Source organism: Shewanella sp. ZOR0012 (assembly GCF_000798835.1).
GTDB lineage: Bacteria > Pseudomonadota > Gammaproteobacteria > Enterobacterales > Shewanellaceae > Shewanella > Shewanella xiamenensis.
Genome location: NZ_JTLE01000094.1, coordinates 3,255,728 through 3,313,398, shown reverse-complemented (window position 1 = coordinate 3,313,398; position 57,671 = coordinate 3,255,728). Strand labels below are relative to the sequence as shown.

Below are 57,671 nucleotides of genomic sequence, written 5' to 3'. Positions count from 1 at the left end.
TCCGTTCAAAGTGGCGAACATGCTTAACCCCTAGTTTTAGATCGTCCCAAGCGGCTTGAAGTTCCCAACCTTCAAGCTCAGTCACATCGACTAAGGCATAAATATCGGGATCTTTCACCCCAGCTAACGCGGCTTCGAGCACGGGTACCATCACCTCATAATCTTGATGAGTTAAGGTACCAATAGCTTTAAAGGCAACAAAAAAGTCATCATCACCATAACGCTCGATCCCAACTGAAATTCCATGCTTTAACAAAGTCATACATACTCCTTGTCTAACAAATGTCCTGTTAAGTGTAAAAGCTAAGTCTCTATCAGGCCGTGATCTTGCTCATAAATGCATCAGTATGCTTGCGCAAAATCACGCTAACCGCTAGGATAAACCGACTAATCAGTCGGTTTGTGTATTGAGCAACAAACGGCTTTATTTTATCAAGACTTGCACTCAAGGGACCACGATGAACATGGCAACAGACGCAGCAAAAATCTCGCCGTTAACCGAGTTACTCCAACGTCAGCGTGCAAGTTACTTAGCCGCACCTAATCCTGATTATGCAATCCGTAAAGAACGCTTAATACGCCTTAAAGCCGCCTTGCTAAAATTCCAGCAGCCGCTCGTCGAGGCGTTATCACAGGACTATGGCCATCGTTCGGTCGATGACAGTCTGATTTCCGACATTATGCCTGTGGTCAATAACATCAATTACAGCTTGAAAAACCTCAAAAAATGGCTCAAGCCAAGCCGCCGCCATGCGGGCATCTTACTCACCCCCGCCCAAGTCAAAGTGCATTATCAGCCACTAGGCGTTATTGGGATAATCGTGCCTTGGAACTTCCCCGTCATGCTCTCCATTGGGCCATTAGTCACTGCGATTGCTGCGGGCAACCATGCCATGCTCAAACTTTCGGAATTTACTCCAGCAACCAACAGCGTTATCAAACAGTTACTAGCCGAAGTATTTGATGAATCCCATGTAGCCGTTGTAGAAGGTGAAGCTGATGTCGCGGCGCAGTTTTCAGCACTGCCCTTCGATCATCTCCTATTTACTGGCTCAACCACGGTTGGCCGCCATGTGATGCGCGCCGCGGCCAATAATCTCACCCCCGTTACCCTTGAACTCGGAGGTAAATCGCCAGTAATTATCGCCCCCGATATGCCACTAGAGATAGCGGTAGAACGAATGATTTATGGTAAGTGTTTGAATGCTGGACAAATCTGTGTAGCGCCTGATTATGTGCTTTGCCCTAACGCTAAGGTGAGCGATTTTATTCAAGCCTATCAAGCAAAATTCCAAGCCATGTACGGCGCAATTGCCCAAAATAAGGACTACGGCAGCATTATTAATGCCCGCCAATTTGATCGTTTGTTGGCTGTACTCGAGGATGCCAAAACCAAAGGTGCCAAGATTATCTCTGCCTCAAATGAAGCGATAGACAGCCAGAATCGTAAACTCGCCACTCAGCTGATTACTAATACCACTGAAGATATGCTATTGATGCAAGAGGAAATCTTTGGGCCGCTATTACCCGTTATCGGTTACGACTCTTTAGATGAAGCCATTAGCTACGTAAACCGTCGCGCCAGACCCTTAGCGCTCTATGTGATGAGTTTTGATGAAGCGAGCCAACAAAAAATCCTCAAGCAAACTCACTCTGGCGGTGTTTGTATCAATGAAACGGTATTCCATGTAGCAGCCGATGATGCGCCCTTTGGCGGCATAGGCCCATCTGGTATGGGGCATTATCATGGTAAAGAAGGGTTCCTCACCTTTAGCCACGCCAAAACCGTGCTAAGCCGTGGGCGCTTTAACACGGGTAAATTTGTCCATCCACCCTATGGCACTTTTATCCAACGTATGTTGATGAAGCTGTTTTTACGCTAATACGGGCCGCTTAGGAGTGGTTATGTCGAGCTTATTACCAACAGATACAGATACTAAGCCCATGACAGATAAACGTCAGGCGATACTCGATACCGCCTTATCGTTATTTGTCAGCCAAGGCTTTCATGCCACCTCGACCGCTTCAATTGCCAAGCAGGCTGGCGTAGCGACAGGCACACTGTTTCATCATTTCCCAACCAAAGAAGTGTTGATGGAAAGCCTGTTTCTCACGATTAAACAAGAGTTTGCTAATGCATTATTATTAAATATCAAAGAAGGGAGCGATCTTAAAGAGCATGCAGAAATCCTCTGGCAGAGCGCGATTGACTGGTCGATTGATAATCCAATCAAGCAATTATTTTTTCAGCAATATTCAATGTCACCTATGATTGCGGCTTCTATCCGCGAACAAGCAATGAATAGCATCTTAGGGTTTATCGCCCAGTTGATAAAAAAAGGGCAGCTAATGGGATTAATTGCCCACTATCCCATTGAATTAATGCTTGAAAATTGCCACGGACAATACTTAGCAGCCACGCGATTTTTTATCGATAACCCCGAATCGGGCAGAGATAAACATTATCGTGATGCCAGCTTTGCGCTGTTTTGGAAGGCGTTACGGGCTGACTAAACCTAAAAGCAATCGAGCCAGACTTATATCTGGCTCGATTGTAGAGATGTTTAACTGAATGAACAGATATTTAATACGATTAGTATAATCAGCTTTGGCTTAATTCAGGTTGTTTTTCTATAGGTTGCGACAACTGCGAAGCACTCCAATAACCTTGTTTTACACCCTTTTCGATAAGCTCAGCGACTGCTAACTCAATGGCTTGTAGTACACAAAACTGCACAGGTTCATTGGTGGTAAAACCCACTTCGGCTTCGGCCAAACGATTCAAACTGGTATAACGGAACAGGCCTGCACGCATTTCCTGCGAAAGTACTCTTTTACTCGTAGATACAGACATCATCACTTTGCCCGTGTGTACATCGACAGCACGCAGATAGATAGTAACTAAATCCTCACGGTACATTTCCGAGGCGCCGATACCGTAATATTCAACCCCTGTACCGCCTGTACTGGTGTTGGTCTCGTAACTGATAATCCCACCTTCTAATAGCAATCTCGCCGTCGATAAAACGGGGATATCATCGCCCTTTGAGCCATTTTGCTTATTACTGATCTTGCGCTCGGTTAATAAATTTTGCAGGCCTTCACGCTCAACGGGCGTAAACCATTTAGAGTCAATCAAGGTTTGCATCAGCATCGATGTTGCCCCTTGAGTGACCGCAGTTGAAAATGAGCTGACGTTAGCTTGAGGTTTATATTGCCCGGTTTGGTCTCGGAATGAATATACCGCAACTGGGATCGGAAATTTTGGCCCAGGCTGACTCTGTAGCTCCTTCATCACCTCACTCATTGGATTAACTTGAGCAGGAGTAATATTTAAGTCAGGCTTTGGGATCAAGCTACAGGCGGACATACTCAGCAGCATAGAAGCGATAAAGATGGAACGTGCCATTAGTTTCCGCCTCCAAAAGTTGGCATTTCAATCACCGTCACTTCGCCGGTTTCGATATTAGTGATGGTTAACATCACTCCGGTGCCAGTAGAGGCGACTTCGATACGAAAATCGCCGGTATCGTACACCCCATCTTTGATCTCACCATCAGCTACGCCGCGAGTGATGGAGTTAATGATGTTACGTTCCAATGACTCCTTAAAACGGGTAACAAAGTCCTTCTCGGTCGAGCTGGCTTTATTATCGTTTTGAGCCTGCGCTTTATTGAGTAAAAAGGAGCCATTCGCAGGATTGCCCCCAAAGCTTGGGTTGACGGGGGTATAGATTAATTCGGTTGCTTGGCTGGTGTGAGCTATGCAAAACACAGCAAGAGAAAGTAACGTCCTGAATGTCATTATTGTTATCCTACAAATCGTCCGATGTTCCTGAAAAATCACCCGTAATCGCATTAGCCCTGACTTGAGCTAAGTAATCAATCGTCAACAAAATAGCCTGCTCTGCGCTCTCCTTAATCGGGTTCGCCCGACGACCAAAGTGCGTGGTATAAATACGAGTTCCATTCACTTCTAAGGTTAAAACGGTTCCGGCCTGCGGAAACACCGTCTCATACAAGGTCACGTTAAACCCTTGAGTAAACGGCAATTCGCGCCAATAACTTGAGTAGTAAAACCCAAAATCCTTACCAAAACGCGTTAAGGTTCTATCTATCACAAGCCCACTGATTTCAATATCATCATCGGCTAACGCGCCAGGAGCGCTTATAAACAAGAATGGACACAAAATACTGAACAACAACCGCTGAATTAACGATTTCACAGGTCCCTCCTTACCTACAATGCTCAAAACTTCAGATACAGCGACAGCGTAAAATGCACACTTTGCCATGTTGTGCATGTAACATTTCACGCTTATTTTTATTAAAGGAAGGTTAACAGGATTGAAGATCGCTAGTCATTAGACTGAGACCTAAATTAGCCCAAAAAGCTAAGGTAAAAACCGCAAAATAGCCCATTTGGGTAATACGTTAGAATGAGCAATGAAAACTCTTGATACACTCTCAAACGCAGATTATTGCGGTAACCAGAGTTGTACTGACAGCCCGCCATCGGTGCGATTATGCATACTAATGCTGCCTTCATGGGCCTCAATGATTTCGCGGCAAAGTGGTAAGCCTAAGCCCGTGCCCGATTGCTTGGTTGAGTAAAAGGGCAATAGGGCTTGCTCTAACACTTCCTCGGACATGCCACTACCACGATCCTCGATCTTGATAATAAAGCCTGTGCCATCAACCAGCGTTTGAAAGCGAATGGTAAGCGTGACCTCATCGGGATTAGAACCTGATTCATGGGCATTTTTCAGCAGGTTTAGCAGAACTTGCTCCATTTGTCCTTGATCGAAATAGCCCATTTCAGCGGGTAATTCATTGGCTAAGGTAAAAGGATAATGCTGGGTTAAATGTTCGATAAGCTGCTGCCACGCGACTTGACGTCGCTGCGGTAAAGGCAGTTTAGCAAAGCGAGCATAGTTGAAAATAAACTGACTCAGGTGATTCGTGCGACTCTCTATAGTGTCGAATATCAGCTTAAGCTTTGGATTATCGAGATCTTTCGTGAGTAAACGCCCCGAGTTCACCATTGAAGCAATGGGCGCGACAGAATTATTTAGCTCATGGCTGATAATACGGATCACCTTCTTCCACACCGCCACTTCCTGACGATTAAGCTCTCGGGTCATCTGCTTAAGCAAGATTAAATTATGCTGTTGGTTATTCAGCAAAAATTGGCCGCGACTCAGATACCAAGTCTCAGTATCATCCTCACCCATGGTAAACAGGCCGCTCTTTTCTTGCTTAAGGGCCAAGGCAAGCGCTTCGGGTAAGTCTTGCAGCAGTTCGTCGAGGCTCAAGCCTTCCATTTTGCCTTTAATATGGAAAAGATGCCGCGCCGCATCGTTGGCATACATGAGTTTTTGATGGTCGTTAAACAGCAGCATCACGTTAGGTGAGCTTTGAATCACTTTATCCAGCAGCAATTCGCGCTGATAAATATACTGCCGCTCCTGGCGCAGCTTAGCTGCCGAATCATTAAATAACTCAGCCAATGCCTTAAGCTGGCCCTCACCATTTGCCGGAATACTGACGCTAAAGTCATTATCGTTAAAGTTGAGTAAGCCAACCTCTAAGGCATTTAGGCTACGAGCTAAATGGCGGGTAAACCAAGCCACACCTAAGGCGCAAATACCACAGGTAAACAATAATATGAATAACCATTCGGTGATTGGTAGCCCTTGATCTGTCCCTTGCGCTAACGTCAACTTAGGCAGTGAGATAGGTTCTGCTGGTGGGGCCGTGGGCGGCACATCAGGATGGGCAGGAGGGCTAAAAAGCCCCTCTTTAAGCTGCTCGAGTTTAAAAAGCTTAATTTGCAATTGTTCTTGCTTGAGCTGCTCTAACTTTTGCAGCTCATGCTTAATCTGCTCGGCCCTTAAACGCTCCTGTAATGGCAACGTTTGTTGTAATTTCTCGTTATTTTTAATTGCCGCTTCGACGTTTTCTTGAAGCTTATCTACGTCGATGGGCGGTATATTAATTGCGGGGAGCTTGATGGGAGCTGGCACTTCAACTGACGAGATAGACGGACGATAGCTCACTGCACCTAAGGTCAATAGCACTCCTAAGGCGCAACAAACGGTTGAATAAATGATTAATTTTGTTCGCAGTTGCACCTAAAATTCCGCCTAATGCTCAGTGTTTATCATGCTATGGTTATTTTTCTAGACCAAACTTATCCATGCGGCGATACAGGGCTTGCCTACTTAGGCCAAGGGATTTGGCTACTCGCGCAATCACGCCCTTGTGCTGTCTTAAGGCCATTTCAATCTGCTCACGGCTAACATCCATAGCGTCGCTCGAATCCAGTTGAGCGGACACGTCTTGATTGGCAACTTTTATCTGTGATTCAATCGGGGCAACTTCGGTTATGGTTCGCCCAAGCGTCATCGTATTTGTCGTGTGAGTGTTGTTAACATTGACTGGCGGTAAACCAAAATCAGCTTCGGTTAACACTCGACTTTGCGCCAACAGCGCCGCACGTTTACAGGCGTTTTCTAGCTCGCGCACATTACCTGGCCAACGGTGCTGCAATAGTGCCTGTTGGGCGGGTTTACTCAAGCTAAAGCCCTCCCCGACAAAGTGCTTCACTAAAGGCAGAATATCGTCAATACGCTGATTCAGTGGCGGCAAGGCCAACTCAATCACATTTAAGCGATAGAATAAGTCCTCACGGAAACGCCCCTCGGCAATATCTTGGGCAAGATCGGCATTGGTCGCACTGATCACCCTCACCTTCACTTTTAGGGTTTTATGGCTGCCTAAACGTTCAAACTCCCCGGTTTGTAATACCCGCAATAATTTCACTTGGCCCGAGAGCGGTAAATTGCCTATTTCATCTAAAAATAAGGTGCCACCATCGGCCGCTTCAAAACGACCAATGCGCGCCTTGTTAGCCCCCGTAAACGCCCCCGCCTCGGCACCAAAGAGTTCGGCTTCGAGCAACTCCATTGGCAAAGCCCCCACATTCACCTTAATAAAGGGTTTGTTTTTTAAGGGAGAATTGGCATGGATAATATCGGCAAGCTTATCTTTACCGGCACCATTAGGGCCTGTGATCAATACAGATACATCGGAGCGTGCCAGTTGTAAGGCTAAGTCAATACAACGCTGCATCGCACCACTACCAAAAACAATTCCGCACAGATCCGCATCGGCAATCGCGACTTGGCGTTGTGAATTAACTCGCTCGAGCCGATGATTTGTACGTGCAAGCTTATAGAGAGCAATTAAATTCGTAATGCTGTTTAGTAACTTAGCATCATCCCACGGTTTGCCCATGTAATCAGCGGCGCCGGCTTTAACCAACTCAACAGCGGTTTCGAGCTGAGTCCAAGCCGTCATTAAAATGATCGGCAAATCCGGCTGCCTATCACGCAATGCATAAAACAACTGCCGCCCTTCTTCCCCAGAGGTGGTATCGCGGGTGAAGTTCATATCTTGGATAACAAGATCAATATCATGGGTCGCGATCAGACCAAGGGCATCATCTGGTGTATGGCAAGTTAACACCTGATAACCATTGATCTCCAGCATTAAGCCCAAGGCCTGGCAGATGGCGTGGTTATCGTCGACAATCAGAATTGTGTCCATGTGGCAAAGTATATCCCGAGTAAAACTATTAACCTTAAAGTAACAAAAAGTGCAATAACATCCTACTGTTATCGCACTTTATGCCGCTCAGCTTATGTTACACAGTACGCGTCGCTGTCGCCGGAGATATCTTGGCAGCCTTGCGTGCAGGTAAGTACACCGCAAGGGTGGTCACCACAAATAATCCAACAACGGTGAATAATGGATAGGAAAGCGCCAGCATAGGTAAGCTATACAGGCTCATCAATTGCTGGCCTAACTGAATCGCTAACAGCACACCCAAAGTGCCACCTAACAGACATAGCAGATAGTTTTCCACTAAGAAGTAGCTGATAATATCGCGCTTTTTAGCACCTAATGCGCGGCGAGTGCCAATCTGCTTAGTGCGACGCTGGATATTGAACATCACCATCCCTGTCACCCCAAGTGAGGTAATCAACAACAGCAATACCACCATCATGGTTAGTACGGTTGCCATTAATTCATGGTCACGATATGCCTCGATACGGCGCTCGCTCATGGTTGTAAAGCCTTCGACTACCCGGCTAGGATATTCTTTATGCAGGGCTTCGGGGATGACCTCTTTTAAGCGCTCAATATCACCAGGCTTAGCTCTTACTAAATAACGTTTATAGTCAGCGGGATAATTCACCGACAACACAGAACTAAACTCAAGGTTACTGTTATCAACCCATGCCGTTTGTAAGCGCTCCAGCACTCCAATCACCACAAAGTGCTGTGTGCCCATATATACGCTCTTGCCAAGCGCTGATTCATTCGGCCACACCTTATCGACAAAGGCTTTAGTGACTATCATCTTGCCCCCATCTTCCAGCAACTCTGTGGTGATTTCCTGGGGATAGAAGTTACGTCCCTCGACTAACTTCAGCCCTAAGGAGTCGATAAAATGCTCATCACTCATATACATGCCGGTATTGGGCGTAGATTTAGCGCGCTCCTCAGGCCCTAGGGTAAAGTTACTCGACCAACCACCGCCGCTCAGGGGAGCCATAGAGGTAGGTGCAACATCGATAACGCCAGGGATCGCACGAATGATCTCTAAATCTCGTTTATCCTGCGCGACTAAATCTGTCGATTTATCAAAATGATAAATGCTGAAATCAAAGACTTCACTTTCAACAATCCCCGACTCACGCGCCATTAAATTTAATCGTTCGGCGATAATAAAACTGGCATTAGCGACGATAGCCACAGACAAAATAATCTGTAATAACAGTAGTAAGGGGCCGCTTTTACTGCGTAATAAACTGCTGAGAATAGGTTTGATATGTAACATATTGCCCCCGATTATTGGCTCTTAAGATAAACACTTGGGTTAGTGGTACACACACGCCACGCAGGATAAATACCCGCCACAATCGCTGCAAAAATGGCAATAACAGGCGCAATGAGCCACATGCTGGCGTCCAGATGAGTAATCGAAGCCTCAAGTTGAAACTTCTTTGTGAGCAACGCAAGTGAGCCCCAAGCCCAAGCCAAGCCGAGTAAGCCACCGAATAGTCCCATCAAAGACACTTCCACCATATGTTGGGCAAAGATCTGCCCTTGGCTGGCGCCGATGGCGCGGCGCACGCCAATTTCGGGAGCTCGGCGTAAAAACTTAGACAGCAACAGACCTAACATATTGACTAAGCAAACAATGAGGAAGAGTGCACTGAGGCCCACCAGCACCTTGTTATCCTCTGGCACCACTTTATTAATGGCTAGCCATTGGTCAATATCGGACAATTGCACATCGGCCTTAGGTGAGCTAAAGCGACCTAATTTCTTTTGTTGTTCAATATATTGGCGAACCCACTGACGGTACTCAGCAACTTGTTCAGGCGTATCGAGTTGCACCCAAAATTGTGTCCAATGCTTTTCGGAGGTTAAACGCTGCGCGTAGTTGTTGATGCTCTCATAGTTCCAGCCATTGGTATTTCCCCAACTGCCATATTCCTCAATCGGCGCTAAGCTGTAGGGCACAAACAAGGTATCCACATTGCCAAAGGCGCCGTTGTTAAGGTCATAATAGTTTGGACTCGGCGCCCAAGGCTTAAGCACGCCAACCACCTGATAGGGCTTAGCATTGAAATAAATCGTCTTGCCGACACTATTTTGGCCCGCAAACAGCGTCTTATTCAGCTCATCGGTCAGTACCACTTCGTAGCGAGCATCTTTATCGACGCTGTCATCCCATGCCTGACCGTATTGAAACTCAAGTCCAAACAGTGGGAAAAAGTCGTTATTGGTCACCCTAACCCGAGATTGCAGTACAGGTAAAAAAGCCGGATCTTCGGTTTGCACCGCGCCGCCCGTGCGAAACATGGGGGTTTGCAGGCTCGGAATATCACTCTTAAGTAAGTTCATCCCGTCTTGATAGGTGATCTGTTGATCGAAGCGATCCCAGGCATCTGGACCTTGGCTCCACAGCTGTACCGCAAACAACTGGCTGGACTTCTCCCCCGCAGGGTTAGTGGACATCATTTTGTAAATGTTAAGAGTGCTAATCGTGATGCCTATGCCGATGGAAATCGCCATGATCATCAATGCCGACAACATGGGCGTTTTTTTAATGCTACGCCAAGCTAAATCTAAGTAATAGAAGAACATAACCGCTCCTAGCCTTGGGCGTTAGCAACCAGTTTATCGACACTGCCGTGGCTTGCACTGCGGGCCACATTGGGTTGATACATGGTAAAGTCGCAGACTTGTCCATCGACAATTTGAATATTGCGCTGGGCACGGCGAGCCAGTTCAGGATCGTGGGTCACCATGATGATGGTGGTGCCAGATTGGTTAATATTCTCTAATAATTCCATCACTTGGCGGGCCATTAAGCTGTCGAGGTTACCCGTAGGTTCGTCGGCGAGCAGAAAACGGGGTTCCCCCGCTAAAGCACGGGCAATCGCTACCCTTTGCTGTTGACCGCCGGATAATTGAGTCGGCAAATGCTTCATCCGCGCACCTAAGCCCACTTGCTCTAATGCTTGCTCCACACGGCGTTTACGCTCCTTGGCACTAAAACCACGGTAGCGCAGCGGTACTTCAATGTTTTCCGCGAGGTTAAGATCGGGAATCAAGTTAAAGCCTTGGAAGATAAAGCCAATCTTCTCATTGCGTACGGCAGCACTCTTGTTATCACTGAGGTTGGAGACATTAATCCCATCTAAAAAATAATCCCCATGGGTGAAGCCTTCGAGCAAGCCAGCAATATTTAAGAAGGTGGTTTTGCCTGAACCCGAAGGGCCTGTGACCGCCACAAACTCGCCCTCGTTTACCTCAAGGTTGAAATCCCGCAGTGCGTGGGTTTCTACTAAGTCCGTTTTAAAAACTTTACTGATATTCTTCATTGATAACATTTTAATTTCCTTAATTAATTTTTATCTTTGCGCGTAAACGGCTTATAAAACGCGCGGGACTTCAATGTAACTTGAGCATGTAACAGACGAAGCAGAGGCAACCGCTTATCAGCCCAGAAAAGCACCCATAATGAACTCACTCAACTTACCGAACAGCCCATTTAGGCAAGAGAATATCAAGCTCACACTTTCCATCGAGACATCACCAATCTGGCGCATTTCGTCTAAGGGATTGGTCCATTCCAAAATATTTAAGCCAAGGAAAAACCAACTATTAGCCTCTCCAATCCCCAGCTCTACCGCCACAACTAACAAGGCCAAAGCGAATACGCCAAACAGCTTGGAGGACATCAACACACTGATATCAACATTTTTATGACTCATTATTGGCTCCTATTTACTTATCGCCGCAGTATTTTCAACCACGGCAATTTCCAATCCATCAATTTGATTAATAAGTTTTTTCAACCAAATAACATCAATGCATCTTAACCTGTTCGGCATGATTGAAGGGCTCAACACTCGAGATCACCCATTCGTCACCCGCTTTACCGCCTTCAATCACTTCCACCTGGCTCATACTGGTGCTACCCAGTTTAATCTGGCGGCGGGTAGCGATATCGCCTTCGACTTGATAAGCCTCCTCCCCGCCACCGCTGGTCATAAAGGCACCACGTTTGACCATCAACACATTTTCCCGATGTTCGAGTAAAACTCGGGCAGAGATACGTTGGTTTTGGCGCAGCTTAAGACTATCGCTCTGGGCAAATTGCACTCTTGCGGTCACTTCACGGTTACGCACTTCGGGAGAAATCGAGGATAACTTGCCCATGAGTTTGACTTCGCCAAAGCTCAGCTCAACCTCCATGCCAAGTCCAAGTTCATCGGCGTAAGACTCTGGCACCGCAAGCTCGGCCTCATAGGCACTTAAATCGACCACAGTCAGAATCGGTTGATTGGCACTCAAACGCGTTTTTTGCTCTGTCAGCCAGTTACCAATAATGCCGCCAACCGGCGCTTTAATATTTAAGGCTTCAACTTGGCGCTCTAATTCACCTACCGCTAACTGCTGGCGTTCAACTTCAAGCGCTTTATTCTTTACTTCAAAGGTCAAGGTATCCTTAGTTAATGCCGCGTCTTGCAACGCATGCTCAAATTTAAGCTTGGCTTTATGCAGATCATCTTTGCCCTTTTCATAGTCAATCTGCCCAATCAGCTGACTTTGAATAAGCTGCTCACCACGACGACGTTCACGCTCAGCCGCCTCAAGATCAACCTTGGCCATATCTAAGGTTTGGTTGACTTGTAATTGGTTGCGTCTGGCGTCCAGCTTGGCACGCTCAAGAGCGCCCTCCAAACCCGCTAATAAGGATTTCGCCTGTTCTAATTGATTGGTCAGTCTTGGACTATCTAGCTTGGCTACCACATCGCCTTTATTAACTGTATCGCCAGGATTGCTCAGTAGCGTCACTGTCCCTTCTTCAGTGCTGTAGAGGATCGGTGCATTGGCCGCGACGATTTTACCTGTAGTCGCGATATCCCGAGTCAGCGTACCTACATATAAAGTCGCAGTGGTTAACTCACTACGGCTAATGGATTTGCTCACATTATCGCTACTGAAACTGGCCCACACTAAGGCGCTCACTAATAAGGTGCAGCCGCCAATAATCAAGGGCACCTTGAGACGTTTAGCGTTTGATGGCGCAAGGAGAGTATCTTGGCCGCTGGTATCTTTAATCATGGCGTTTCTCGCTTCCCTGTCGGAGGGCTGGATATGCCCATCGCTACGGACACTATTAAAAATCGATATCCAGTAATAGCAACACCTATGCCAATTCCATTAAAGCATTTATTTTCATTGTGTTAGATAATATTTAAGATAAAAGTGTCCGCGGACACCACAGTTGAGAACTAAAAGTGTCCGCCTAAATTTCGCAAAAGTGTCCGCTTGATATGAGAAAAGGCAGCTTGTAAGTGTACGGTACTCAGCAAAGAACAAGCTGGCAGTCGCTCAACATGCGCTAACACTTTTATTCGCCAAATGACGGAGTTTCCCTTTACAGCTAAAACCTTGCCACATAAGATCCTGCCACCCTCGCAGCAGACATATCCAATAAGATGAATCGCCCTATGAAAACACTCACTATTACGCGTCCTGACGACTGGCATATTCACCTAAGAGATGGCGCCCAATTAACAGATACGGTTCGCGATATCAGCCGCTATATGGGCCGCGCTATCGTCATGCCTAACCTGGTTCCTCCCGCCATCGATACCGAAACCGCCTTGGCTTATTACGATCGTATCAAGGCGCAAGTGCCCGCAGGCTCGCAATTCGAACCCTTAATGGTGTTGTATCTCACCGACAAAACCAGCCCAGAGGAAATCCGTAAAGCTAAAGCCTCGGGCAAAATCGTTGCCGCTAAGCTCTATCCCGCGGGCGCGACCACCAACTCGGATTCTGGTGTGACAGATTTAAAGAACATCTACCCCGCCCTCGAAGCGATGCAAGAAGTGGGCATGTTGTTCCTCGTGCATGGTGAAGTGACTGATTCATCGATTGATATTTTCGACCGCGAGCGCGTGTTTATTGAGAATATCCTCAGTAAGATCGTGGCCGATTTCCCGAAACTTAAAATCGTTCTCGAGCATATCACCACTAAGGATGCAGTCGATTTTGTCACTCAAGCCTCTGATAATGTGGCCGCCACGATCACCGCGCACCATTTACTTTATAACCGCAACCATATGTTAGCTGGCGGTATTCGTCCGCATTTTTATTGCCTACCAATTTTAAAGCGCAATACCCATCAGCAAGCACTGTTAGGTGCCGCAGCCAGCGGCAATAAAAAGTTCTTCCTCGGTACCGACTCGGCGCCACACGCAAAAGATCGTAAAGAAGCCGCCTGTGGCTGCGCGGGTTCTTATACTGCCCATGCCGCCATTGAGCTGTACGCCGAAGCCTTTGAATCAGTCAATGCACTGGATAAATTAGAAGCCTTTGCCAGCTTCAATGGCCCAGATTTTTACAATCTGCCCCGCAACAGCGATACCATCACCCTGGTGAAAAAATCTTGGGATGTGCCCGTCAGTTACCCACTTGGCGACAACAACGTTGTGCCAATTCGCGCTGGCGAACAAATCGATTGGCAGGTTGAATAAACAGGTCATTTGACGCGATAAACGGCTAGCTAAGCCTGCAGCTTATCGTGCTCGAAACCGTTAAGAGTCGCCTTAGGGCGACTTTTTTATAACCAACACGTAAAACCATAACCTATTATCTTTTAAGAGAAAAAGTATGCATACACGGAAGTTACTAACGCTATTGTCCTCAAGCCTATTAATTACCACTACACTGCCACTCAGCACGTTTTCCGCCGATGAACTCACAGGCGTTTGGCAGGGACAACTGGGTAAAAGCAAGATAAGAGCCTGCTTTAACCAATATGGCACCGGCAGTTATTACTATCAAAAATACCTCACCCCAATTCGACTCGAACAGCAAGACGGCATCTGGAAAGAAGAGAACAACACCGGAAACTGGCAGTTTGATACCGCAACAGCACAAAAACTGAGTGGCCAATGGTTTAAAGACAGCGCCAGCAAGTCACTGCCAATACAACTTGAGCGGCAAATCAGCCCAGATAACAATGATGATTGCAGCGCCGATGCCTACAATCTGCCGCTTGAAACTAAGCCTTCGGTGAGCCGTGGAAAATGGCAACGCTTTCAGACTATTGAATACCGGCCGCTGACCTTTGGCACTGATGTTGGTATCGAATTTAACGGCCCACAAAAAGGCATTTCGGCAATTAATCACTGGCTTGAGAGAAAGCTCACCGATGATGCGCAGCTGGCACAAACCTTTGAGACTCGCCGCAGAATGTTGGCTCAAATGGGCAGCTTTGTGGCTGACGAAACCTTTGCAGAACCCATTTTCCTTAATCAGCATTGGCTTAGTGTGCGCTTGTATCGCTGGGCAGCGGGTTATGGTGCCAATGGGATCAGCCAAGAGTTTGTTAGCTTCTCGCTTGCAGATGGAAAACCTTTCCATCCTTGGCAATGGTTTATCGAAAATGAACAGCCTCAAGCCATGCCGGAGAGTATGAGTTTTCCGTTACCACAAGCGCTAAAGCAAAAGCTGTTTGCCAATATCCCGCCAAACGCAGAATGCCCCACCTCCGACGGCTCTGGCTATTATCAACTGACTCTTGAGGCAACTGGTATGAAGTTTTGGGAAATGCCCCGTGGTGACGGCTGCGAGCAGGAGTTTACCTTAACCCCTCAAGAAGCCATGCCCTTTGCCACTCAATGGGGTAAAACACAACTTAATCTATTGGAATAAATTACGTATTACAAAACTACGGTATTGGGAAAGTAGGCTGTAATGGTGATAAATATGATGACACCAAACGCGCTTTCCCATCCAACACAGCAACGCATTTCAAACTTACCCGTTTCAGTAAGGGATCATCCTTGAGCAATTTAACCGTAAACAGCGTGACACCCGAAGCCTTAGTACAAGCCCAGTTAGTTGCCTATAACCAACACGACCTTGCAAGCTTTGTGGCACTCTTTAGCGACAACGTTTGTATTTTTCGTCCACCCGCCACAGAGCCCGTTATTCGGGGTAAAGCCGCATTTCGCGATTTCTATCAAAATGAGCGCTTTAACTTGCCGCATTTACATGCCGAAATCCTCAATCGTATGGTCGTTGGCAATAAGGTCGTGGATCACGAACGGATCAGCGGCATACACGACGAACCTTTTGAAGTGATGGTGGTGTTTGAGGTAATCGATGGACTAATCCAAAATATGTGGAGTTTTGCGACTAACTGATGGGTTATCGGGCTTTACTTGATGCAAGATTGAACCGCTATATTCACTCCGCATCTTCCGAGTAAAGCATTGCCTGAACAGCATCGAATCTCAATACGTCAACATGCCCGAGTAGAAAATGGCTAAAGACCCACTACACTTAACCATCTAAATTCGCCATAAACAAGGCACACTTCAATAGCAACGAGGGAACACATGAACGCTAAAATCATCTTCACAGCCAGTATTGCACTATTGCTATCCGCAAATAGCCACGCCATTAACGATGAGTATCGCAAGTTACTTGAGCGTTCAGGCTGTACCCAAGTGTCTGAAATGCAAGGGTGCGATATCCACAAAACCAAAGAAGAAAATGCCAAAGCAATGGCTTCCCCCAAAGCCGCTGCTGAGGCCATCATTCCCAATGCCCAACAATGGATAGCAACAGCCAGCTCAGGAGCAACGGTTGCAAATATTCAAATCGATGATAAACATCAGGTTTCGGTTAACGGTAAACACGTAAAATCCAGTCAAAGTGGTGGAGCCATCAAATTCAAAGACGGTATGGTGGAATTCACCATTTATCCCGATGCCAGCTCGAATAAAGAGAGTATGTGGATTGATAACGATGCAGGATCAAAAGGCCCGATTACGGCCAAGTAACGCCTAGTAACAACCTACACTTGCCATCCTGCAAAAATAGGGGCTTACGCTTACAGCAGATAAAGTTCGCTAGCATACGCGATAAGCCCTTTAATACCATGGTCGTTTTGAAAGTATCGAATGGGCTCATTCAAGCGAGACAACCTTTACAGCCAACAGAAGACATTTCATATCCCTGAACCTCAAAACGCCCTTTACAGCATGAATCAATCACGGGCTTCTAACATTGGTCTATGATGCTTACACAAGCCCGTTAACCCTATTAGGATTAACTTTACTAGAATGGTTAACCTACCAATGTTTATCAGAAAAGTGTTACACCTATCCCAGATTTACTTTCGACAACTCATTTTAACGTGAAATCAACGGATTCTGTGAGATGGATGACTGTCCCTTGGCCGCAAAATGCCTTAGGGTTAGTAGCAATTGCCAAAAGGGTAAAGCCAAGCGCCCTTTTTCTTTAACCATTTTGCCTAACAACAGGAATTGCTGATGTCTGATAACCAAAATGCCTTTTACGCCCGCGCCACTGAGTTGATTAAGCTCGCTAACCAGCAAAACCAAAACACTGAAATCCAAACCGGTGAAGTCAGTGCTTCCTTTATGTGGGCCCTCGCCCGCTACAACGCTTGGTTTGGCTCCACCAGCTTTGAAAACAAAGAGCAAATGCAGGCCAAAAAACAAGAAATGATGGACTACTACATGGAGCGTTATAAAGAAATGCTCGACGCCAATCTCGAGGACTATATCGAAAACTTCGACCACTACCGTGCAACACAAAAGTAATCGTTTACGCAACGCCCGATAGCCTAAGGTTATCAGGGCGTCTGATTTTTAGCTTAAGTGGTGATGACTCTCATTCCTCAACACTTAACTACATCGTTATCCAATATTGATTAATTCTCGTCACGACAAGCCAGTATTTGCGATCAAATGCCTGCCTTAAGCACTAACATCTTGCTGTCAGTTGAATACTTAACAGAAATATTAACATAGGCTCTTTTTAGCTACTCATGTTGGTTTTAATCCATAAATAAGCAACATAAATAACCACCGAAGTATATCCAGCCGATATCACTAGATTACATTTCCAAAGAGTTAACCAGAAAGATCCTCTGAAATAAGTACGCTTTCTGACCTCATGATTAAACAATGCAATTGAAGAAAATATCAACATCAGTGCGGAGCATCCCAGCATAGGTAACAACAGAAACATGATACCCAAACCTGCCGCTCCTAAAGATGCGTTAGATGTTTCATTACCAATGGGGGCGAGCATCATAAAGCCCAAAGCTATCCCTGCTATTGTAAGTATCAATCCCAAAAGTTGGAGTGTTCTCATCATCGTCCTTAAGATTAAATCCGCACATACTAGGACTATGTATGCAAAGAGCGCCAACAACATCCTATCTACGCTCTCTTTGACAATACCTAATTTATATCGTCGTCTCTACGATTGTTAAATCTACAAAATGGCGCTTGTAACAGTGTGTAAGCGGAGCAACTAAACCCAATCTCACTTTAAACATGAATTATTAGTGGGTTCTTGTGAGCAAATGCAACGGCATATCATCATCTAAATAGGCCTCATCTGCCAGATAGAGCTTATTAGTACGGATCATCTTCTGGATCATCTCAACATAGGCGTAGCCGCGCTCTGAATATCGATCCAAGGTACCAGCAAGTGCAACACCCGTAATTGTTTGATTGGCTTGCCTTGATTTGGCACGAAGCTGACGCATTTTGTGGTAAGCACTATGGGTATTTAAATTCAATAAGTATCCTTCAACGGAGGCTAAGGGAGTCTTAAATCGCGCCAGCCCGTACTGCCCCATCCCCTGGCGCTTTTGCTTAGGCTCCATACCATTACCATTAAAATCCCACTGACCAAACAAGGCATTCCCCTCAAGAGTAAAGCGCGATGTCCCCCAACCACTTTCCTTTGCCGCCTGGGCCAATACTAGAGATGGAGGCAAAATATCTACCCGTTCAAGCAGGGTTTGCCTGTGGGACGGTGATAACGACGGTATTGGATTACTGATAACTTTGTACTTAACCGCTAAAGCGACCAAGCCAGTGTCGTTGAGGGGCGCAGAGATTACCTGTTGCCGTTCTTGTAACACTTTTTCATTCGCTAATAATACTAAGGGGGTCATCAATCTAAAAAACACCATCTTCTTTTGCTTCACAGGCAATTGCTCTGATACCGACCGCCATCCTTTACCTACGGCATCAAAGGTTAATCTCGGAACCGATTTATTCCCCCCATGGAAATTTTCAGCAGTGTAATTAAGGGATTCAAAAAAGAGCATCAAATCATCAATGGAGTGGATACTTACAGTGACAGGTTGAAGTTCAGCCTGCTGCACAGACCGTTGCTCACGCTCTGGTTGAAATATAATGCCGCCAATACGATGTTCACCTTGAGTATCTTGATTATTCACTTGGGTATAGGAAGGCTGAATTAAGGCTGATAATCCCATAATAGGTGGTTTTGTTGACTGACAATTTGCAAGCGGATAGCAAGTCTTTTCAGTTGTAAACGCCGTAGACAAGAGCTGATTAAACACCAATTTGTTGTCGGTCATTTCTGCTGCGGCGAATAGAGGTGAAGGCATAGACATTAGGAATAGCATAAGCATTACTAAGGGCAGTTTACAGTTTATCAACATGGAATCTCTCTGGAGAAAAACAATCGCAGTCCAACTAGCCAAAACACAGGGCGCGAAAGATAACAATAAAATCCTGACAATTTGCTTAATAGCTATGTTTGTAATACTGACTTGACTACGGAAATATCGCATGTGTCGAGCAGTTGAGGCGGCTTTTGATAAAATGACCCGCGGGCATGCCATGTTCGTTCAGTAAATTCCATCGTAAAAATGGGAACATGTAGAGATGCAAACGCGATAGACCATCGGTTTCACTACATAAGTCATCTTAGCGATCAGAAGACTGGTTGAAATGGTTAAGAACCAAGACTAAAGAAAACCAAAGATTTGAGCTTGCACATATAAAAATACTTCGCACGACTTATTATTTTTAATAAATCGAAAATAGTATGGTTACATTGAAAGGCACCAATAAATAATGACCATTTTATAGATCGACATATTGATTATGAATTGTAAGAAATTCAGGCTTATTATTGAGCACAGCCATGACACACTTAGGATCAAACTGTTGACCCGCATTATCCTCAAGATAAGCAAATGAATCCTCAAATGACCATGCCTCTTTGTATGGTCGTTTGCTTGTTAAAGCATCCAGAACATCAGCAACAGTGACTATTCTTGCTTCTAACGGAATATCCTCTCCTTTTAATCCCTCAGGGTATCCCTTACCATCGAAACGTTCATGATGGTAGTTGATAATATTCTTTAACATCTCCGTATGGTGTATCCCATTGAGACTAAACTCATTAATCATCAAATTAATCATCTCTCGACCTTTAATAGTATGAGTTTTCATCACCTCAAATTCTTCAGTGGTTAATTTCTCTGGCTTCAATAGTATTGCATCTGGCACGGCGATTTTACCTATATCATGTAACTCAGAAAATAGATAAATAAACTCAACTTCCTCATCACTTAATCCTAACTCTTTTGCGACTGTCTTAGCGATGATGCGCGAATATGAAGACATTCGATGTAAATGATTTGCCGTTTCTTCATCACGATAACGACCAAAGGCTCTGGCAGTAATAAGTGCCCCATTAAATGTCTGAATAGAAAGAAATTCAACTGCAATGATACCTGCAAGGATTTGTGCATATGCGGAAAGTTCAGCACGTATTGCATCATCAAAATAACTACTCTCTTTAGAGTTACAAAATAAAAAACCAACAAAACGATCATTAAAATACAATGGTTCGGTATAACTAGATTCGTAGCCCGCCTCAAGCACTTTTCGACTATGTTCAGAACTATATATAAGTTGAGTACATAAATTATCTAATACCCTAGCTTGGCGGCTTTCCACTATATGTTGGAGAGAAGGTGTTTCGCTCAATTTTGCCTCATATAAACTCAACGGTGGCTTACCATCTGTACTATGCACAAAGGTTTTAATTTTATCTGTATGTTGATCATATATAGCAATTGCGATTCTAGTTAATTTGTCAAAATTTTTACGGAGTCGTGCATGAACATAATGCACACGTTCATTTATTGTCCTATCCATGATTCACTCCGCAATTAAATCTCAACAATTACAATACAAACATATTCGTTAGCGATAAAAACAACTGTTTATTATCGCTAACCAAAGGTTTGACTTAAGTTTTTAAGTTGATTTGCTCTATTCAATAAATTTTTACTCGTCGCACTAACGCCTTCAACTTTCATACTATTGTCATGGGATATTGATGAAATAAGATTAATATTTCTATTAATATCTTCAATCACGGCTTGTTGCTCAGTTGCAGCTGAAGATATTTGGCTGGAAAAAGCGGATACTTTATCTATTTCAACCGTAATATGATTTAAATATTCCGCTCCAATTCGAGTGCTAGAAAGGCAAGTATTCGTTCTACCAACATTCAAATGCATCAACTCTTTCCATTCATTCAGTGTACGCTGAATATGCCCTATACTTGTTTGAATTTGCTCTGTCGCTTTATGAGTACGAGTAGATAGATTACGAACTTCATCGGCAACAACTGCAAATCCTCGCCCCTGCTCACCGGCGCGAGCCGCTTCAATTGCAGCATTGAGTGCTAACAAATTCGTTTGATTAGCAATCCCTTGTATTTCAGACATGATAGTGTCTATTCGTTCTGACTCACTGGACAACGCTACCGCAGAATCAAAAGCTTGTTCAGCTTGGGTCGCTAATGAGGCAACTTCAGTTTCAACATTTTTAAGTTGCTGACTGGTCACCTGACAATGACGACGGGCTTCTTCAATCTGTAGATTACTCGCTTGGATATTACGATTAATTTCTTCTGCTGCGGATGCCATTTCAGTCACCGCAGTAGCAACTTGTTGGATCTGTAGATCTTGGGAGGTGATATCATTGCTCGTGGTAGACATAGACGTACTAATCTGATCCGCAATAGATTTCAATGAATGGGTTGCGTCATCAACTCTTCCTAAAACAGTCCGAATTCGCGCCTGCCCAAGTTTGATATGAAAATCTGCAATACTGTGGGGGGCGTCACCAGAAAAAATCAGCCGGCTAATGCTATCGTAGTCATTCTCTAATCGCTGCAAGTATCTAGGCGTTAAAAATAACTGCTGTCGATTTAAGGCAATGATAGCAAGTAAGGGCAAGATCACTAAGAGTGATTGAGGAAAGGTTAGCCACCAAATACTACAGACAATGGCTATGGATAATAAAAGAAAACTGACTAGATGATTTGATAGTAACTTATTGCCCCAAAATATATTTTTCTTGTTTTCAAGCGCTCTTAACTCCTTATACATCACACTAGCACGCGCTTTATGTTCAGGCGTAGGGCAACAACGGACTGATTGATAACCTGAGATCCGGCCATCCTCATAGATGGGGGTAACATAGGCATCGACCCAATAATAACTACCATCTTTACAACGGTTTTTAACCATGCCACGCCAAGGCTTGCCTTGCTTTAAATGTTTCCATAAATCGGCAAAGGCAGCTTTCGGCATATCTGGATGTCTAACTAAATTATGATGCTGACCAATCATTTCATCGAGTTGGTATCCAGCCACTTGGCAAAAGCCGGGGTTAGCGTAGGTAATTACGCCATTAAGATCGGTTGTGGAAACGAGCTGTAGATCTTCAGAAAATTTGACTTCACTATCTTTAGTCACTACATCCTTGTGTACCATGATCACAATCCCTGATTTACGGTTGGATTAGTGTAAAAGTATAGTAAGGTTTTCCTTAATTGCACTTTTATGAAACAGCACTACTAGGGCGTGCGAGGTTTCAGGGTTATTTTGCAGCATTTGACTGACACTTATACAAAGCAAAGTCCGTGCGATGTCATGACTCAATCTAAACAGGCGATAACATAGCAGACACGCCAACACGTCCTAAATCCCCAAAGCCCGCAGCATATAGAATGCATTCAAAGCAAACAAATTTCTCATCTGTCGTTTATGCAAGCACCTAAAATCAAAGAGGGGCAAACAATCCTATTTGCCCCTCTGATGCAGTGACACTGTGGCGAATCAGTTGCTTACTTATGCGCAGCAAGAACAAACTTGATACATCGCCATTATTGAGTACATGTTTTTGTCGTTTGGCAATCAACCTGCTGCTTAAGTTGCTGTGCATATTGCTCCGCTGCTGCTTTTGCCTTTCGGGCTTCCACTTTTTGCTGCACATCTTCAGCTAATGCCTTATCAAAGGTCTCCATGCCAAAATAGTCGGCAACATCCAAATAAATAAACCAAGCGCCAGCGGCAACGAGGCCATAGGTTAGTAGACGTAACATGGTATTTAAACCTCAATAATTGTATCGACATCTGCAATATAACTGAGGTTTTATCTAAAGAAAACTGTCAATTTAATGACCAAAAAATGTCAAATAAATACCATTAATCAATGAGATACAAAAACACAAAAACCTTAAATTACAGAGTTTTAGCAGTTTAAGATTAAAGTTTGCGTTAAACTGTCAAAATTCACGATTTACCATGGAAAAAGATCGATTATTTGACATGTTTTTATAAAGTGACAATAAATCATAATCTCCTTAACTAACGTCAGGAAATCGACGATAAAATCATCAAACCCTATTTTTGGCATAAAAAGCTAAACCCGGCGATAGCCAATTAGGTTAACTTCAAATTCTGTTTAGCCTAAGTGCCAGCAATCCCTCCCAGCAGCTTTACTGCGATATAATGCCGCATCAGCGCTCTCAAATAATTTTTGGGGCAACTTTGGGCCAATGGCAATACCTATGCTTAAAGTTACCCGACACTGTTTCTCCCGCCATTGTTGCAGACGGATAGTATCTAATAACCGATTAAGATTGTTCACTAATTCAGCTTTATCTTCCAAAGGGAATAAACAGGCAAACTCATCGCCACCAAATCGATACACTTGTCCACGAGTGAAAGTCACCGCCAAAATATCTGCGACACGTCGCAGCACAGAATCTCCAAACTGATGACCAAACTGATCATTTATCTGTTTAAAAAAATCGACATCAATCAGGACTAACACATGGGGCGGCTGATGCATTCCAAATTGATTAAGATCTTCATCAAATGCACGACGATTGCCTATATTCGTTAAGGGATCAAGCCTAAGTTTTAAATGTTGCGTTGCTAGTTTATTTTTAATTTTTCGCAGGCTTTTATCCACGAACCAAGATGAATTCACTAATTTATCTTCAGATAACACGCCATTTAACTGTTCAACTTCTAACTCAATTAATTTAAGTTCTTGTCTAAAAACTTTCATTAGTGACCTAGTTCCCATAGCGGCAACAATAAAAAATGCAGCAATAGGAAGTAATAGTAAAACAAGCTGTTCCACAAGTGCCTTTTGGAACCTAACTGCTGGCACATAAATACCTACTTCCCAATCAGCATAGGCTAAAGGTTTCACTAGCAATATGCCATTCAGTAAACCACTAACACAAACTAAAGATTGATTTGCAGAAACAGTATCGAACTGTAATAGCTCACCATTCACTACTGACAACATTTCTTGGCTTTGACGATCACGAATAAAAACTGAAATATTTAAATTGGTCGACATTCGCTCCAACACTTTATCCAAGGTATCAAGAGACATATCAACCAGCATAACACCAATAGGTAATCCACTGTCAGACAATACTTTTTGCCCAAGACTTAGTACTTTTTGATGGCTATTAAATTCCTCATAGGGACCGATCCAAACTGGGGCATTTGATTCAGATTTAAGAATATGAAACCAAGGTCGCGTCTCAGGATTAAAATCAGCGCTTTTTTCCCAATGAGGGTAGCTATCAATATGTCCATTTAAGGCATTATAAAAATAAATATAATGCTCTTCTTCCATTTTAATTTTATGCCCTACAGCCCAAACGGGATTAAATACAGACTCACCTGCAAGAATAGCATTCTGATCAAGCATAGAAATTAAGACTGAATGTTGCTTTTCATTTTCTTTAACTAGCTCATAGATATAGGTACTTTCAAGTACATTCAGTATTTCCTCATACCCCACCATTCTTAATCGAACATGGTTTTGATAATTTAACACTGCTATTAATAATGTAATAATCACAATCGCAATGCTGGCAAATAGAAATGCTTTAGTAAGTAAGTGATGTTGTTTTAGATGAGGTAATAAGGATGATGGCATCGTGTATCTAGATAAAGTAATTTGTACGAATACTAGGGGGATCATCCTCTCACTTCATTGATAGTTATCAAATTTGAAGATAAAAAACGTTAACATTTAAAGCTTTTAAACGCCGAAGCTTACAAAAAGAAAATAGTTTTATGAAATTGTTTAAACCACAAGAAACTGAAACAAAAATAACATGTTTTCAACCACAAAAATCAGCATGGATTTACATATTATCGACAAACGGTTGAGGCAGTTCATAATTCTTTGGCTGCCATACCAGCGTTTTTTATAAAACGATTAATTGATGCTGATTCGATAAAAAAATACTCAAATGCGACTCAAGATCACAACAACATTCCTAAGGTAAGCTCCACCCTCAAAGGGTTTACTCGGCTTAAAAAGCTTGAAAAAAGATCCCAAAGGCACTGAAAATCGCCACAAACCAAGAGAGGGATCGTAAGGTGCCTTTATTCAATAGATATAAAATCTGATACGCAAAGCGCGCCACAATATGCACAATGGCTAACCATTCGGCTGTAGGTGTCACCTTGCCGGTTGCGATTACAGTCAGCACCGCCAAGCCAAATATCAGCAGTGATTCAAACGCATTTTGATGCCCCGCTAACGCCCGAGCACCAAATCCAGTTAACTGCGCCTGCTGGCTGCGAGGATGATGGTTATCATAACCACCCGCTTTAGCCATCGCCCAGGCCACAGGACCTTTGGCTAAGTACGGCAATAACATGGCGACAAACAAACAAGTCAGTAGTGTATTCATAGGATTCCCTTATTGCTTAGAACAATAAATGCATATCAAACAGTGCGTTGTAGTGCTTATAACAGTGAATTTACTAGCAAAAGGCGATTGATTAACGTGCCTTATCTAAGGCATCGCAAACGGCCTTTACACCAAGTAAAGCTCTAGGCGTCGCGCGGTGTAATAAATCGGCATTTAATTGATAAATATGCTGGTTTTTAACGGCGGGGATTTCGGTCCATTTACGCCAATCAATCCCTTTAACATTGCCTTCTTCTTCGCTTTGTAAAATCACCTCGGGCAAGGTCAGTAGCACATTCTCAAGACTCACCTGCGGATAATCACTCGCCGCATCATAAAAGACATTTTGCCCATGGCACACGCCAATAATCTGCTGGATCCAACTGTTTTTCGCAACCGTCATTAAGGGCGTCGACCACAACTGATAAAACACTTTAGGCTCAGATTTAGCGGCGTTTTCATTGCGAAGGCGAAGCAGCTCGCGGCGATAATCCGTTGCCACTTGATTAGCCTGCTCTGAATGCCCCGTTAATTGACCTAACTCTTCAATTTCTTTGGCAACATCTTCAAGCGTTTGTGGGGAACTGCTGTACAGTTTAAAACCTAAGCTTTTGAGTTGGTTGATATCCTCGGCTTTATTGCCCGTATCCCACACCACTATCAGATCGGGATTAAGCTCTAATACGCGCTCAATCTGAATACCATAATAACCACCAATACTAGGGATTTTTTTCGCCGCTTCGGGATAATCCGCATAATCTGTGGCGGCCACAATCGCCTCTCCCGCACCAATGGCATAAAGCATTTCAACCGCGTGGGGAGACAACGCAATAATACGTTTTGCTGGCTCTGCCATAGTAGATATAGGTAACAGGGCAAGACTGACACCTAGGATAATAATGCGTCGAATTAACATGAAATTCCTTATGATTTAATCGATTAACTTTTCTGGCCAGCCATATTTTTCAAGGTAAGTCTGCAAGTTTTTAGGACGATACTGAGGATCTTGATCCCAACGCACTTTGACCGAATGATGCAACAATACCGGCGCAACATTCGGGTCAAGCGGCCGCAAATACGGCTGCTTAATCCGATAAAAACTACGGCGTGAATCGTGCAGCGTCGCCAAGGGATTAGGGCGTAAACTGGCCATTAAATGTGGCTCGAGACTTAAATTAAACCGCTCAGCCTCAGCGATCATCCACTCAAGGGCATTATCCGACAATAAAGAGCCATCTTTATCCGGCTGATAACTGCCGCCAATATTGCTATGGGCGCCAGCAAACCACACTTGCTGCATATCCATATTGTCGCGTAATTGCCAGATAGTGGGCTCAAAGTCGCTGCGATGCTCGTCTATCGCCAAGGCATGGCGGGCAACCCGCACATTGCGACCAATTTTAGTGTCGTAAAACTCATCTTTATCTTCAAATAAGCCGAGGAAGGAAATCGGGATCCCCATAGCGCCCACCGTATCCCACACCCCAACAAACTTAATCTCCCGTGATTCATGGCTGTGCTTTTGTCTAAACTCAACGGATTTATCGCCGCTTGGAGCAAAGGGCGCGCTGCTTTTTTTATAGTGGTCAAAGGCTTGTTGGATAAGCCTCGCATCGGGGCGCTTAAGAATACCGCAGTTATTGATAAGGCCACACAGGCAACGCACTGTGTATGCGCCTCGGCTAAAGCCAAAGAGATAAATCTCATCGCCAGGGGAGTAGTTCTGCACGATATAACGGTAACCATCCATGATATTTTTATGCAGCCCACGCCCTGTCGCGCCGCCAATCACTTCATCGTAATAGGAGCCCACACCCCAATCGTAAAACACCTGCTGGGGTTTTCCATCGGCCGCCATCGGGCTAATGGCCCGCGCCAGACGTAGCACATTGGTGGGAAAATCCACCTTAAGGTCTTTCTCGGGTCGATTCCAAGTACCGTCAGCACAAATCACAATACGTTTATTCATCGCATCATCCTTGAGTTATCCATGCCCACAAAAGCGCTCAATAGAACGCTAACGGATTTTATCTCGGAACAACAGCCTTAATTAGTGTTGAAGCACTGCTTACGGCGTTTGCTCACTCACCAAACTCACTAAGATTATTCACTCTGCTTAATAATCAAATCCAGGCTGTGCTTTTATTCCGGCCTCAAAGGCATGTTTAATGGGTTGAACCTCGCTCACGGTATCAGCAAGCTCAATAATCGCGCGGTGGCAGGCGCGGCCAGTGATAATCACATGCTGCATAGATGGACGGTTTTTAAGTGCAGTCAAAACCCGTTCGACATCAAGATAGTGATAACTGACCATATAGGTCAGCTCATCGAGCATCACGCAATCAATGCTCTCGTCTTGCAGTAAAGCTTCGGCGGCTTCCCAAGCGACAAGAGCGGCTGCGGTATCCTTTTCTTTATCTTGGGTTTCCCAAGTAAAGCCGGTGCCCATCACATGAAAACTAACGCCTGCACCTTCAAGCAGATTACGCTCGCCGCATTCCCAAGTGCCCTTGATAAATTGCACTACGGCGGCTTTTTTGCCATGGCCAACGGCGCGGGCAACCGTGCCAAAACCTGAGGTCGACTTACCTTTGCCATTGCCCGTTAGAACTAACAAAATGCCTTTTTCATCCTGAGCGGCGGCAATTTTTGCATCGACTCCCGCTTTGAGTTTTTGTTGGCGCGCCTTGTGGCGTTCAGCCTTTAATTGTTCTTGGTTATTATCGTTTGCTGTTGTCATGGTTTGGTATTCATCCTACGGCTTAACTGATGCGGTTAAGATTGCCTGTAATTGTGGTAAATCTAGATGCTCGGCTAGTACATCAGCCAAACGATTCAACTGTTGTTCGCGAATTTCATTGATATCAATTGCTTGTGCGTCTTCTAATCCCGCCCAGCGCAGAATTAACTGGCACGCCTCAGGGATGTCGAATAGCCCGTGTAAATAAGTGCCTAATACTTGCCCGTCCTCACTTAAGCAGCCGTCAGCAAAAGACTTTTCCGCCTGTTCATCGTAAGTTAGCTCATTGTTCAAGCGTAATGGTACGCCCTTGGCGGCATCACTGGAGGTGAGATAGTGGGACTCACCGCAGTGGATCTCATAACCTTTGACCGCCACAGTCTGCCCTAACAATCTCAACTCACCTGCGACGCTACGTAACTGCTTTTCGGCTTTAAATTCGGTGGTTATGGGTAAATAACCCAACCCTTGGCTAGTCCCGAGCACATCTTCTATCCCTAACGGATCGGCAATGCGCTCACCCAGCATTTGATAACCACCGCAAATTCCCAGCACTTTACCGCCGTAGCGCAAATGCTTAGCAATTTGCTTATCCCAGCCTTGCTCACGTAAAAAAGCCAAATCGGCTCGCACATTTTTACTGCCGGGTAAAATCAGCAGATCGGCGACAATATCTTGTGTCTGAGCAGAGGCTTGGGTTTGTAGTGACACATAATCAAAATCGATATTGGGATGCAGCCTCAGCGGATCTACATCCGTGTGATTACTGGTGCGTGGATACACTAGCACTCGCACCTTAAAACGACTCTTTGCCTGCTTAGTTGGCGAATCAGTGAGCGCATCCTCGGCGTCTAAGTGCAAATCATGCAAATAGGGCAGCACGCCTAATACTGGCTTTTGCGTATACGCCTCAAGCCAATCAATACCAGGCTGCAACAGGCTGATATCGCCGCGAAAGCGATTGATCACAAAACCCTTTACCCGCGCCTGTTCTGACTCGGATAACAGCGCCAAGGTCCCGACCAAATGGGCAAACACCCCGCCTTTGTCGATATCGGCAATAATGATCACTGGGCAGTCAACTGCCTCGGCAAAGCCCATATTGGCAATATCCCCTGCACGCAGGTTGATTTCAGCAGGGCTCCCCGCCCCTTCAACCACAATGGTGTGATATTGCTGACCTAGGCGTTCAAAGGAGTCCAACACGGCATTAAAGGCCATGGCTTTATAATCTTTCGATTTTTCACCAAAAAAAGCCGAGGCTTCGAGTGTCGTTAACGCTTTACCCTGGACAATAATTTGGGCGCCCGTATCTGAACTGGGTTTGAGTAAAATCGGATTAAAATCAGTATGTGGCGCTAAATAACAGGCCGCGGCTTGCAGCGCCTGTGCGCGGCCAATCTCGCCACCATCAACAGTCACAGCACTATTAAGCGCCATATTCTGTGGTTTAAAAGGCGCGACGTTGACACCCTGACGGACTAGCAATCGGCAAATTCCCGCCACCAACGTACTTTTACCCGCATCTGAGGTGGTGCCCTGCACCATTAATACTTTGGCGCCTTGGGACGGTGTTTGAGGCAAACTAGCGGTTGACGTTTGATTGGTTGCCGTGGGATCTGCAACGTTATGTGAATGCATGGGCAAGGACATCACTCAATACAGAAAATAAGATAAAAGGCGCTTCTTTTTATACGAACTAAACGCGAAAGCGGCTCAAAATAACATTCACAACTTGATTTAAATGCACCAGCTCATTTAAGCGTCAGTGGTAAACCCGCCACCACTAAGGTCACATTATCCGCAACCGCAGCAACATCTTGGTTTAACCAGCCAGCTTCATCCACAAATTGGCGACTCAGTTCCCCCAAGGGCACAATGCCTGAGCCTACTTCATTACTGATTAAAATCACCACACCTTCAAGTGTATTTAACGCACTGACAAAATCCGTTTTTGCCTGTCGCCAGTGGGCTAACACATCGTGTTGAGATGATGTCGCAACCGCTAGAGCAAAATCTGATTCGGTCGAAGCTGGCTCAGCCTGTGGGTGGACAGCAAGTAATTGATTGGTTAACCAAAGCGTTAAGCAATCCACCATAATCACCCGCCCCGGCTTAGCTAAATGCTTAAGCTTGGCGGTTAATGCCAAGGGTTCTTCAATCAACTGCCAGTCGATATCGTCCTGGGCACGACCATCTTGATGCAAACGGATCCGACTGACCATTTCAGCATCGAGTGCCTGCGCGGTTGCGACGTAGCAGGCATCGAATCCTAAAGCCGTATACTGGCGTACTAAGGTTTCACCGTAACGGCTCTTACCGCTACGAGCGCCGCCCAGCACTAAATGGATCACAGAATGCTACCTACAACGAGCAGCACGAAGTAACACACAATTTCACAAATTTGCTGCGCAGCGCCTAAGGTATCGCCTGTATAGCCGCCAATTTGACGTCTAAAGATCACCACGATCAAACGGCGCAATCCGATCATAATCAACAACAGCGACAGTGCAGCAATCCCCTTTAACACCAACAGCACTAACACACCACTGGCGATCAAAATAAACAGTTCATTAATGCCTTGGTGCTGCGCTAACGGCTTAGATTTACTGGACTCATCATCGCGCACATATTTTTCGGTGAAAATAAGGCTCGCGGCCACGACTCGACTCACAGTATGGGCGACAATCATCGCTGAACCTGCAACCACAGGGTCATAAAGCGCTAATTCAACCAATAATTGCCATTTAAGCATCAAGACAATAATCAAGGCCAAAGCACCATAACTACCAAGGCGCGAATCCTTCATAATGCGCAGCTTGTCTTCGGCCGTCCAACCGCCACCAAACCCATCGAAGGTATCGGCTAACCCATCTTCGTGGAAACCGCCCGTTAACAGCACGCCCGTTAACATCGACAGCAATACCGACACCCCAGCGGGTAACCAATTTTGAGTCAGCCAAAAAACGATGGCGCTTAACAGTCCCACCAGTAAACCCACTAAGCCAAAGTAACGACTGGCTTTATTGAGTTTATCGGCATCGACTTCGACCCATTTGGGCATAGGAATACGGGTAAAATAGCCCATGGCCACAAAAAATAAATCTATCTCTTTGTGCCAGCTTTCGCGTTCTGACATAAAGCATCCTTAGTGAATACACACTTGCTGCAGGGTTTAAAGTTAAAACGATTGGCTAAACGTTATTATTTTAAATAAGTTAGCAGGCACATCATACAACAGCCTCAATCCCTGCATCACTAAAACTCGCCATTTGATTGTAAAAATTTACTGCGGCTTGAATTAACGGCAATGCTAAGGCTGCACCCGTACCTTCACCTAATCTAAGCCCCAAAGATAACAAGGGTTTAGCTTGCAAATATTCCAACATACGTTGATGGCCTTGCTCCTCGGAGCAATGGGCGAAAATCAGATAATCCCGTACATTAGCATTGATCGTCACCGCCACTAATGCGGCGGCTGTCGCAATAAAACCATCCACAACCACCAACATCTTGCGCTCAGCAGCAGCCAGCATGGCACCTGTCATTTGCACAATTTCAAACCCGCCAAGACAAGCAAGCACCTGTTTTGGCCCACTAAGCGCACTTTGATGCGATAGCAACGCCAGCTCTACCAAGGTTAACTTACGCGCTAAAGTGTCGCTATTAATGCCTGTACCGCGCCCCACACATTCAGCCACATCTAGCTGCATAATCGCCGCCATAATTGCCGCGGCAGAGGACGTGTTGCCAATCCCCATTTCACCAAACGCAACCAGATTACAGCCCGCTTGATGGTGACGCTCAATAAGCTCCCGCGCCATATCAAAGCCCTTATCCACACTCGTTAAAGGCATGGCGGGTTCCAAATGAATAGCAGCAGTACCCGCGCCAAGACGTTGATCGATAATCCCTTCTAGCCCCTCAACGGGTGTCAAAATACCGCAATCGATCACTTCAAGCGTAAAACCTAATTGGCGACAAAACACATTAATGGCCGCGCCACCGTGGGCAAAGTTTTGCACCATTTGGTGGGTGACTTCACTTGGAGCAATCGAAACCCCTTCAGCGGCAATGCCGTGATCCCCTGCAAACACCAACATGGTCGGTTTGACTATCTGTAATTGTTGCGGCCCTTGAATGCGAGCAATTTGTAATGCTAAGGATTCGAGTTGCCCCAAGGCTCCTGGCGGCTTGGTTTTAAGATCGATTTTTTGTTGAATAACCTGATCCTGCGCTTTACTCACAGGCTCGATTTGAAATGACAGGCTTGATTGAGACATTCACACTCCAATGACTAATTCGATTTCAATAACTCGTTCGATAACAACTACGACGCATACAGCGGCTATTTTCCATACGCACTTAGTACTAAATTAGCTAATCCTCTGCGAAAAACGCGAGTTCGATTAGTTGCGCCGACGCAAAATCAGCAAAAAGAAAAAACTACCTATCGAGGCGGTGATAATCCCAACGGGCAGTTCTTGATTACCCAGTAAACATCTCGCGAGCACATCAATCCACACCATAAACAAGCCGCCCACTAACGCGGTGAGCAAAATTGGCTGACGCCCGGGAAATAACAAGCGCACCGTATGGGGGATCATTAATCCAACAAAACCTATGCCACCACAGGTCGCCACTAAAACGGCGGTAATTAGTGAGCAGAGCAATAACATATTGAGGCGTAATTTAGGTACATTCACCCCTAAGGTGTGGGCCGTTTCATCCCCCGCCTGCAGGGCCATAATCTGCCGCTTCCAACCGAGGATGATAAAAAAACTCACCAATACAACGATGGATGGCAAAATTAAGAGCGGCCAACTGGCCTTAGCAAAACTGCCCAAACTCCAAAAAAGCACTGATGCCGTGGCCTGCGGGCTGGCAAAATACAACAGTAAGCTGGTTAATGCGCCAAACATAAACGATGTTGCCACCCCAGAGAGCAGCATGCGCTCAACTTGGCTGTTGAGCCCAAGCCCTGACAAGGCGAGAACAATAAGAACGGATAAACTGGCACCAATAAAAGCGCCGAAAGGCAAACTAAACCACAGGAGCCCAGCAAACATTCCTGAGCCACTAAAAATCCCCGAATTGGCAATAACGCCAGCATTACCGAATAGACCAGAGCCAGTAAACAAGGTCAGCATCACCACAGCGCCAAAGGAGGCACCTGAACTGATGCCAAATAAATAAGGGTCAGCAAGCGGATTGCGCGTTACGGTTTGCAGCACACTGCCCGCTAAAGACAGCCCCGCCCCCGCCACAAACGCGAGCAATATCCGTGGCAACCTTAATTCCATCACAATCCGCTCCGTCATCGAGGCGGCAGTTGACGCATCGTCGTTGGCGAAAAATTGATTGAATAATTTAATAAACACATGCAGCACATCTAAAAAGCTGATATTTGCCGCGCCAAAACTGGCGGCCGCAATCGGGGTCAGCAGAGCAAAACCCACCAAGCCAAGAATCAGCCATTGCTGGCGGGTTAATGGCGTTAAAATATGGGTTAAAAGATTCATCATTATCAGCTTAAACGTGTGAATCATGGCGTGTTTATCTCCCCGTTGATGTTATGGGGAGCGGATACAACCACATCATCCGTCGGTGATTTTTGATAACCATAAAAGTAATTAATTAAAGGATTGGCATGTTGTGGATGGGGCATCACTTGAGCGCAAACACCAAAAACTTGGGCAATGCGCTCCTCTGTTAATACCTCACTCGGCGTGCCCATGGCGCTCACTTGCCCCTTATCCAGTAGCAGCAAACTATCACACAGGGCACTTGCTAAATTCAGATCATGAATAGAGGCAATGACACTAATGCCAAGGCTTCGAACCAACTCCAAAATTTGTATTTGATAGCGCACATCGAGGTGGTTTGTGGGTTCATCTAAAATCAGTAACTGAGGTTGTTGCACGATAGCGCGGGCAATCAGTGCCCGTTGTTTCTCGCCACCGGAGAGCCGCTCATATTGCTGATAGCGCTTATGGCTAAGACCTACCTTTTCAAGCGCCTTGATAATTTTTTCACTATCACCGCTGGAATTAGTATCGAACATCCCTTTGTGGGGCGTGAGCCCCATAGCAACGAGTTGCTCTGTGGTCATATCAAAATAGTGCGGCGTATCCTGCTGCACCACAGCTACTTTGCAGGCAAATGCCTTGGGCGAAAGCTCGTTAATGTCCTGCGAAAACAAACTGATTTGCCCCAGAGTTGGGCGAATAAAACGATATATACAACGCAGTAAACTGGATTTACCCGCACCGTTAGGGCCGATTAATCCCAGCATTTCACCGCGTTGTAGGGCAAAGTTAATCCCTGAAAGAATGGTTTTGCCTTCGATGGTCCAACTCAATTGGCTGACATTGAGTGCCACATTAGCTAGCACCACCGAAGATTGCACATCTGTTGACGTGGAAGGCTTCATTAAAAGCTGCTCCCACAGGCATATTTTGTACCCAAACCCAGTAGCACCATGGGCCACAGGGCGAAACGTATCAATATCATTTTCTGCTCCCTCGAGTCACCCGCTCGAGAACTAAGGCTGCACGCAGCGAAAACAGAAATAGGCAGGTCTCCTGACTTGTAGCAAAGAAGGTTCTAGGTTCTAGATTCTAGGCACTTCTTTTAACTACTCACAGTTGCGGGTACAGTTCGGGCTGGCTGACGGGCAGCACCCCGATTCCCTATTATGTTTGGGTTGATCCGGCGTTTATAACGACTATTGCCTTAAGCGAATAGCGCAGGATAAAGCGAAATTCCCAACACCTATTTCTGCGACATTTAAACTTAGCGAACACAATGCGCTATCTGGCTCAAACGTCAGGGAAAAGCATTATCCTATATCTTGCTCATTAGGCAATGCAGTTTAAATCAGAAAATGTTCATCATCCCATTTAGCATAAGATTTCAAACTCAATCAGCATGGCTCGATGGCCAGTCTAAGCGCCAGTATCGAGTCCCATGTTTATCTTCGAGTACATTAATCGTCACCACCGCGGCAACCGGTAAAGTCAGTTGACTGTAAAACCCTACCGTTCTCACCGCCCCCAATCCTCTTGCCATTAAATGACGGATCACCCCGCCGTGGGTCAAAACCCAGATATTGGCTGTGGGTGCATCGGCATTACACTCGCCGTGGGCCTGTTCATCATCCAACGCCAGCAGGGCAAACTCTTTATTGAGGATCTGCTCTATTGCGCCATCGATACGAGCCTCAAAACTTGCCATCGTTTCACCATTGGGCGGCGACACGGTCCAAGGATCTTGCCAATAGGCCGCCATGCGCTCACCATCCTGTTGATATAACTCATCGAGCAAGCGACCATCCCAATCGCCAAAATCCATTTCCTGTAGATCCTCCAGCAGGTTGACCTCAAGCGGCGAAGGCGTTGGTGCAGCTAAATGTGAACTCCCAGACAAGCTGGAATGCGGCTCCAGCGCCAACACCTTGGCAAATTCAGCGCAGCGCCTTGAGGTAGAGCTGTAAATACCGTGGCACTCTCTGGCCTGCAAAGTGACTGCCGCTGACATCTGCCGCCAGCCCTTCTCGCTCAGTGGAACATCGACTCTGCCACGTAAAATCGCCCCGCCTTCGCATTCCCCGTGGCGTAACAGTAATAAGCGAACTTGTTTCATATATGCCTTTTAAAAATCTTAGGATCTAGATTCTAGATTCTAGATTCTCGCTCCTAATGACTTTCACCTTGCCCTGACAATCCGATGTCGCGTATTATGGACGTCTATACGTATAAATGTCCAAATCATAACGAACGACATTCAATAATAAAATGCAATTTACCGCAGAATTGCATATTTTTGGACTCAACTTAGCTGTAGTAAAGGTAATCATTTATGGCGATATCTCTCCATCGAGCCAGCCAAACACTGGCAGACATTCGCAACCAGTTGTCAAAGCGCATTCTGATTTTAGACGGCGCCATGGGCACTATGATCCAAGGCTACAAGCTAGAAGAAGCCGATTACCGTGGCGAGCGTTTCAAGGATTGGCATACCGACGTTAAGGGCAATAACGATCTCTTAGTGCTCACACAGCCACACATCATCAAACAAATTCACACCGACTACCTATTAGCCGGTGCCGATATTATTGAAACCAACACTTTCAACGCCACCACTATCGCCATGGCCGACTACGATATGCAGTCGCTGTCCGCCGAAATTAACCGTGAAGGTGCGCGCCTCGCCCGTGAGGCCTGTGATGAAATCGAAAAAGCCACGGGTAAACCACGTTATGTCGCCGGTGTGTTAGGACCCACTAACCGTACCTGCTCTATCAGCCCCGATGTTAACGATCCCGGATATCGTAATATCCACTTTGATGAGTTAGTGACCGCTTACTGCGAATCGACCCGCGCCCTGATTGAAGGCGGCGCCGATATCATTATGGTCGAGACCATCTTCGATACCTTAAACGCTAAGGCCGCCTTATTTGCCATCGAAACCGTGTTCGATGAACTCTTTGGCGCTAACTCGCCAGCACGTTTGCCAGTGATGATCTCCGGCACTATTACCGATGCCTCGGGTCGAACCCTTACCGGACAAACCACCGAAGCCTTTTATAACTCCCTTCGCCATATCAAGCCGTTATCTATCGGCCTTAACTGCGCCCTTGGGCCAAAAGAGCTGCGTCCCTACGTTGAAGAACTGTCACGCATCGCCGAATGTTATGTCTCGGCGCACCCTAACGCGGGTCTACCAAACGAGTTTGGCGGTTACGATGAAACCCCAAAAGACATGGCCAGCGTTATCCAAGAATGGGCCAGTGAAGGCATGCTCAACATTATCGGCGGCTGCTGTGGTAGCACGCCCGAGCATATTAAGGTCATTCGTGAAGCGGTGGAACCGTTTGCGCCACGGGTATTACCCGAGATCCCCGTCGCCTGCCGTTTAGCAGGTTTGGAACCGCTCACTATCGACGCCCAAACCCTGTTTGTGAACGTGGGTGAACGTACCAACGTCACTGGCTCGGCTAAGTTCTTAAAGCTGATCAAAGAAGGCAAGTTCGAGCAGGCGCTCGATGTCGCCCGTGAACAGGTAGAAAGCGGCGCGCAGATCATCGACATCAACATGGACGAAGGCATGCTCGATGGCGTGGAGGTGATGCATAAGTTCTTAAATCTTATCGCCTCTGAGCCAGATATCAGCCGAGTGCCGATTATGATCGACTCCTCTAAGTGGGAAGTGATTGAAGCGGGCCTCAAATGTATTCAAGGCAAGGGTATTGTTAACTCTATCTCCCTCAAAGAAGGCGAAGATAAGTTTATCGAGCAGGCAACCCTCGTTAAACGCTACGGCGCAGCGGCCATTATTATGGCGTTCGACGAGCAAGGCCAAGCCGATACTAAAGCACGCAAAGTCGAAATCTGTACCCGCGCCTACCGCGTGCTGGTCGATAAGGTCGGCTTTCCGCCCGAAGACATTATCTTCGACCCGAATATCTTCGCGATTGCCACGGGTATCGATGAGCACGATAACTATGCTGTCGATTTTATTGAAGCCATTAAAGAGATTAAGGCCACCCTGCCCCACGCGATGATTTCGGGCGGGGTGTCGAACGTGTCGTTCTCCTTCCGCGGTAACAATCCAGTGCGTGAGGCGATTCACGCGGTATTCCTGTACCACGCGATTAAAGTCGGCATGGATATGGGGATTGTCAACGCGGGCCAGTTAGCGATTTACGATGATATCGACCCAGAGCTTAAAGTACGGGTCGAGAACGTGGTGCTCAACCTGCCTTGCCCGGTTGAAGGCTCGAGTAATACAGAGCAATTGCTTGAGATTGCTGAAAAATTCCGTGGCGATGGCTCAAGTGCCGCTAAAAAAGAAGATTTAGAGTGGCGCTCATGGCCAGTTAATCAACGTTTAGCCCATGCGCTGGTCAAAGGCATCACCGAATTTATCGACGAAGATACTGAAGCCGCTCGCCAACTCGCCTCCCGTCCGCTGGATGTGATCGAAGGCCCGCTGATGGACGGTATGAATATCGTTGGCGACCTGTTTGGCTCGGGTAAAATGTTCCTGCCACAGGTGGTCAAATCCGCGCGGGTGATGAAAAAGGCCGTGGCCTACCTCAATCCCTTTATTGAAAAGGAAAAAGTCGCAGGTCAGTCGAACGGTAAGATTTTGATGGTGACCGTAAAAGGCGATGTGCACGATATCGGCAAAAATATTGTTGGCGTGGTGCTCGCCTGTAATGGCTTTGAAGTGTTCGATTTGGGCGTGATGGTGTCGGTAGAGCGCATTCTTGAGGCGGTGAAAGAACACAATATCGATATTATCGGCATGTCGGGGCTTATCACCCCAAGCCTTGATGAAATGGTGCATAACGTCAAAACCTTCCACCGTGAAGGGCTCACCATTCCAGCGATTATCGGCGGCGCAACCTGCTCGAAAATCCATACTGCGGTGAAGATTGCGCCCCATTATCCCCATGGCGCGATTTACATTGCCGACGCCTCCCGCGCCGTGCCCATGGTCAGCAAGCTTGTCAGCAATGAAACTCGCCAAGCGACTATCGATGAAACCTACGCCGAATATGACGATATGCGCACCAAGCGTTTATCCCAAACCAAGCGTAAGGAAATCGTCTCGCTAGAGGCCGCCCGCGAAAACCGCTGCCAGCACGATTGGGCAAACTACACCCCATTCAAACCCAAGGTGCTCGGTCGCCAAGTATTTGATGATTATCCATTAACCGACTTAGTAGACCGTATCGACTGGACGCCCTTCTTCCGCGCGTGGGAGCTGCACGGCCATTACCCTGAAATCTTAACCGATAAAGTAGTCGGCGTTGAGGCGCAGAAGCTGTTCGCCGATGGTCAGGCGATGCTTACAAAAATCATCGAAGAAAAATGGCTCACCGCCAAGGGCGTGATTGGGCTGTTTCCCGCCAATACTGTCAACTTCGATGATATTGAGCTGTACACTGATGAGACTCGCACCGAAGTAGAAATGACTACCCATCACCTGCGGATGCAGCTTGAGCGGGTGGGTAACGATAACTTCTGTCTCGCCGACTTTGTGGCGCCCAAAGACAGCGGCGTTGCCGACTATATGGGCGGATTTGCGGTCACCGCAGGCCATGGGATTGATGAGCATGTGGCCCGCTTTGAGGCGAACCACGATGACTACAACGCCATTATGCTCAAGTGTTTAGCCGACCGTTTAGCCGAAGCCTTTGCCGAGCGGATGCACGAGCGCGTACGTAAAGAGTTTTGGGGTTATGCCGCCGATGAGCAGCTCGATAACGAGGCGTTAATTCGTGAGAAATACAAGGGCATTCGCCCTGCACCGGGTTACCCCGCTTGCCCGGATCACACCGAAAAAGGCCTGCTGTGGGAACTATTAAAGCCGAATGAAACCATCGACTTAAATATTACCGAAAGCTACGCCATGTTCCCCACCGCCGCAGTATCGGGCTGGTATTTTGCCCACCCGAAATCCCGCTACTTTGGCGTGAGTAATATTGGTCGCGATCAGGTGGAGGATTACGCTAAGCGTAAGGGGATGACAGTCGCAGAGACGGAGAAGTGGCTAGCGCCAGTGCTTGACTATGACCCTGAATAGGGAGTGATCCAGAGTAAGCTGGATCGGCCTTGCGCTAACGCGGTTTGAAAAGCTGATTCAAACTTCGTTTGAATTTTAAATCAAAGTCGTGGAATTCCATTCCACACCAGGGCAAGAAGGGGATCAACAGCAATCCCCCTCTTGCATCTCCCCTTGCCGCCCCTAGCGAAGTTACATGCATTAGAGACTAGCCTTGGTCTTATGGATAAATTGCTATCGCTTCCGATGGTACATCCTGTACCCCGAAAGCTAGCTGGTCATCCATGACCAGACTCACGCAATTTATTCCAACGCCCCGCGGCAACTTCGCAGGGGATAGGTGAACTTCTGCTGCTTTTGTGTTGCTCGCTAGCCATGCAAAGTATGCCGAGTAATGTTTACTACCAATTTTAGAAATTTAGCAATGGATTTCCAATTAAACCTTAAAGCAATGAGGATTTAATCTCTAGGATAAATATCATTTTTCTTAAACCATTTTTCTACAGGTGTAGTAATCCAATTTAAGCAATCTCCATTATTATTTCGCTGTGTGCATTGGCTATCATTTGTCTGTACTTTTACTATATTTTCTTTTACTTCTATAATAATACCAACTGAAGAATCATCACCTACAGATAAGTTAGATCTAAAAGAGCGAACCTTATCTTCATAAGCATTAATTTTTTTACTCTCTTTCATTTTCCAAGCTTTGAACTCTTTTATAGACGTCACATCTGATGGTGCTGATTCAATTAATTTTCCATCTTCAAACAATCCGTGATCTGTACAACGTTGGCAACCAATAAACTTACAGTTACAACGGTAAGAAAACGTACCAAATCCATTAAACTTACTATTCAGCCATTCTCCCTCATAGTAGTCACAACCAGAGGCTGGACCACATTCTTGCCATTTGCCTTTCCCTGTCCGCTTCCCATCGACCCAATCCCCTTCATATACCCTACCACTTTGCCATGTGTAGGTACCTTTTCCATGTAAATACCCATCTTTAAATTCACCTTTATAGGTATCCTTTCCTGTTGAAACTCCAAAACCATTAGCTTTACCAGCTACACAATCTCCCTCATAAGTTCCTTGAACATCAGGATCTTCAACCCAACATTCTGAAGGGTTTGAATAAGCAGATTTTGATATAAAAAGTGCTAAACCAATTAGCAAAGCCTGTTTCAATTTCATTTATCGCCATACTCCATGCAAATTATTGTTAGATTTTTATATTATTAGTCTATCGGCAGTTAATTAGGTAAAAATGACAATATCTCTAAATTTTCATGCCAATTTGCTGATTCTAAATTTACTTTTTTAGTTCTCTTCCACTACAAATAAATCAGGCAGCGATACATCACCGATACATCAGATACATCACAGATACATCAGGCCACCGTAATGGGTGGCTAGATTTTATTTAATGGATGTCCATTTTATTCTGCGCATTATTAACAATGGGTGTCCCATTAAATTCCTATTCGGGACAGCTATTTAGCCATGCAAAGCAAACCGAGTAATCTTTACTACCAATTTTAGAATTTAACAATGGGTGTCCAATTAAACCCGCATATAAGTGGATATCAATTTAAGTTATTTCTTTCTTAAATATTCTTCAGCTTTCAATTTCAGATCAGATGTAAATTTTGAACGTTTTATTTGATCATTTGTCACCGCAGGAGAAATCATATCTATAATAGAAAAACACTTTTTAAAAATATCAGTATATTGCCTATCGCTTGAATTTAGCTTTTGAATAACCTTATCTGCATATTTATTAGCTTTTGAAGCATTAGGGTGAATCACTTCAACTTTACTGTGAGCCACCCACATAAATAGAGTGATAATATGCCACTTATATTTACTATATAAATGTGCATTTTCTTTTCGGCCATTTGCCAAAGTATTAAACTTATACAATATAAGAGCACATAGATAATATAAAGCTTCAGAGTCATCATCTTTGAAAAACTTATCCCCCATCATGATAAACAAGTTTTTTACATAACGAGATGCTGTATGAGGCTCATTTAATATACCTGCAGCATAAGCTCGACCTAACTCCCTAACATCAAATATTTGTGTTGCGTAGCAATTTTTATCTCGATATTCATTCTCTCTCCTTTCGAAATATATTTGATTATGCGTCTCGCTATTTTTAGAATTTTGTGAGTCAAAATAGTGCTGAACTAACCTTGCTTTTTCTTTCAAACCATGAAATCTTTCCTGTGATATATTAGTTTGACTGTTAGTTGCAGATATTATATCTGACGATATTTGATTATCTGGAGACTCAATAAAACGAACAACAACATTTACTGTTTCATCCAAACTTTCAATTTCCTGATATAAAGTATTGCTAGTTTGACAACCGTTAATAATTTGATAATTAACTAAATCAAACTCTTTAGAGTTAGCAGTTAATGTTAATTGAGGTGCTACGATTGTAATTCCGTTATTCAACACCGAAAACAAATGCCTTTTCTCTTTAGACCTCAACGTTAATGAGATGTTAGTGTTCACTGAATTCTCATCTCCGAGAAATGCTCTAACGTTTTCTTCAAAGACACCATGTTTCAAATTACGTTCTTGATCAAGCAATAAAGACTCAACAAAAACCTTACCATTTACAACAGCAATATATGATTGTGGAACATCTCGATTTGCAGGAATACCGCAATACTCAACAACCTTCACCTTTGCTTCATTTTTCTCGTTTACGCTTTTCCAACTACCAAGTAATTCTTTTCTCCCAAACGGTGTTACAAATACATCATTAAATAGCTCGCTTCCCTCAACTGTATCTTTCAAAACTAGAAATGAAGCTTCAAGCTCACGTTCCTTAGAATAATTACCACTAGTACAATAATATATATAACAATTTGGGCGACTATTAGTAACTTTCTTCAAATTTTTAATGACCACATTTATAATTGAAAGAACCTCATTATTATAATCACCTTGAGGTAATTTGGGTTTTAAAGTGAGAAAATCCTGTAAGCCTAATGCAAAAGATGACACATCTTTTTTTGAAAAATACTCTCCAGATTTAACCTGAGTAAATAATATTTCAACATTTATATTTTTCCGATGAGTTTCAAATGCAGACTTAGCATCATCGACGGTTAAGATTAACTCCCCATCAATGACTACTGCTGCACCATCTATCGATGCGTCATCTCCAGCAGTAGTAACATCTAAAGGATTAAACCGTCCAAAATATATCAATGATAAAACACAATAATTACAAAAAACTTCAAACTTCTTTGATTCGCCTTCATTTAACTGATATCTTTCAGACAAATCATCTACATAACTTTCTAAAATTGGATGCATAATTCCCTCATAAAAATATTTAAAATACATGAATATTTAATTTACAAAATATTTAAAAGTAAAAATTGCTTCTTTAAGACCAACCAATAACACCATAACTTAATGAGTAAATCAGTTCTAGATGTTGCCACAAGCATCCAAAAAATCGGACAGGCAGTTTTTATGCCTTAACAATCGACCAATAACACCTGAGCCTAAGGAATACACTATCCCCCTCGGAAAAAGATCGGACAGGCACATTTTTATGCCTTAAAAATCGACCAATAACACCTGAGCCGAAGGAGTACACCATCCCCTCGGAGTTGCCGCAGGGCGAATAGACAAATTGCGTGAGTCTCGCCATGGAGGGCGAGCTAGCTTTCGCAGGTGCAGGGACGCATCCTTCGGAAGCGATAGCAAATTTGCCAATGAGCACAAGGGGCTTTCAACTCCGTTAGGGGCGGCAAGGGAGATCCAAGAGGGAATTGCTGTTGATCCCCTCTTGGTCGGGTGTGGGTTGAATACCCACGACCTTGATTCACCTCGGCCGAAAGGCCGCTAAATAACCAGTTCACTACTTTGTGAACCGACAAAAATCTTTCCATGGCTACCGCACTTGGCTAACACCGATTAGCCAAGGGATTGCACTGCTGTAATGCTTTTATAGAATCTAGCATCTAGCATCTAGCATCTAGCATCTAGCATCTAGCATCTACCATCTAGCATCTAGCATCTAGCATCTAGCATCTAGCATCTAGCATCTAGCATCTAGCACCTAGCACCTAGCACCTAGCACCTAGCACCTAGCACCTAGCACCTAGAACCTAGAACCTAGCACCTAGAGTCTTATCGCATATTGTTCAGGAGGTGTTCTTGCGAAATAAAGATACATCTTCCTGATGCAAGTGAACTGAATCGAGGTCACGATTAAGTTTCATCCTTGTTAAAAACCTAAGATAACGTTGTGTTTAACATCTGTCTACCACTTTCACATTACAAATTAGATAGTTAAGTGATGACTTAAGTTTGCTTGAATGGATGCAGGCTTACTCAAGCCCACAAAAAAGCAAGGGGCCCGTGGGCCCCTTGGTTGATAGCGTGTAAAAGTGCCTTATGCCGTAGCTAACAAAGGCTGATTTTTCGTTTTACGCAGATGATAAGCAGTGAAGAGCACAAACCACAGGGCGCTTACGGCGAATCCAGCTAAGGTTGAATGCATAATCCCCATGGCCAAATAGCCTAAGGTGGCGCCAAAGGCGATGGCTAACGCATAGGGTAGCTGGGTCATCACATGGTCAATATGGTGGCAACCTGCCCCCGTGGCCGACAAAATACTGGTGCTGGAAATCGGCGAGCTATGATCGCCAAACACTGAGCCCGCAAGCACTGCGGCAAGCATTGGCAGCATTAACGCGATATCGCTGGCTGCGGCCATGTCGCCGGCCAGTGGCAACATAATACCAAAGGTACCCCAACTGGTTCCGGTGGCAAATGCCATGGCGCAGGACAACACAAACACCACCGCAGGCAACACTTCCATTGGCAAATTACCGTTGGCGAGGGAGGCCAGATATTTGCCTGTCTCAACATCGCGAACAACCGCACCAATCGCCCAGGCAAACAGCAAAATATTAATGGCGGGTAGCATGGCCATCACGCCTTGCGGGGCGGCTTTAAGCCAGTTTTTTGCACCCAATTTTAACCGCAGCGCAAGCACAATTGACACCGCCAAGCTGCACAGCGCGCCATACACTAGCGAGGAGCCCACATTGGTGTTTTCAAAGGAGCCAAGTACGCTAAATGGCAGCCCTTTTTCATCCAATACAGCAGCTCCGGAGGAGATCATAAAATACACGGTCGCGCCGGTGAGGGTTAGGATCGGCAATACCATATCGATCATGCCACCGTTACTTTCTTCAGGGCTTTCCATATCTAAGCCGATTGGACGAGGCTTAGTCGGATCCCAAAGCTTCCCTTCCAGCGCCCATGCTTCATGTTTACGCATTGGGCCGATATCCATTTGAAAGATAATCACCACCAGCACCATCAACAGGGTAAACACGGCATACAGATTCATTGGGATCATCTCAACAAAGGCTGAGATTGGGCTTTGCTCACTAATGCCGTGGGCGGCCATAATGCCACCGATAAGCGCGATAATATAAGCGCCCCAAGAAGAGATGGGCATCAATACGCACACGGGCGCAGCGGTGGAATCTAAAAGATAAGCCAGTTTGGCGCGGGAGATTTGAAAGCGATCGGTCACCGGACGGCAAATAGCGCCAACCGACAAACTATGAAAAAAGTCGTCAATAAAAAACGCAAACACCATCACCCCAGTTAAGCCTTTTGCGCCGCGACGGGTCTTAGCGCGCTTAGCTGCCCACTCGGCAAAGGCGCGGGTGGCGCCAGAAACCGTCATCAGACTAATGAGTCCACCAAGCAGCAACATAAACAGCAACATATTGATATTGTCGCGATTAAGTGCGCCATCGACCCAAAAAATCTTCAGCACGGTATTGAACATATAGTGCAGTGAATCAAGGGGAGAAAACTGATTGAGTAACAAACTGCCGGCCACAATCCCTACGCCAAGGGATAACAGTACGCGACGTGTGATGATCGCCAAGGCGACGGCTAACAAAGGGGGAAGTACTGACCAACCTGAGTCAGCAAAATGACTAATGTCCATGATCTCTTTTCACCAAAAAACGGGTGGAGATCTACCGAGAGGATAAAGAAACAAAACCTATAGGGAGGTATTACTCCTCAGCCCCTTCAGGTAGCGCTCCATAGTGGATGACTATGGCAGTCTTGCACCTATTTGATGCAAAACCAGCAGCTCGGTTTGATGACCTGGCTACTTCGGCGCTGACTCCTTTCCTTGTACATCTGCGGCATCACCCTCCGCACAAGTAGTCATAGGCAGCGCGCCTCTACTTAAAGGTATTCGAGCGGGCATTCTAGCGAGATGGGAACCGATAGCAAGTATTTTGATCCCACTCGCGTATAAAACAACGAATCACCTACAAGTTGGCAACGCAAGAAACATCAGCCCATCAAGCGTTGCAATAGCGCCAAATGGACTTATACGAGTAAATGTTTACCAAAAAAATCTAAGGTTCTTGTCCATGCGAGCTCAGCCGTTTGCTCATCATAACGGGCGGTGGAATCGTTATGGAAACCATGATTCACATTCGGGTAAAGATAAGCGACGTAATCGGCTTTATTAGCCTTTAGCTGGGCTTCATACTCGGCCCATGTATCGTTAATCCGTTGATCTAAAGCGGCAAATTGCAACATCAACGGGCCTTTCACTCGGCTGCGCAGCTCAGTTGCTGCGGGTGTGCCATAAAAAGGCACGCCTGCCGCAAGCTCGTCCGGCATGGTTGCGGCAAGCATATTGACGATATAGCCACCAAAGCAGAAACCGACGGCGCCGAGTTTGCCATTACTCTGCGGGTGCGACTTTAAAAAGCGCGCGGCGGCGATAAAATCCTGCTCGATTTTGGCCCTATCGAGGCTCGCTTGCATGGTGCGGCCCGCATCATCATCACCGGGATAACCACCAAGGCTATAAAGCGCATCGGGGGCAAAGGCTATATAGCCCTTGGCCGCTAAGCGGCGAGCCACATCTTCGATATAGGGATTAAGGCCACGGTTTTCGTGTACCACTAACACCACGGGCGCTTTTTTAGTGGGATCTAAGGTCTTAGGATCGCCAGCCTTTTGGCCTGGGATCAGCAACGCGTTTGGCAAGACTAAATAACCGCGACCTTCACCATAACCATCGGGGGATGGAAATTTCACATAACTGGCTTGAATGCTGGGATCGTTAAAGGAGACTTGCTCGGCTAAGGCGTAATTAGGCATTAGTGCGCCCGTCAGCGTGGTCATGGTAAAACCCAGTGCCACTAGGCCCGCAAGGCGAGCCATAAACTCACGGCGGTCGATAATGCCGTGGGCATATTCGTCATACCAGTCAAAGGCTTCCTGAGGAATGACAGGGAAAGGTGGTGTGGTTAGTTCTGGCTTATGATCTGGGCTCATCGTTCTTTCTCCATTAAACAAGCTAACCACTGGTTTATATTCCCTAGCTTGTGAGTTATCTAGCGGCCTTACCAAGAGTAAAGGATGAGAGCTTGTCAGGGCAATTAGCTTTATGCCGCCCATTTAATAATTCTCCACTCATCAATAGCCAATTTATGGTTGATCATGCGCCCAAATTGGCGTGAGCTTTTTATTCCCTAGGGGCATTTTTGTGTATAATGTCGCCAAACAACATATTAATATCATTACATTTCAATAACATAAGTTACTAATGGAGTTCAAATGGCTATAGGGATATGCAGGGTACTTTGTACCACTGTCACGCTCACGCTTGGGTTAACGGCTTGCGATAATCAGGTTTCTGATAAGTCAGCAAGTATTCCCGCTTCGCGCGAGTATCAGATTATTTCTACTTCACACCTCAACGATAGTTTCGAAACTCGTAAAGTGTTGCAGGCACGATTGCTGCTGGATTACCAGTTACAAGATACAGAAGGTAAGACGGCCAGCTTAACCACACCACTAACCCATAATGCCCGCTTTTTTATCCAACCTAACCTGCTGCAAATTAGCGATTATGGCATGCCGATCCCAGTGAGTAATATCGACCCAAAAGCCAAATCCAATGAAATCGCTCAGTTGGTTAAAGATGGCTTTAATGTGGAATTTAACAATGGTGAAGTCCGCCAATTAACCCCCATTGCCAAGATGGATCAAAAAGATATCAAGGAGTTATTTGAGCGCTGGCAAAATCTTAATAACTTGTTTAAACAAGCCCCAACCTTGCCTGTGGCGCTTGAGCCTCGCGTCGGTTACAGCACAAGCGCCCCCATGGATGGGCGCTTAACTTGGACGGTTGAGCAGGTCAGTGAAGATAAATTAATCGCCGTGTTACAAGGTGAAAAAGGCAAGTATAAGGCCTATGGCAAGTTCGAAGTTAACCGCAAAACCGGTTGGTTAGAGAGCATGGCGTTTTTTCAACGGGAAGAGCGCCAAGGCAGCACTTTCACCCACCGCACAGTGATGGCGCCTAAGGATAGGCCGTATATCATGAGCACGCTTTGGCATGCCGATGATAGATTTGATGCTGAGCGCGATAGGGATGATCGGCAAAAGGAGCTATACCGCATTAGCGAGGTACCGCAGGAGTATCGCCCCAATAATGAGGCATTTATAAAATCCTTATTACCTGATCAACAAGGTATTTTAGATAATGTTGGCCCTTGGGGTACTGATACCCCTGAAGATCTGCAATTGCGCTTTGTCCACAATATGAGCCCGCAATATGTGGAAGCCGATGTACGTTATGAGGACTTAAGCGCCTTTGATGCTAACGGTAAACCGATTGATATTCACTTCTGGCAGCACGGTAGAGGTTGGGCGAGGAATTATAATCCCTCGATTGAATCTGCAACCGATATTATTGCGACGGGGTGGGATAACACTGCGAATAAACTCAAGCAGATAGACCATATTAATGCCAAGCTAACGCTTATCCCACAGACGAATAAGATCGTCGAAAAGTCGTGGGATGAATTGCTGGCAACACCTTACACCTTTGGCGATGCCAACCTAACAATCCAGGTGCTCGATGCCGAGGCGAAACTGTTTAAAGTCATATCAAAGCAGAGTGATGATCAGAGTATTAATCTGCCTTTCCAACAGTTTAAAGGCATGATCGCAGAGGCCCGTCGCGAAGGTAATTATCCCTCCTGGTTAACGGCGACCGAAAAGGAACTGCTAGAACAATTAATTGGGGCCGATGAGCCACATCACCTCACCAGCAACGCACTGTTGCTCAAGCTCGATGAGACCCCAAAAACCGTGGTGTTAATCGAGAAACAACCCCAGCCGGAGTTGACTCAAACCAAGACGATTCGCTTTGTACAATTTACCGAGTACAACAAAAATCTGGCGAATCCTCCCACCGAGTTTGGTAACGCCAGCCTAGGTAGCTTCACCAATCCGACGCTAGATAGCGCTAAAAATGAGGTCAATACGATCCAAGGGATAAAACTGGTGTCTGACAATGGCCATAATCTATCTATTCCCATGTCAGCGGCTTTGGCGACCGCCTGTAAACCTGAAATAGAACAGGGTTTTAATGAGGGTAAAAATCCCGTCACTTGGCAGTTTGTTCCCAATGCCCTAAGCGGCAGTGCCTATATGTTGATGACTCCGGATCATGTGCGGCAGTTTTTCTACGATAAGCAGATCAAGGGTAAGATCCGTTGCCAAGGTGATATCCATTGGCAGCCTTTAGAACTGGCCGCGACAGACCGCCCTTGGTTAATCGATTTACAATCTTGGCTGACGCAAACGGGATATGGCAATGAGCCGAGTAGCAATCTTAACAATTACTTTAAGGTCGAAGATGCCCGAGGCAATCTGTTAACCATTCGACTCCCCGAAAATACTCAGCAGCCGATTAACGAGGTGCTAGTCGATGGGCGCTATTTGAGTATTGCAGGCCCCGCCGCCAAGGTGAGTTATATGACGATAGCCAAAGAACCCAGCGATACCCCCTATGAATTCACCTTTAAACCTTTGCCATAAAAAGGAGCTGTTATGCGTCTACTTACCGTAAAACTGCTCCTAGGAGCATTCGTACTTATCAGTACCCATGCCAATGCACAAAAGGTGTTACTCGATGCCCATTGGAAGGTTGTCAAAGATGAAAAACAGGCTCAGTACTATCTAAAACAATCGACCGAAGTGATCGACGGCCATTATAAGGCTGAGGTTTATTACAAAAACAAAGATATGCTTTTTTGCACCAGTGCCCTCGCCGATAACAACATAGGTAACAAACTCACCAGCGAACAATTTCGCGGTGCATATCAATGTTACTTTGAGGATGGCAAACCATACGAGCAAGGCTTTCGTAACGAGCAAGGCCAACTTCATGGCTTGCTTAAAAAATACATTGCCACCGGCCAACTGTATGTTGAATCGCACTATGAAAATGGTGTGAAACAAGGTCTCGAAACGGGTTATTGGAATGGCGGCAATATCCGCTACAAAACCACCTTTAAAGATGGCCAAGAAGTCGGCATCAGCGAACATTTTGGCCCCGAAGGTGAAGTCACCGCCAAGATCTGCAATGACCCAACCTGTGTGAGTCAATATTTTAATCTTGGCAAACTTAACCGTGAAGAGCATCGCGTTGATGGTCTATTGCAAGGAACTGAGACCACTTGGGGCCTAAATGGGCAAGTCATCTCGACCCAAGAGTATGTTAAAGACAAAAGGCACGGTGACTATTTTGAGTATTTTGACAATGGCAACGTCAAACGCCATTACCAATATCAAGCTGATTATAAGGTTGGTGAGCAACTAACTTACTATGAGAATGGTCAGATCCAATTAAAGGAACTGACTAACGATAAAGGTGATGCCCTCCAAGCTATTGAATACGATGAACAAGGGCAAATTAAAAAAACCACCGACAGCAAATACCAAGGTAATCGTTGGGTTTATCGTAAACAGCAGCGCTTTAGTAAAGGCCAACTGATTGAGAGCGCAGAAAACGATCTACTCAAAAACTGGTCACTTAGCGAAGACTACGAGCAAGGCGAATTAGTGAATCGTCGCGAGGAACTCGATAAAAAATTGACTGGCTTGTATGTTGAATCCGTCAAGAGCCGTAGTGGTACAGACGTTATAACCCGCGAGCATTTTAACGCAGGCAAGCGTGAAGGCCCCTATGAAATGGTGAAATTCGACCATGAAACGGGTAAGCGTTGGGTGGCTGAACAGGGTCAATATACCAATGACAAGCCCTCGGGCAAATGGAAGAAGCAGCAAGAGGATGCCAGCCTCACCTTTAACTATGATGACAATGGTGAACTCCATGGCGAGTTTCGTAATGAGACAAGTTCAGGGCAACTGCTTGAATTAATAAATTTTAACCATGGCAACCCCGACGGCTTAGTGCAACGTTACGCCAACAATGGTCAATTGTATGAAAAAGGCGTATACCGCAATGGTCAACAGGATGGCGATTGGATATTTACCGATGGTGAGTACGGTTTCCGCCCAATACCCAACCCTGAAAGACGTTATTGGTATGGTCGCTTTGATCAAGGTAAACAAGTCGGCCATTGGGAACTGCGCTCATCTGAGGATTATGTGCTCCAAATCGCCAATTATGACGATCAGGGCAGGCTTGATGGTAAGCAATACGAGTTTGAAGAGCATGGCTGGATAGAGGTGATTAATCGCTACAATCATGGCCAGTTTTTGAATCAGGAAACACCGCCGCCGGTAGTTGCTCCTGACCCTGTTTTCTCAACGTTTTAGCTTAATCAATTAACGTAAACCTTGGCGCAGGGCACTGCATTATGTCCTGCGCCAAAGACATAAATTCAACAGAGTAATTATATAGGCCGCAAAGGCGCTGCCTTAAGACCCAGAGCAAGGAATCAGCATGTTCTATACGCCATTTCGCTTTATCAGCCTCGCGACTGCCGCAGCCAGCCTAGTCAGTGTCCATGCTCTGGCAGCGCAAAATCTATCTTCCATGATGGTCGAAATTCGCCAGCAGAACGGGATCCCAAGCTATTACAATCTCGCCACGGGTATGCCATTAAATGGCGATATCGCCATCGTTCGCGATAACCAAGGCTATACCTTAGGGCAATTTTCTCAGGGAATACCTAATGGGAAATGGCAAGTATTTCATACTAATAACAGCAGAATCGTTGAAGGTAATTACCAACAGGGCTACCAAGATGGTACTTGGCGGCTGTTCGACTTAGATGGCACGATAACCGAAGAACAACAATTTGCCAAGGGTGTCCCCATTGGCGAATGGAAAGAATTTAACGCCACTGGCCATGTTAACCAAAGCACTGTCTATCAAAATGGCCAAAAGTCCGAAGTTAAGCGCTTCTTCCCCAGCGGTAAATTGCAGGCGCAAGAAAGTTATCTTGATAACCTTCGCCACGGTAAATGGGAAAGCTTTTATGAAAACGGCACCCTCTCCCAAAGCCAAACCTACGCCAATAACCAACTCACCGGCCCCTATCTTGAACAAAACTCCGAAGGCCAAGTGGTCGTAAGCGGCCGATTTGATGCTGATGGTCGTCGCCAAGGGTTATGGGAAACCTTTTTCGATGACGGCACCAAAGCCAGTGCCAGCCAATTTAATCTTGATAAACTTGAGGGTGAAGAACGCACCTTTTACCCCAGTGGTGAACTGGCGAGCCTATGCCACTATCAAGCGGGGCTGCGCCACGGTAAGTGCCAGCAATTTAATGAACTGGGCAAACTCCAAGTCGAAGAGCAATACCTCAATGATGTGTTAGAGGGACGCCAGCAGTACTTTAGCCTTGAGGGCGTACTGACCAGCGATTTGAACTACAAGCAGGATATGCTCGCAGGCGTGCAAAAGTACTTTCACCCTAATGGCCAACTTAAAGAACTGCGCACCTACCAGGACTCGCAACTGGCTGATAATGGTCAATACCCCTTGCATGGCCCCTCCGAACGCTACGATACGGACGGTAATCTTATCGAAAAAAGTAGCTACAACATGGGCTTAAAGGATGGATTGTTTGAGCGTTATAACGGCGGCAAACTGCAAACCGCAGAGGTATGGAAGCTAGGTCAACGTGACGGAGAATTTCGCCGTTACCACACCAATGGCCAGCTCCGCAGCTTAGATGTTTATGTTAATGGCAAACTCACTGGCCGCTCCGAATCCTACTATGAAGATGGCACTGCCAATGAGCGCGGCGAGCGTATCGAGGGCGCTTGGGTCGGTAAATACGAGTCTTTTTATGATAATGGCAAACCGAAAGAACTTGCTCACTTCGCCCGCAGCAAAGCGGATAACAGTAATAGTTATCCCCTCGACGGCCACTTTAGTCGCTGGTACTACAATGGCGACCTTAATGAAGAAGGCGAATATAAAGCAGGCTTAAAAGAAGGCCTTTGGGTCCAATATGCTTCTGGCCTTAAGCAAAAAGAACAAACCTTTGTTAACGGCAAACTCAATGGCGATTACGCCGAATATTACCAAGGTCGCCGCCGCGTCACTGGCCAATACGAGGATAATCAAAAAACCGGCCTCTGGATTGATTACCGCTATGAAGCCAAAGATCCAACCTACGGCGCCATCCCCGAGGGCAATATCAGCCAAAAAACCTACTGGAAAGATAATAAACGCCACGGCACTAGCGAGTACTACAGCTTTAAACAAGTGGTTTATCGCTTAGAAACCTATGATAACAATGATAAAACGGGCACCTATGCCGAATATTATCCCAATAATGGCCAGCTTAAACTTAGCGGCACTATGGATAAAGGCCTGCAAACAGGATTATGGGAAAGCTGGTATGAGGATGGCATTTTAGCCGCCAGCAGCGAATTTTTAGATAATCAACAACATGGCGCTAGCAAAGAGTATTACAGCAATGGCCAGCTCAAACTCGAAGCCCAATACACTAAAGGCGAGTTCGACGGCGAGCGCAGGGAATACCATCAAAATGGTAACCCTAAACTGAGTGAAACTTGGCTAAAGGGTCAAAAAGAAGGCGAAGCTAGCTATTATCACGTCAATGGCAAACTCGCCGAGCAAGGCACTTATCTGAAGGATCGCAGGGAAGGCTTATGGCAACAGTTTTGGCCCAATGGCGAAAAACGCAGTGAAGGCAGTTATCTTGCCGATCGCCAAGCGGGGGATTGGAATCATTACGATCAGCTCGGCAAGTTGATTAATACCGAGCACCATGGCTAAGAAATTACGTTAGCTTGCATGCAGTTTGCCTAGTTTGTGACTCGCAAAATCGGCTAAGCAAAAGGTATTAATCGATAACTGGGGTTTTGAATAAAAAAGCGATCTCGCTCAAAATTTTATGCCTAACCCCAAATCTAAAAGAATATTCATGCAAAGTGTGCCATAACCAATGTCTATACTAACGGCCTTTTTCCGCTTTGGATCAACTGCCTATGAAGACATTTATCAAAGACGAATTTGCCCTGCTACTCGGAATACTCACATTAGTATTCTTCAAGACTGGCGGTGATAGTTTGCTCGCCGATGGCACGGCTCTCTCAACCTATATTCCCGTTTCACTCGCCCTACTCGGAGTGGTAACTTGGGCGATTTTCTCCGTGGTGCGTCACTCGGATGCGCTTGCCATCAAGCTCGGCGACCCTTACGGTACCTTGATTTTAACCCTGTCGGTAATTTCGCTCGAAGTGGTGATGATTTCTTCGGTGATGTTAACGGGCGAGCCAAATCCAGTGATGGCAAGGGATACCATGTTTGCCGTAGTCATGATTATTACCAATGGCTTAGTTGGTATCACTCTGCTACTTGGTGGCTGGCGCTATCATACTCAGCACTTTAATTTAGATGGGGTGAAATCCTATTTAGTGGCGATTATTCCCCTCGCCCTGCTCTGTTTAGTGCTACCTAACTTTACCGAGGGCGGCACCATTGGCAGCATGTCCAAGCCCATGTCTTGGATGCTCATCATCATCTCGATTTTGCTCTATGGCATCTTTTTGGTGATCCAAACTAAGAGCCATAGCCACTTCTTTGTCGATGCCGACCACGAGGACCACGAAGAGCATCACGGCATACTGCGCAGTAATATCTACCACACTATGCTGTTGATTGGTTATTTGCTGGTGGTGATTCTGCTCGCCAAAACCCTTGCTATGCCCATTAATTACAGCGTGGCCTCTCTCGGGGCGCCGCCAGCACTGGGCGGCTTTATTGTCGCCTGTTTGATCTTATCTCCAGAGGCCGTAGGTGGCTTTAAGGCTGCACTCAATAATCAACTGCAACGGGCGATGAACCTCTATTTTGGTTCAGTGCTCGCCACCATAGCTCTCACCGTGCCCTCAGTATTGATTGTCGGAAGTGTGATAAATCAAGAGGTACACTTAGGCCTTTCTGCGGCGGATATGGTGCTTTTAGCCACCAGTTTAATGGTCTGCAAAGTCAGTTTCAGCAGCGGTAGAACCAATGCACTCCATGGTGCGACCCATATAGTGCTGTTTATTGTGTACCTTTTCCTGATGTTTGAGCACGCCTAAATACCGCTTACATTTAATAGTAAAACCCATTAGCCGAGGATTTACCTCGGCTTTTTATTGGCCTACGGTTGCATCTTATTTGGCCGTAGCAGGCTCCCAAGCAATAATCCACAGCCCAAACCGCCAAGATGCGCGGCATTATCCACGCCGCCAAAGAGCCCCATCACAAGACTTGCAGTAACAAATAGGGTCAGATTCAGGGCGAGTGGCATATTGTCCGCCAAGGGCAATAAGCCCAACCAAATCCACATGATCAACACCCCAAATAATCCCATAATGGCGCCCGAGGCACCGATACTGATCATCGCCTCATACCAGCTAATACTGGCAATGCTCGCCACTAAACCACAACATAAATAGACCCCGAGTAAACGCCATTTACCCAGCTGTGGCTCCAAAAACATCCCCGCAAAAAACAGTCCGTATAAGTTAAAAACCAAATGCATCAAGCCGCCATGTAAAAACACATTGCTGATCAACCGCCAAACTTGTTGATCCAAAACCAACTGGCGAAGGTTTGCGCCCCAATCGAGCAACAGACTGTTTGGAAAGGCGATAACGTGCTGGCTGGCAAAGGCCATCAACATAAATATCAAGCTATTGATATAAAGCAAGATTGGCGTGATAACAAAACCCTGCCGAGGTTTAAATTCAGCCAAAAAGCCATAAAGCTCTGCCTTAGGTTTTTCTATGCTTAGCTGCGCCACCAAAGCCTGAGATGCCTGTGTCTCGTCCAGTTTTAGCATCAAGCTCATCAGTAACCACACAATGGCAGCAAAGCTTAACCAGGCGATAATCCACGCTAATTTATGGCCATTACGCGCCTCGAAGGGCTTATTCACTGGCATCAAGACAGTTTGATAACCATCGAAATACACTGAGCTTTTTTGAGCAGCGGTCAGTAGCTGAGTGTAGCGGGTCGACGGGCCGATACGGTCAAGATAGACAAAGTCTTCAGGCTTAAAGGCATTAAAATCCTGCTGGCTCTGATGAATAAACTCTTGAAATAGCGCTTCTTTCTGCTGAGGTTCGAGTCTATTACTGATCGTTTTCTCATAAACTTTGCCATACCATGCCAAGGCTTTAGCACCGACCAACCAACTCTCGTTACGTTTAGCAAAAATCGGCATCGCAATATACAGGCTCATACGCAACTCACTATTACCCTTGCCAATCGGCTCAATATTGCGCTGTACGCCGATATGTTTTTTATCGATATAAAACTGATTTAATTGGTAATACTTGGTTTGCGGCTGGTGCAATAGTGCATTGATGGACTCGAGTTGAGTCAACTTGCCCGTTGCGCTATTAAGGTATTCCTGCGCCACGATAGTGGGCACGGCTAGCAACAGCACGGCAATCACAAAATAGATAAAACGGCTATTACTCTTGGTAAAGCGGAATAACTTAAGCCGAGGTCTTAAGTAGAAAAACAGCAAGGGCCAAGGCAATATCAGCGGCAGCCAAAAATTGATAATCGATTCGTCAATGCTCAGCAGTTGGAACTCGATAATCAACAGCCAATGGAGCAAGCTGTAGCCTGAGACAAATATCAGGCAGAGCAGTATAAAGGGCACATAGATCAACTGGAGTTTTTTTAAGACTAACGCCACACGCATATCATCCTTGAGAGAAAAAACCTGCCAATAATACGGTGTATCGCCACACAACGCACCCTCTACGGGGTGATTAATTGACTTTTAGTTAAGCCTATCAATCATCTACAACACAAGTGCTAGAAAAATGACAATAAAAAGGCCAGAACGATTCTGGCCTAAAAACGGTCAACCTATCCTGTGACGGGACATGGATAAGCAGGAAACGCCTGCCTTAGGTCTCGCTGACCTTAGCAAATTGCTGCTGATTGCGCTGCTTCTTATATTGCTTAGCATCCGCGGGGATCGGAGTGACTTTGCCTGTTTCTAACCAAGTACGTAAACGGTTAGCATCGGCCATATGGGTATACTTACCATAGGCATCGAGCACAACAAAGGCCACTTGGCGTTTGGCCATTTCGGTACGCATCACTAAGCAGTGCCCTGCTTCATTGGTAAAGCCCGTTTTAGTGAGGTGGATATTCCAGTTATCTTTATAAACCAAGCGATTGGTATTTCTAAAATCGAGGCTGTACTTTGGTTTGCCAAAGGTTACGGTTTTCTTTTCGGTCGAGCTTAACTGGCCTAACATGGGATAGCCTTCGCTAGCCTTTAGTAACACCACCAAATCCCGCGCGCTCGAGACGTTCTTCTCTGACAATCCAGTAGGCTCTACATAGCGAGTGTTTTTCATCCCTAGGGCTTTCGCCTTAGCATTCATCGCTTTAATAAAAGCTTTATGGCCACCGGGATAATGGTGGGCAAGACTTGCGGCGGCACGGTTTTCAGATGACATTAATGTCAGCAATAACATTTCTTTACGGCTAATTT

Annotated in this window: 46 protein-coding genes and 2 riboswitches (2 of these 48 running past the window's edge); of the genes, 12 read left to right on the top strand and 34 right to left on the bottom strand. The window is 45.6% G+C overall.

What is annotated here, in order from left to right:
• A protein-coding gene (locus L976_RS16140) for an STAS/SEC14 domain-containing protein (RefSeq protein WP_037421553.1) crosses the window boundary here: on the bottom strand, positions 1-262 show its 5' portion. The gene continues 137 nt to the left of window position 1, outside the view; 262 of the gene's 399 nt are visible here — the first part of the coding sequence; its start codon is at positions 260-262; its stop codon lies off the left edge, out of view.
• Between the two features lie 196 nt (positions 263-458).
• On the opposite strand from L976_RS16140, the gene L976_RS16135 reads away from it, so the two are divergent.
• Positions 459-1,883: a coniferyl aldehyde dehydrogenase gene (locus L976_RS16135; protein WP_047538362.1), complete on the top strand. Its 1,425-nt coding sequence runs from the start codon at positions 459-461 to the stop codon at positions 1,881-1,883.
• A 22-nt stretch (positions 1,884-1,905) separates the two neighbouring features.
• On the top strand, positions 1,906-2,514 hold the full coding sequence (locus tag L976_RS16130) for a TetR/AcrR family transcriptional regulator (RefSeq protein ID WP_047538360.1): 609 nt from the start codon (positions 1,906-1,908) through the stop codon (positions 2,512-2,514).
• Between the two features lie 88 nt (positions 2,515-2,602).
• Here L976_RS16130 and L976_RS16125 read toward each other — a convergent pair whose 3' ends face one another.
• The 10 genes from L976_RS16125 to L976_RS16080 all read right to left on the bottom strand — a co-directional run bounded on the left by L976_RS16125 (position 2,603) and on the right by L976_RS16080 (position 12,713).
• Positions 2,603-3,409 (bottom strand): CsgG/HfaB family protein, encoded by an 807-nt coding sequence (locus tag L976_RS16125; protein ID WP_037421563.1) that lies wholly within the window; start codon positions 3,407-3,409, stop codon positions 2,603-2,605.
• Complete coding sequence (locus L976_RS16120) at positions 3,409-3,804, bottom strand: curli assembly protein CsgF (protein ID WP_037421565.1); 396 nt, start codon at positions 3,802-3,804, stop codon at positions 3,409-3,411. Before L976_RS16120 ends, L976_RS16125 begins: the two co-directional genes overlap by 1 nt.
• A gap of 10 nt (positions 3,805-3,814) precedes the next feature.
• Positions 3,815-4,225 carry a curli production assembly/transport protein CsgE gene (locus L976_RS16115; protein WP_037421568.1) on the bottom strand — a complete coding sequence of 137 codons (411 nt, stop codon included), beginning with the start codon at positions 4,223-4,225 and terminating at the stop codon, positions 3,815-3,817.
• A 252-nt stretch (positions 4,226-4,477) separates the two neighbouring features.
• A complete protein-coding gene (locus L976_RS16110) occupies positions 4,478-6,133 on the bottom strand; it encodes a sensor histidine kinase (RefSeq protein ID WP_047538357.1) in 1,656 nt (551 codons plus the stop codon).
• Positions 6,134-6,173: 40 nt separating this feature from the next.
• Positions 6,174-7,610, bottom strand: coding sequence for a sigma-54-dependent transcriptional regulator (locus L976_RS16105; RefSeq protein ID WP_047538356.1), 1,437 nt, complete (start codon positions 7,608-7,610; stop codon positions 6,174-6,176).
• Positions 7,611-7,707: 97 nt separating this feature from the next.
• Positions 7,708-8,907 carry an ABC transporter permease gene (locus L976_RS16100; protein ID WP_047538353.1) on the bottom strand — a complete coding sequence of 400 codons (1,200 nt, stop codon included), beginning with the start codon at positions 8,905-8,907 and terminating at the stop codon, positions 7,708-7,710.
• An 11-nt stretch (positions 8,908-8,918) separates the two neighbouring features.
• The gene (locus tag L976_RS16095; RefSeq protein ID WP_047538349.1) at positions 8,919-10,223 is read right to left on the bottom strand and encodes an ABC transporter permease; all 1,305 of its coding nucleotides are present in this window, start codon (positions 10,221-10,223) and stop codon (positions 8,919-8,921) included.
• An 8-nt stretch (positions 10,224-10,231) separates the two neighbouring features.
• Positions 10,232-10,972 carry an ABC transporter ATP-binding protein gene (locus L976_RS16090; RefSeq protein WP_037421582.1) on the bottom strand — a complete coding sequence of 247 codons (741 nt, stop codon included), beginning with the start codon at positions 10,970-10,972 and terminating at the stop codon, positions 10,232-10,234.
• Positions 10,973-11,080: 108 nt separating this feature from the next.
• On the bottom strand, positions 11,081-11,356 hold the full coding sequence (locus tag L976_RS16085; protein ID WP_037428407.1) for a hypothetical protein: 276 nt from the start codon (positions 11,354-11,356) through the stop codon (positions 11,081-11,083).
• A 94-nt stretch (positions 11,357-11,450) separates the two neighbouring features.
• Positions 11,451-12,713, bottom strand: a complete 1,263-nt coding sequence (locus L976_RS16080) for an efflux RND transporter periplasmic adaptor subunit (RefSeq protein ID WP_037421587.1) — start codon at positions 12,711-12,713, stop codon at positions 11,451-11,453.
• 389 nt (positions 12,714-13,102) lie between these two features.
• Between L976_RS16080 and pyrC the strand changes: the two genes are divergently transcribed.
• The 5 genes from pyrC (at position 13,103) to L976_RS16055 (ending at position 17,239) form a co-directional block, all read left to right on the top strand.
• Positions 13,103-14,134: a dihydroorotase gene (gene pyrC / locus L976_RS16075; RefSeq protein WP_047538346.1), complete on the top strand. Its 1,032-nt coding sequence runs from the start codon at positions 13,103-13,105 to the stop codon at positions 14,132-14,134.
• Between the two features lie 136 nt (positions 14,135-14,270).
• A complete protein-coding gene (locus L976_RS16070) occupies positions 14,271-15,317 on the top strand; it encodes a hypothetical protein (RefSeq protein ID WP_047538343.1) in 1,047 nt (348 codons plus the stop codon).
• Between the two features lie 131 nt (positions 15,318-15,448).
• Positions 15,449-15,811, top strand: coding sequence for a nuclear transport factor 2 family protein (locus tag L976_RS16065; RefSeq protein ID WP_047538341.1), 363 nt, complete (start codon positions 15,449-15,451; stop codon positions 15,809-15,811).
• A gap of 195 nt (positions 15,812-16,006) precedes the next feature.
• Complete coding sequence (locus tag L976_RS16060) at positions 16,007-16,453, top strand: hypothetical protein (RefSeq protein WP_047538338.1); 447 nt, start codon at positions 16,007-16,009, stop codon at positions 16,451-16,453.
• Positions 16,454-16,945: 492 nt separating this feature from the next.
• Entirely contained in the window at positions 16,946-17,239 is a 294-nt protein-coding gene (locus tag L976_RS16055; RefSeq protein WP_037428416.1) for a DUF3144 domain-containing protein, read from the top strand.
• 217 nt (positions 17,240-17,456) lie between these two features.
• Here the strand turns inward: L976_RS16055 and L976_RS16050 are convergent, their stop codons facing one another.
• The 17 genes from L976_RS16050 to L976_RS15970 all read right to left on the bottom strand — a co-directional run bounded on the left by L976_RS16050 (position 17,457) and on the right by L976_RS15970 (position 35,892).
• Positions 17,457-17,795: a hypothetical protein gene (locus L976_RS16050; RefSeq protein WP_047540620.1), complete on the bottom strand. Its 339-nt coding sequence runs from the start codon at positions 17,793-17,795 to the stop codon at positions 17,457-17,459.
• Positions 17,796-17,988: 193 nt separating this feature from the next.
• The gene (locus L976_RS16045; protein WP_231570507.1) at positions 17,989-19,125 is read right to left on the bottom strand and encodes a glucosaminidase domain-containing protein; all 1,137 of its coding nucleotides are present in this window, start codon (positions 19,123-19,125) and stop codon (positions 17,989-17,991) included.
• 427 nt (positions 19,126-19,552) lie between these two features.
• Positions 19,553-20,635, bottom strand: a complete 1,083-nt coding sequence (locus L976_RS16040; RefSeq protein ID WP_047538334.1) for an HD domain-containing phosphohydrolase — start codon at positions 20,633-20,635, stop codon at positions 19,553-19,555.
• A gap of 77 nt (positions 20,636-20,712) precedes the next feature.
• Positions 20,713-22,248 (bottom strand): methyl-accepting chemotaxis protein, encoded by a 1,536-nt coding sequence (locus tag L976_RS16035; RefSeq protein WP_197062286.1) that lies wholly within the window; start codon positions 22,246-22,248, stop codon positions 20,713-20,715.
• 410 nt (positions 22,249-22,658) lie between these two features.
• Positions 22,659-22,877 (bottom strand): hypothetical protein, encoded by a 219-nt coding sequence (locus tag L976_RS16030; RefSeq protein ID WP_037421608.1) that lies wholly within the window; start codon positions 22,875-22,877, stop codon positions 22,659-22,661.
• A 362-nt stretch (positions 22,878-23,239) separates the two neighbouring features.
• A complete protein-coding gene (locus L976_RS16025) occupies positions 23,240-24,742 on the bottom strand; it encodes a sensor domain-containing diguanylate cyclase (protein WP_197062285.1) in 1,503 nt (500 codons plus the stop codon).
• Between the two features lie 382 nt (positions 24,743-25,124).
• Positions 25,125-25,508, bottom strand: coding sequence for an MAPEG family protein (locus L976_RS16020; RefSeq protein ID WP_037428426.1), 384 nt, complete (start codon positions 25,506-25,508; stop codon positions 25,125-25,127).
• Positions 25,509-25,599: 91 nt separating this feature from the next.
• A complete protein-coding gene (locus L976_RS16015; RefSeq protein ID WP_047538328.1) occupies positions 25,600-26,424 on the bottom strand; it encodes a cobalamin-binding protein in 825 nt (274 codons plus the stop codon).
• A 15-nt stretch (positions 26,425-26,439) separates the two neighbouring features.
• The gene (locus tag L976_RS16010) at positions 26,440-27,477 is read right to left on the bottom strand and encodes a DUF2235 domain-containing protein (protein WP_047538323.1); all 1,038 of its coding nucleotides are present in this window, start codon (positions 27,475-27,477) and stop codon (positions 26,440-26,442) included.
• 147 nt (positions 27,478-27,624) lie between these two features.
• Positions 27,625-28,248 (bottom strand): cob(I)yrinic acid a,c-diamide adenosyltransferase, encoded by a 624-nt coding sequence (gene cobO / locus L976_RS16005; protein WP_037428432.1) that lies wholly within the window; start codon positions 28,246-28,248, stop codon positions 27,625-27,627.
• A 15-nt stretch (positions 28,249-28,263) separates the two neighbouring features.
• The gene (locus L976_RS16000; RefSeq protein ID WP_047540610.1) at positions 28,264-29,889 is read right to left on the bottom strand and encodes a cobyric acid synthase; all 1,626 of its coding nucleotides are present in this window, start codon (positions 29,887-29,889) and stop codon (positions 28,264-28,266) included.
• A gap of 113 nt (positions 29,890-30,002) precedes the next feature.
• The gene (cobU, locus tag L976_RS15995; protein WP_047538322.1) at positions 30,003-30,602 is read right to left on the bottom strand and encodes a bifunctional adenosylcobinamide kinase/adenosylcobinamide-phosphate guanylyltransferase; all 600 of its coding nucleotides are present in this window, start codon (positions 30,600-30,602) and stop codon (positions 30,003-30,005) included.
• Positions 30,599-31,387 (bottom strand): adenosylcobinamide-GDP ribazoletransferase, encoded by a 789-nt coding sequence (locus L976_RS15990; protein WP_037414785.1) that lies wholly within the window; start codon positions 31,385-31,387, stop codon positions 30,599-30,601. Before L976_RS15990 ends, cobU begins: the two co-directional genes overlap by 4 nt.
• Positions 31,388-31,478: 91 nt before the next feature.
• Positions 31,479-32,531: a nicotinate-nucleotide--dimethylbenzimidazole phosphoribosyltransferase gene (gene cobT, locus L976_RS15985; protein ID WP_047538319.1), complete on the bottom strand. Its 1,053-nt coding sequence runs from the start codon at positions 32,529-32,531 to the stop codon at positions 31,479-31,481.
• Positions 32,532-32,657: 126 nt separating this feature from the next.
• Positions 32,658-33,797 (bottom strand): FecCD family ABC transporter permease, encoded by a 1,140-nt coding sequence (locus tag L976_RS15980; protein WP_052184009.1) that lies wholly within the window; start codon positions 33,795-33,797, stop codon positions 32,658-32,660.
• Positions 33,794-34,681, bottom strand: coding sequence for an ABC transporter ATP-binding protein (locus L976_RS15975; protein WP_047538316.1), 888 nt, complete (start codon positions 34,679-34,681; stop codon positions 33,794-33,796). Before L976_RS15975 ends, L976_RS15980 begins: the two co-directional genes overlap by 4 nt.
• A gap of 124 nt (positions 34,682-34,805) precedes the next feature.
• A riboswitch (cobalamin riboswitch) is annotated at positions 34,806-34,994 on the bottom strand.
• Between the two features lie 175 nt (positions 34,995-35,169).
• Positions 35,170-35,892 (bottom strand): histidine phosphatase family protein, encoded by a 723-nt coding sequence (locus L976_RS15970; protein WP_047538314.1) that lies wholly within the window; start codon positions 35,890-35,892, stop codon positions 35,170-35,172.
• Positions 35,893-36,108: 216 nt separating this feature from the next.
• On the opposite strand from L976_RS15970, the gene metH reads away from it, so the two are divergent.
• On the top strand, positions 36,109-39,843 hold the full coding sequence (metH, locus tag L976_RS15965) for a methionine synthase (protein ID WP_047538311.1): 3,735 nt from the start codon (positions 36,109-36,111) through the stop codon (positions 39,841-39,843).
• A gap of 438 nt (positions 39,844-40,281) precedes the next feature.
• On the opposite strand, the gene L976_RS15960 is transcribed toward metH, so the two are convergent.
• From L976_RS15960 to L976_RS15945, 4 genes are all read right to left on the bottom strand, one after another.
• On the bottom strand, positions 40,282-41,019 hold the full coding sequence (locus L976_RS15960; RefSeq protein WP_047538308.1) for a hypothetical protein: 738 nt from the start codon (positions 41,017-41,019) through the stop codon (positions 40,282-40,284).
• A gap of 402 nt (positions 41,020-41,421) precedes the next feature.
• Positions 41,422-43,164, bottom strand: a complete 1,743-nt coding sequence (locus L976_RS15955; RefSeq protein ID WP_047538305.1) for an AIPR family protein — start codon at positions 43,162-43,164, stop codon at positions 41,422-41,424.
• Between the two features lie 1,090 nt (positions 43,165-44,254).
• Positions 44,255-45,835 (bottom strand): Na+/H+ antiporter NhaC family protein, encoded by a 1,581-nt coding sequence (locus L976_RS15950; protein ID WP_047538303.1) that lies wholly within the window; start codon positions 45,833-45,835, stop codon positions 44,255-44,257.
• Positions 45,836-45,918: 83 nt separating this feature from the next.
• A riboswitch (Lysine riboswitch) is annotated at positions 45,919-46,090 on the bottom strand.
• Between the two features lie 140 nt (positions 46,091-46,230).
• On the bottom strand, positions 46,231-47,193 hold the full coding sequence (locus tag L976_RS15945; protein WP_047538300.1) for a dienelactone hydrolase family protein: 963 nt from the start codon (positions 47,191-47,193) through the stop codon (positions 46,231-46,233).
• A gap of 282 nt (positions 47,194-47,475) precedes the next feature.
• Here L976_RS15945 and L976_RS15940 point away from each other — a divergent pair, with 282 nt between their 5' ends.
• The 4 genes from L976_RS15940 to L976_RS15925 all read left to right on the top strand — a co-directional run bounded on the left by L976_RS15940 (position 47,476) and on the right by L976_RS15925 (position 55,245).
• Entirely contained in the window at positions 47,476-49,749 is a 2,274-nt protein-coding gene (locus L976_RS15940; protein ID WP_047538297.1) for a hypothetical protein, read from the top strand.
• A gap of 12 nt (positions 49,750-49,761) precedes the next feature.
• A complete protein-coding gene (locus L976_RS15935; protein WP_047538294.1) occupies positions 49,762-51,495 on the top strand; it encodes a toxin-antitoxin system YwqK family antitoxin in 1,734 nt (577 codons plus the stop codon).
• 127 nt (positions 51,496-51,622) lie between these two features.
• Positions 51,623-53,935: a toxin-antitoxin system YwqK family antitoxin gene (locus tag L976_RS15930; protein ID WP_047538292.1), complete on the top strand. Its 2,313-nt coding sequence runs from the start codon at positions 51,623-51,625 to the stop codon at positions 53,933-53,935.
• Positions 53,936-54,147: 212 nt separating this feature from the next.
• Complete coding sequence (locus L976_RS15925; RefSeq protein ID WP_047538288.1) at positions 54,148-55,245, top strand: calcium:proton antiporter; 1,098 nt, start codon at positions 54,148-54,150, stop codon at positions 55,243-55,245.
• A 62-nt stretch (positions 55,246-55,307) separates the two neighbouring features.
• On the opposite strand, the gene L976_RS15920 is transcribed toward L976_RS15925, so the two are convergent.
• Both L976_RS15920 and pbpG read right to left on the bottom strand, forming a co-directional pair.
• Positions 55,308-56,864 carry a rhomboid family intramembrane serine protease gene (locus L976_RS15920; protein WP_052184008.1) on the bottom strand — a complete coding sequence of 519 codons (1,557 nt, stop codon included), beginning with the start codon at positions 56,862-56,864 and terminating at the stop codon, positions 55,308-55,310.
• 211 nt (positions 56,865-57,075) lie between these two features.
• Positions 57,076-57,671: the 3' portion of a D-alanyl-D-alanine endopeptidase gene (pbpG, locus tag L976_RS15915; protein ID WP_037414829.1), read on the bottom strand. It continues 370 nt past the right edge of the window; only the last 596 of its 966 coding nucleotides appear in the window; its start codon lies off the right edge, out of view; the stop codon is at positions 57,076-57,078.

What these genes read in the sequence shown, in the direction of transcription:
- L976_RS16025 (WP_197062285.1), bottom strand. Translation starts at nt 24,742, where the DNA reads ATGCCATCATCCTTATTACCTCATCTAAAACAACATCACTTACTTACT.
- L976_RS16050 (WP_047540620.1), bottom strand. Translation starts at nt 17,795, where the DNA reads ATGAGAACACTCCAACTTTTGGGATTGATACTTACAATAGCAGGGATA.
- L976_RS16060 (WP_047538338.1), top strand. Translation starts at nt 16,007, where the DNA reads ATGAACGCTAAAATCATCTTCACAGCCAGTATTGCACTATTGCTATCC.
- L976_RS15930 (WP_047538292.1), top strand. Translation starts at nt 51,623, where the DNA reads ATGTTCTATACGCCATTTCGCTTTATCAGCCTCGCGACTGCCGCAGCC.
- L976_RS16010 (WP_047538323.1), bottom strand. Translation starts at nt 27,477, where the DNA reads ATGAATAAACGTATTGTGATTTGTGCTGACGGTACTTGGAATCGACCC.
- L976_RS16040 (WP_047538334.1), bottom strand. Translation starts at nt 20,635, where the DNA reads ATGGATAGGACAATAAATGAACGTGTGCATTATGTTCATGCACGACTC.
- L976_RS15950 (WP_047538303.1), bottom strand. Translation starts at nt 45,835, where the DNA reads ATGGACATTAGTCATTTTGCTGACTCAGGTTGGTCAGTACTTCCCCCT.
- L976_RS16055 (WP_037428416.1), top strand. Translation starts at nt 16,946, where the DNA reads ATGTCTGATAACCAAAATGCCTTTTACGCCCGCGCCACTGAGTTGATT.
- L976_RS15955 (WP_047538305.1), bottom strand. Translation starts at nt 43,164, where the DNA reads ATGCATCCAATTTTAGAAAGTTATGTAGATGATTTGTCTGAAAGATAT.
- cobT (WP_047538319.1), bottom strand. Translation starts at nt 32,531, where the DNA reads ATGTCTCAATCAAGCCTGTCATTTCAAATCGAGCCTGTGAGTAAAGCG.
- L976_RS16135 (WP_047538362.1), top strand. Translation starts at nt 459, where the DNA reads ATGAACATGGCAACAGACGCAGCAAAAATCTCGCCGTTAACCGAGTTA.
- L976_RS15940 (WP_047538297.1), top strand. Translation starts at nt 47,476, where the DNA reads ATGGCTATAGGGATATGCAGGGTACTTTGTACCACTGTCACGCTCACG.
- L976_RS16095 (WP_047538349.1), bottom strand. Translation starts at nt 10,223, where the DNA reads ATGTTCTTCTATTACTTAGATTTAGCTTGGCGTAGCATTAAAAAAACG.
- L976_RS16100 (WP_047538353.1), bottom strand. Translation starts at nt 8,907, where the DNA reads ATGTTACATATCAAACCTATTCTCAGCAGTTTATTACGCAGTAAAAGC.
- L976_RS15935 (WP_047538294.1), top strand. Translation starts at nt 49,762, where the DNA reads ATGCGTCTACTTACCGTAAAACTGCTCCTAGGAGCATTCGTACTTATC.
- L976_RS16125 (WP_037421563.1), bottom strand. Translation starts at nt 3,409, where the DNA reads ATGGCACGTTCCATCTTTATCGCTTCTATGCTGCTGAGTATGTCCGCC.
- cobO (WP_037428432.1), bottom strand. Translation starts at nt 28,248, where the DNA reads ATGACAACAGCAAACGATAATAACCAAGAACAATTAAAGGCTGAACGC.
- L976_RS16085 (WP_037428407.1), bottom strand. Translation starts at nt 11,356, where the DNA reads ATGAGTCATAAAAATGTTGATATCAGTGTGTTGATGTCCTCCAAGCTG.
- L976_RS15980 (WP_052184009.1), bottom strand. Translation starts at nt 33,797, where the DNA reads ATGATTCACACGTTTAAGCTGATAATGATGAATCTTTTAACCCATATT.
- metH (WP_047538311.1), top strand. Translation starts at nt 36,109, where the DNA reads ATGGCGATATCTCTCCATCGAGCCAGCCAAACACTGGCAGACATTCGC.
- L976_RS16105 (WP_047538356.1), bottom strand. Translation starts at nt 7,610, where the DNA reads ATGGACACAATTCTGATTGTCGACGATAACCACGCCATCTGCCAGGCC.
- L976_RS15925 (WP_047538288.1), top strand. Translation starts at nt 54,148, where the DNA reads ATGAAGACATTTATCAAAGACGAATTTGCCCTGCTACTCGGAATACTC.
- L976_RS16090 (WP_037421582.1), bottom strand. Translation starts at nt 10,972, where the DNA reads ATGTTATCAATGAAGAATATCAGTAAAGTTTTTAAAACGGACTTAGTA.
- L976_RS16045 (WP_231570507.1), bottom strand. Translation starts at nt 19,125, where the DNA reads ATGTTGATAAACTGTAAACTGCCCTTAGTAATGCTTATGCTATTCCTA.
- L976_RS15960 (WP_047538308.1), bottom strand. Translation starts at nt 41,019, where the DNA reads ATGAAATTGAAACAGGCTTTGCTAATTGGTTTAGCACTTTTTATATCA.
- L976_RS16070 (WP_047538343.1), top strand. Translation starts at nt 14,271, where the DNA reads ATGCATACACGGAAGTTACTAACGCTATTGTCCTCAAGCCTATTAATT.
- L976_RS16000 (WP_047540610.1), bottom strand. Translation starts at nt 29,889, where the DNA reads ATGCATTCACATAACGTTGCAGATCCCACGGCAACCAATCAAACGTCA.
- L976_RS16120 (WP_037421565.1), bottom strand. Translation starts at nt 3,804, where the DNA reads ATGACATTCAGGACGTTACTTTCTCTTGCTGTGTTTTGCATAGCTCAC.
- L976_RS16015 (WP_047538328.1), bottom strand. Translation starts at nt 26,424, where the DNA reads ATGTTAATTCGACGCATTATTATCCTAGGTGTCAGTCTTGCCCTGTTA.
- L976_RS16030 (WP_037421608.1), bottom strand. Translation starts at nt 22,877, where the DNA reads ATGTTACGTCTACTAACCTATGGCCTCGTTGCCGCTGGCGCTTGGTTT.
- L976_RS15990 (WP_037414785.1), bottom strand. Translation starts at nt 31,387, where the DNA reads ATGTCAGAACGCGAAAGCTGGCACAAAGAGATAGATTTATTTTTTGTG.
- L976_RS15970 (WP_047538314.1), bottom strand. Translation starts at nt 35,892, where the DNA reads ATGAAACAAGTTCGCTTATTACTGTTACGCCACGGGGAATGCGAAGGC.
- L976_RS15945 (WP_047538300.1), bottom strand. Translation starts at nt 47,193, where the DNA reads ATGAGCCCAGATCATAAGCCAGAACTAACCACACCACCTTTCCCTGTC.
- L976_RS16020 (WP_037428426.1), bottom strand. Translation starts at nt 25,508, where the DNA reads ATGAATACACTACTGACTTGTTTGTTTGTCGCCATGTTATTGCCGTAC.
- L976_RS16080 (WP_037421587.1), bottom strand. Translation starts at nt 12,713, where the DNA reads ATGATTAAAGATACCAGCGGCCAAGATACTCTCCTTGCGCCATCAAAC.
- L976_RS16130 (WP_047538360.1), top strand. Translation starts at nt 1,906, where the DNA reads ATGTCGAGCTTATTACCAACAGATACAGATACTAAGCCCATGACAGAT.
- L976_RS15920 (WP_052184008.1), bottom strand. Translation starts at nt 56,864, where the DNA reads ATGCGTGTGGCGTTAGTCTTAAAAAAACTCCAGTTGATCTATGTGCCC.
- pyrC (WP_047538346.1), top strand. Translation starts at nt 13,103, where the DNA reads ATGAAAACACTCACTATTACGCGTCCTGACGACTGGCATATTCACCTA.
- L976_RS15975 (WP_047538316.1), bottom strand. Translation starts at nt 34,681, where the DNA reads ATGAAGCCTTCCACGTCAACAGATGTGCAATCTTCGGTGGTGCTAGCT.